The 56594-nt window shown below is 40.5% G+C and carries 60 protein-coding genes and 1 pseudogene (1 of these 61 running past the window's edge); 34 read left to right on the forward strand and 27 right to left on the reverse strand.

Features of this window, described 5'->3' with window-relative positions:
* Positions 1–256: 256 nt before the first annotated feature.
* The 11 genes from LEP1GSC195_RS01770 to LEP1GSC195_RS01820 all read right to left on the reverse strand — a co-directional run bounded on the left by LEP1GSC195_RS01770 (position 257) and on the right by LEP1GSC195_RS01820 (position 9809).
* Positions 257–562, reverse strand: coding sequence for a HigA family addiction module antitoxin (locus LEP1GSC195_RS01770; RefSeq protein WP_015679981.1), 306 nt, complete (start codon positions 560–562; stop codon positions 257–259).
* A gap of 11 nt (positions 563–573) precedes the next feature.
* A complete protein-coding gene (locus LEP1GSC195_RS01775; RefSeq protein WP_039927719.1) occupies positions 574–855 on the reverse strand; it encodes a type II toxin-antitoxin system RelE/ParE family toxin in 282 nt (93 codons plus the stop codon).
* Positions 856–1643: 788 nt separating this feature from the next.
* On the reverse strand, positions 1644–1946 hold the full coding sequence (locus tag LEP1GSC195_RS01780) for a hypothetical protein (RefSeq protein WP_015680186.1): 303 nt from the start codon (positions 1944–1946) through the stop codon (positions 1644–1646).
* The gene (locus LEP1GSC195_RS01785) at positions 1947–2930 is read right to left on the reverse strand and encodes an ankyrin repeat domain-containing protein (RefSeq protein WP_015680004.1); all 984 of its coding nucleotides are present in this window, start codon (positions 2928–2930) and stop codon (positions 1947–1949) included.
* A gap of 227 nt (positions 2931–3157) precedes the next feature.
* Complete coding sequence (locus LEP1GSC195_RS01790) at positions 3158–3562, reverse strand: helix-turn-helix domain-containing protein (protein ID WP_002976409.1); 405 nt, start codon at positions 3560–3562, stop codon at positions 3158–3160.
* Complete coding sequence (locus tag LEP1GSC195_RS01795; protein WP_039925760.1) at positions 3563–3862, reverse strand: type II toxin-antitoxin system HigB family toxin; 300 nt, start codon at positions 3860–3862, stop codon at positions 3563–3565. It abuts the gene before it with no gap.
* A gap of 349 nt (positions 3863–4211) precedes the next feature.
* On the reverse strand, positions 4212–5360 hold the full coding sequence (locus tag LEP1GSC195_RS01800) for an IS91 family transposase (RefSeq protein WP_015679914.1): 1149 nt from the start codon (positions 5358–5360) through the stop codon (positions 4212–4214).
* Between the two features lie 538 nt (positions 5361–5898).
* Positions 5899–8196 (reverse strand): DNA polymerase domain-containing protein, encoded by a 2298-nt coding sequence (locus tag LEP1GSC195_RS01805; protein ID WP_040506212.1) that lies wholly within the window; start codon positions 8194–8196, stop codon positions 5899–5901.
* Between the two features lie 19 nt (positions 8197–8215).
* Entirely contained in the window at positions 8216–8473 is a 258-nt protein-coding gene (locus LEP1GSC195_RS01810; protein WP_015679833.1) for a hypothetical protein, read from the reverse strand.
* 1 nt (position 8474) lies between these two features.
* Positions 8475–9080 carry a hypothetical protein gene (locus LEP1GSC195_RS01815; protein WP_015679809.1) on the reverse strand — a complete coding sequence of 202 codons (606 nt, stop codon included), beginning with the start codon at positions 9078–9080 and terminating at the stop codon, positions 8475–8477.
* Positions 9081–9431: 351 nt separating this feature from the next.
* Entirely contained in the window at positions 9432–9809 is a 378-nt protein-coding gene (locus LEP1GSC195_RS01820) for a hypothetical protein (RefSeq protein ID WP_015679967.1), read from the reverse strand.
* A 296-nt stretch (positions 9810–10105) separates the two neighbouring features.
* Between LEP1GSC195_RS01820 and LEP1GSC195_RS01830 the strand changes: the two genes are divergently transcribed.
* The gene (locus LEP1GSC195_RS01830; protein ID WP_232227628.1) at positions 10106–10798 is read left to right on the forward strand and encodes a penicillin-binding protein activator LpoB; all 693 of its coding nucleotides are present in this window, start codon (positions 10106–10108) and stop codon (positions 10796–10798) included.
* On the opposite strand, the gene LEP1GSC195_RS01835 is transcribed toward LEP1GSC195_RS01830, so the two are convergent.
* The 3 genes from LEP1GSC195_RS01835 to LEP1GSC195_RS01845 are packed head-to-tail and all read right to left on the reverse strand — an operon-like array spanning position 10786 to position 14840.
* Entirely contained in the window at positions 10786–12072 is a 1287-nt protein-coding gene (locus tag LEP1GSC195_RS01835) for a hypothetical protein (RefSeq protein WP_015679818.1), read from the reverse strand. The two genes, LEP1GSC195_RS01830 and LEP1GSC195_RS01835, sit on opposite strands and share 13 nt — an antisense overlap.
* Before the next feature lie 32 nt (positions 12073–12104).
* Positions 12105–14351 (reverse strand): phosphoribosylformylglycinamidine synthase subunit PurL, encoded by a 2247-nt coding sequence (purL, locus tag LEP1GSC195_RS01840; protein ID WP_015679941.1) that lies wholly within the window; start codon positions 14349–14351, stop codon positions 12105–12107.
* A gap of 9 nt (positions 14352–14360) precedes the next feature.
* A complete protein-coding gene (locus tag LEP1GSC195_RS01845) occupies positions 14361–14840 on the reverse strand; it encodes a flavin reductase family protein (protein ID WP_015680159.1) in 480 nt (159 codons plus the stop codon).
* Between the two features lie 104 nt (positions 14841–14944).
* On the opposite strand from LEP1GSC195_RS01845, the gene LEP1GSC195_RS01850 reads away from it, so the two are divergent.
* The 4 genes and pseudogenes from LEP1GSC195_RS01850 to LEP1GSC195_RS01865 all read left to right on the forward strand — a co-directional run bounded on the left by LEP1GSC195_RS01850 (position 14945) and on the right by LEP1GSC195_RS01865 (position 18406).
* A complete protein-coding gene (locus LEP1GSC195_RS01850; protein ID WP_015679876.1) occupies positions 14945–15316 on the forward strand; it encodes a Fur family transcriptional regulator in 372 nt (123 codons plus the stop codon).
* Between the two features lie 44 nt (positions 15317–15360).
* Positions 15361–17183: pseudogene (mutL, locus tag LEP1GSC195_RS01855) on the forward strand (DNA mismatch repair endonuclease MutL).
* Positions 17184–17241: 58 nt separating this feature from the next.
* The gene (locus LEP1GSC195_RS01860) at positions 17242–17847 is read left to right on the forward strand and encodes an RNA polymerase sigma factor (RefSeq protein WP_004784002.1); all 606 of its coding nucleotides are present in this window, start codon (positions 17242–17244) and stop codon (positions 17845–17847) included.
* Positions 17848–17851: 4 nt separating this feature from the next.
* Entirely contained in the window at positions 17852–18406 is a 555-nt protein-coding gene (locus LEP1GSC195_RS01865; protein ID WP_015679889.1) for an LIMLP_12425 family protein, read from the forward strand.
* Positions 18407–18409: 3 nt separating this feature from the next.
* Here the strand turns inward: LEP1GSC195_RS01865 and LEP1GSC195_RS01870 are convergent, their stop codons facing one another.
* Both LEP1GSC195_RS01870 and hpf read right to left on the reverse strand, forming a co-directional pair.
* Positions 18410–19282: a hypothetical protein gene (locus tag LEP1GSC195_RS01870; protein ID WP_015679846.1), complete on the reverse strand. Its 873-nt coding sequence runs from the start codon at positions 19280–19282 to the stop codon at positions 18410–18412.
* A gap of 7 nt (positions 19283–19289) precedes the next feature.
* Positions 19290–19577, reverse strand: a complete 288-nt coding sequence (gene hpf / locus LEP1GSC195_RS01875) for a ribosome hibernation-promoting factor, HPF/YfiA family (RefSeq protein ID WP_015680123.1) — start codon at positions 19575–19577, stop codon at positions 19290–19292.
* A gap of 103 nt (positions 19578–19680) precedes the next feature.
* Here hpf and LEP1GSC195_RS01880 point away from each other — a divergent pair, with 103 nt between their 5' ends.
* From LEP1GSC195_RS01880 to LEP1GSC195_RS01890, 3 genes are all read left to right on the forward strand, one after another.
* Complete coding sequence (locus LEP1GSC195_RS01880) at positions 19681–20448, forward strand: hypothetical protein (protein WP_015680018.1); 768 nt, start codon at positions 19681–19683, stop codon at positions 20446–20448.
* Complete coding sequence (locus LEP1GSC195_RS01885) at positions 20448–22034, forward strand: glycoside hydrolase family 57 protein (RefSeq protein WP_015680069.1); 1587 nt, start codon at positions 20448–20450, stop codon at positions 22032–22034. The genes LEP1GSC195_RS01880 and LEP1GSC195_RS01885 overlap by 1 nt, the downstream gene beginning before the upstream one ends.
* Before the next feature lie 66 nt (positions 22035–22100).
* A complete protein-coding gene (locus LEP1GSC195_RS01890; protein ID WP_015679888.1) occupies positions 22101–22307 on the forward strand; it encodes a hypothetical protein in 207 nt (68 codons plus the stop codon).
* Positions 22308–22373: 66 nt separating this feature from the next.
* Here LEP1GSC195_RS01890 and LEP1GSC195_RS01895 read toward each other — a convergent pair whose 3' ends face one another.
* Positions 22374–22811 (reverse strand): SET domain-containing protein, encoded by a 438-nt coding sequence (locus LEP1GSC195_RS01895; RefSeq protein WP_015680185.1) that lies wholly within the window; start codon positions 22809–22811, stop codon positions 22374–22376.
* 105 nt (positions 22812–22916) lie between these two features.
* Between LEP1GSC195_RS01895 and LEP1GSC195_RS19795 the strand changes: the two genes are divergently transcribed.
* The 14 genes from LEP1GSC195_RS19795 (at position 22917) to LEP1GSC195_RS01960 (ending at position 36449) form a co-directional block, all read left to right on the forward strand.
* Positions 22917–23069 (forward strand): hypothetical protein, encoded by a 153-nt coding sequence (locus tag LEP1GSC195_RS19795; RefSeq protein WP_015680007.1) that lies wholly within the window; start codon positions 22917–22919, stop codon positions 23067–23069.
* A 23-nt stretch (positions 23070–23092) separates the two neighbouring features.
* Positions 23093–23560, forward strand: a complete 468-nt coding sequence (gene ribH, locus LEP1GSC195_RS01900; protein WP_015679927.1) for a 6,7-dimethyl-8-ribityllumazine synthase — start codon at positions 23093–23095, stop codon at positions 23558–23560.
* Positions 23557–23979: a transcription antitermination factor NusB gene (gene nusB, locus LEP1GSC195_RS01905; protein ID WP_084597385.1), complete on the forward strand. Its 423-nt coding sequence runs from the start codon at positions 23557–23559 to the stop codon at positions 23977–23979. Before ribH ends, nusB begins: the two co-directional genes overlap by 4 nt.
* A 7-nt stretch (positions 23980–23986) precedes the next feature.
* Positions 23987–26089, forward strand: a complete 2103-nt coding sequence (locus tag LEP1GSC195_RS01910; RefSeq protein ID WP_015680131.1) for a tetratricopeptide repeat protein — start codon at positions 23987–23989, stop codon at positions 26087–26089.
* Positions 26086–26889 (forward strand): class I SAM-dependent methyltransferase, encoded by an 804-nt coding sequence (locus LEP1GSC195_RS01915; protein ID WP_015680150.1) that lies wholly within the window; start codon positions 26086–26088, stop codon positions 26887–26889. Before LEP1GSC195_RS01910 ends, LEP1GSC195_RS01915 begins: the two co-directional genes overlap by 4 nt.
* A gap of 8 nt (positions 26890–26897) precedes the next feature.
* Positions 26898–28508 carry a DEAD/DEAH box helicase gene (locus tag LEP1GSC195_RS01920; protein WP_015679869.1) on the forward strand — a complete coding sequence of 537 codons (1611 nt, stop codon included), beginning with the start codon at positions 26898–26900 and terminating at the stop codon, positions 28506–28508.
* Complete coding sequence (locus tag LEP1GSC195_RS01925; RefSeq protein WP_015680091.1) at positions 28472–29584, forward strand: N-acetylmuramoyl-L-alanine amidase family protein; 1113 nt, start codon at positions 28472–28474, stop codon at positions 29582–29584. The genes LEP1GSC195_RS01920 and LEP1GSC195_RS01925 overlap by 37 nt, the downstream gene beginning before the upstream one ends.
* Positions 29559–30389: an LIC_10740 family protein gene (locus LEP1GSC195_RS01930; RefSeq protein WP_015679805.1), complete on the forward strand. Its 831-nt coding sequence runs from the start codon at positions 29559–29561 to the stop codon at positions 30387–30389. The genes LEP1GSC195_RS01925 and LEP1GSC195_RS01930 overlap by 26 nt, the downstream gene beginning before the upstream one ends.
* Before the next feature lie 329 nt (positions 30390–30718).
* The gene (locus LEP1GSC195_RS01935) at positions 30719–31564 is read left to right on the forward strand and encodes a flagellin N-terminal helical domain-containing protein (RefSeq protein WP_015679940.1); all 846 of its coding nucleotides are present in this window, start codon (positions 30719–30721) and stop codon (positions 31562–31564) included.
* A 174-nt stretch (positions 31565–31738) separates the two neighbouring features.
* Entirely contained in the window at positions 31739–32587 is an 849-nt protein-coding gene (locus tag LEP1GSC195_RS01940; protein WP_002974287.1) for a flagellin N-terminal helical domain-containing protein, read from the forward strand.
* Between the two features lie 178 nt (positions 32588–32765).
* The gene (locus LEP1GSC195_RS01945; RefSeq protein ID WP_015679878.1) at positions 32766–33650 is read left to right on the forward strand and encodes a hypothetical protein; all 885 of its coding nucleotides are present in this window, start codon (positions 32766–32768) and stop codon (positions 33648–33650) included.
* Positions 33651–33911: 261 nt separating this feature from the next.
* The gene (locus LEP1GSC195_RS01950) at positions 33912–35204 is read left to right on the forward strand and encodes an adenylate/guanylate cyclase domain-containing protein (RefSeq protein ID WP_015680177.1); all 1293 of its coding nucleotides are present in this window, start codon (positions 33912–33914) and stop codon (positions 35202–35204) included.
* Positions 35205–35421: 217 nt separating this feature from the next.
* Positions 35422–36051 carry an alpha/beta fold hydrolase gene (locus LEP1GSC195_RS01955; RefSeq protein WP_015679932.1) on the forward strand — a complete coding sequence of 210 codons (630 nt, stop codon included), beginning with the start codon at positions 35422–35424 and terminating at the stop codon, positions 36049–36051.
* Entirely contained in the window at positions 36048–36449 is a 402-nt protein-coding gene (locus tag LEP1GSC195_RS01960; RefSeq protein WP_040506214.1) for a hypothetical protein, read from the forward strand. The genes LEP1GSC195_RS01955 and LEP1GSC195_RS01960 overlap by 4 nt, the downstream gene beginning before the upstream one ends.
* Positions 36450–36508: 59 nt before the next feature.
* Here the strand turns inward: LEP1GSC195_RS01960 and LEP1GSC195_RS01965 are convergent, their stop codons facing one another.
* Positions 36509–38098 (reverse strand): VTT domain-containing protein, encoded by a 1590-nt coding sequence (locus LEP1GSC195_RS01965; protein WP_015680139.1) that lies wholly within the window; start codon positions 38096–38098, stop codon positions 36509–36511.
* Between the two features lie 95 nt (positions 38099–38193).
* On the opposite strand from LEP1GSC195_RS01965, the gene LEP1GSC195_RS01970 reads away from it, so the two are divergent.
* Positions 38194–38736, forward strand: coding sequence for an NAD(P)H-dependent oxidoreductase (locus LEP1GSC195_RS01970; RefSeq protein WP_015680078.1), 543 nt, complete (start codon positions 38194–38196; stop codon positions 38734–38736).
* Positions 38729–40582, forward strand: coding sequence for a monovalent cation:proton antiporter-2 (CPA2) family protein (locus LEP1GSC195_RS01975; protein ID WP_015679987.1), 1854 nt, complete (start codon positions 38729–38731; stop codon positions 40580–40582). The genes LEP1GSC195_RS01970 and LEP1GSC195_RS01975 overlap by 8 nt, the downstream gene beginning before the upstream one ends.
* A gap of 9 nt (positions 40583–40591) precedes the next feature.
* Here the strand turns inward: LEP1GSC195_RS01975 and LEP1GSC195_RS19800 are convergent, their stop codons facing one another.
* Together LEP1GSC195_RS19800 and LEP1GSC195_RS01980 are read right to left on the reverse strand one after the other, a co-directional pair.
* Positions 40592–40756, reverse strand: a complete 165-nt coding sequence (locus LEP1GSC195_RS19800; RefSeq protein ID WP_015680134.1) for a hypothetical protein — start codon at positions 40754–40756, stop codon at positions 40592–40594.
* A gap of 40 nt (positions 40757–40796) precedes the next feature.
* The gene (locus tag LEP1GSC195_RS01980; protein WP_002983165.1) at positions 40797–41309 is read right to left on the reverse strand and encodes a peptidylprolyl isomerase; all 513 of its coding nucleotides are present in this window, start codon (positions 41307–41309) and stop codon (positions 40797–40799) included.
* 104 nt (positions 41310–41413) lie between these two features.
* Here LEP1GSC195_RS01980 and LEP1GSC195_RS01985 point away from each other — a divergent pair, with 104 nt between their 5' ends.
* The 3 genes from LEP1GSC195_RS01985 to LEP1GSC195_RS01995 are packed head-to-tail and all read left to right on the forward strand — an operon-like array spanning position 41414 to position 43645.
* Positions 41414–41953 carry a rhodanese-like domain-containing protein gene (locus LEP1GSC195_RS01985; RefSeq protein ID WP_015679815.1) on the forward strand — a complete coding sequence of 180 codons (540 nt, stop codon included), beginning with the start codon at positions 41414–41416 and terminating at the stop codon, positions 41951–41953.
* A 46-nt stretch (positions 41954–41999) separates the two neighbouring features.
* Positions 42000–43268 carry a sensor histidine kinase gene (locus LEP1GSC195_RS01990; RefSeq protein ID WP_015679824.1) on the forward strand — a complete coding sequence of 423 codons (1269 nt, stop codon included), beginning with the start codon at positions 42000–42002 and terminating at the stop codon, positions 43266–43268.
* Entirely contained in the window at positions 43265–43645 is a 381-nt protein-coding gene (locus LEP1GSC195_RS01995) for a response regulator (RefSeq protein ID WP_040506215.1), read from the forward strand. The genes LEP1GSC195_RS01990 and LEP1GSC195_RS01995 overlap by 4 nt, the downstream gene beginning before the upstream one ends.
* A 14-nt stretch (positions 43646–43659) precedes the next feature.
* Here LEP1GSC195_RS01995 and LEP1GSC195_RS02000 read toward each other — a convergent pair whose 3' ends face one another.
* Positions 43660–44886 carry a lipoprotein LipL46 gene (locus LEP1GSC195_RS02000; protein WP_015679959.1) on the reverse strand — a complete coding sequence of 409 codons (1227 nt, stop codon included), beginning with the start codon at positions 44884–44886 and terminating at the stop codon, positions 43660–43662.
* A 51-nt stretch (positions 44887–44937) separates the two neighbouring features.
* On the opposite strand from LEP1GSC195_RS02000, the gene LEP1GSC195_RS02005 reads away from it, so the two are divergent.
* The 6 genes from LEP1GSC195_RS02005 to ychF are packed head-to-tail and all read left to right on the forward strand — an operon-like array spanning position 44938 to position 49981.
* Complete coding sequence (locus LEP1GSC195_RS02005) at positions 44938–46182, forward strand: exo-beta-N-acetylmuramidase NamZ family protein (protein WP_015679852.1); 1245 nt, start codon at positions 44938–44940, stop codon at positions 46180–46182.
* Positions 46183–46189: 7 nt separating this feature from the next.
* Positions 46190–46783, forward strand: coding sequence for an LIC_11883 family protein (locus tag LEP1GSC195_RS02010; protein WP_015680103.1), 594 nt, complete (start codon positions 46190–46192; stop codon positions 46781–46783).
* Between the two features lie 3 nt (positions 46784–46786).
* On the forward strand, positions 46787–47659 hold the full coding sequence (locus tag LEP1GSC195_RS02015; protein WP_015680008.1) for a DUF2797 domain-containing protein: 873 nt from the start codon (positions 46787–46789) through the stop codon (positions 47657–47659).
* Positions 47643–48347, forward strand: a complete 705-nt coding sequence (locus LEP1GSC195_RS02020; RefSeq protein ID WP_040506216.1) for an RluA family pseudouridine synthase — start codon at positions 47643–47645, stop codon at positions 48345–48347. Before LEP1GSC195_RS02015 ends, LEP1GSC195_RS02020 begins: the two co-directional genes overlap by 17 nt.
* Positions 48344–48835: a hypothetical protein gene (locus tag LEP1GSC195_RS02025; protein ID WP_015679830.1), complete on the forward strand. Its 492-nt coding sequence runs from the start codon at positions 48344–48346 to the stop codon at positions 48833–48835. The genes LEP1GSC195_RS02020 and LEP1GSC195_RS02025 overlap by 4 nt, the downstream gene beginning before the upstream one ends.
* A gap of 48 nt (positions 48836–48883) precedes the next feature.
* Complete coding sequence (gene ychF / locus LEP1GSC195_RS02030; RefSeq protein ID WP_015680164.1) at positions 48884–49981, forward strand: redox-regulated ATPase YchF; 1098 nt, start codon at positions 48884–48886, stop codon at positions 49979–49981.
* 135 nt (positions 49982–50116) lie between these two features.
* On the opposite strand, the gene LEP1GSC195_RS02035 is transcribed toward ychF, so the two are convergent.
* The 6 genes from LEP1GSC195_RS02035 to LEP1GSC195_RS02060 are packed head-to-tail and all read right to left on the reverse strand — an operon-like array spanning position 50117 to position 55983.
* Complete coding sequence (locus tag LEP1GSC195_RS02035) at positions 50117–50653, reverse strand: hypothetical protein (protein WP_015680016.1); 537 nt, start codon at positions 50651–50653, stop codon at positions 50117–50119.
* 18 nt (positions 50654–50671) lie between these two features.
* Entirely contained in the window at positions 50672–51241 is a 570-nt protein-coding gene (locus LEP1GSC195_RS02040) for an RNA polymerase sigma factor (RefSeq protein ID WP_015680149.1), read from the reverse strand.
* Positions 51238–52266, reverse strand: a complete 1029-nt coding sequence (locus LEP1GSC195_RS02045; RefSeq protein WP_015679855.1) for a hypothetical protein — start codon at positions 52264–52266, stop codon at positions 51238–51240. Before LEP1GSC195_RS02045 ends, LEP1GSC195_RS02040 begins: the two co-directional genes overlap by 4 nt.
* Entirely contained in the window at positions 52263–53606 is a 1344-nt protein-coding gene (locus tag LEP1GSC195_RS02050; protein WP_015679811.1) for a CHAT domain-containing protein, read from the reverse strand. The genes LEP1GSC195_RS02045 and LEP1GSC195_RS02050 overlap by 4 nt, the downstream gene beginning before the upstream one ends.
* 12 nt (positions 53607–53618) lie before the next feature.
* The gene (locus LEP1GSC195_RS02055) at positions 53619–54749 is read right to left on the reverse strand and encodes a cysteine desulfurase family protein (protein ID WP_015679933.1); all 1131 of its coding nucleotides are present in this window, start codon (positions 54747–54749) and stop codon (positions 53619–53621) included.
* The gene (locus tag LEP1GSC195_RS02060; protein ID WP_040506217.1) at positions 54727–55983 is read right to left on the reverse strand and encodes a hypothetical protein; all 1257 of its coding nucleotides are present in this window, start codon (positions 55981–55983) and stop codon (positions 54727–54729) included. Before LEP1GSC195_RS02060 ends, LEP1GSC195_RS02055 begins: the two co-directional genes overlap by 23 nt.
* A 38-nt stretch (positions 55984–56021) precedes the next feature.
* On the opposite strand from LEP1GSC195_RS02060, the gene LEP1GSC195_RS02065 reads away from it, so the two are divergent.
* Positions 56022–56594, forward strand: the 5' portion of a protein-coding gene (locus LEP1GSC195_RS02065; RefSeq protein ID WP_015679972.1) for a tetratricopeptide repeat protein. It continues 1428 nt past the right edge of the window; the window shows 573 of its 2001 coding nt (coding positions 1–573); the start codon lies at positions 56022–56024; the stop codon falls past the right edge of the window.

Genomic DNA, 56594 nt, shown 5'->3' on the forward strand with positions numbered 1-56594 from the left:
TTATTTGTCAATTCATAAAAATGAATATTTACGCGTAGACTGCTACCTATGTTCCGAGGTATACATTTGCTGACTGTCGTATAACGAACTAGGCTAACCGACGTAGGCTGGCCCTGAGTCCCGGAACGGGACGTTAGGGACTGGTCACGACACTTGCGAATGCAAGGGGAGTGCCAGAAGCCTATGTGTCGCAGACCGAGCGAGGGCGAAGTCCCGAAGCGAAGCGGTTAGATGCTGTTATACGACGTGCTTGGGTTTAACTGGCTTTAAGTTCTTTATATTTTTTTATTGCTCTTAACTCATTTTTCAATTCATACTGTTTTATTTCTAAATCATAATGAGCTTGAATAGAGAGCCAGAACTCAGGAGAATTTCCGAAGAATTTAGAGAATCGTAAAGCCGTATCTGCAGTGATTGCTCTTTTTCCATGAATAATTTCACTAATTCTTTTTTGATCGATAAGGGTACTTTGTGCCAGTTTATAAGCAGATAATTCCATAGGTTTAAGAAAGTCTTCTAAGAGAATTTCCCCAGGATGAATGTTCATAAGTTCTTTATTCATACAGAATCTCCTTAATGATAATCTACAATTTCAACGTTTTCGACAGAGCCATTATTCCAGTTAAAACAGATTCTATATTTCATATTAATACTTATTGAATGTTGCCCAGATCGGTCGTCAGTAAGCTGGTGCAGTCTATTTCCGGGTGGTGTCTTTAAATCGTCTAGATTTTTAGCACTATCGATATGGATCATTTTCCTTCTAGCGGTTCTTTGAATATCCTTTGGAAATTTTTTAGATAAAGCACCATTCCAAATTGCTTCAGTTTCTTTATCTCTGAAGGATTTTATCACAAGTAAATGCTGGTGTATTAGGATACTAGTGTCAAGCGCTATTAGTGGTAATTGAGAGATATTTTGATTAAAGGAAATGACCTCAAATGAAGACTTTTCTGCATTTCTTACCTTGTCTGTATCAAACAGATTTGAAATTTAAAAGTTTATATTTCCAAGCATGTCGTATAACGAAAAAGCTTACCGACGTTCCTCGAAGCTGAGCCTCTGTAGGAGGCGTTAGCGTCGGCGCGATTTTTGCGGAGGCAAAAAATCGTGCAGGAGAGGAATGTGTCGCAGACCGAGCGAGGCCGTGAGTGCCGAAGCGTAGCGGTAAGCGGATGTTAATTGCAGTAGGTTTCTATTGGTATAGATATTATTCGAAAGGGAAATCTCATCAAGCGCGAAAATTTTCGATCCGAATCTTTCTTTTCTTATAAATTTATATTGGAACTAGCGAATTAGAAACTCATTTTTTTTTCGTTTAATGGAAAAATATATATCGTTTGCAAATCACAGTTTAATAAAAGAATCTTTGAAGAGAGTCTCCGCTACTAAAAGGCAGTAATATATTAATTCCTCAACCCTTTCTAAAGAAAATTTTCGCGCGCTTTTTTTGTATGATTCAACCTATTGCAATTAACGAACTAGACTTACCGAAGTTCCCTGACCCTGAGTCCCTACGGGACGTTAGGGACTGGCACGGAGTTTGCGGATGCAAACGAGTGACAGAAAGGGAATTTGCCGCAGGCCGAGCGAGGCCTTGTGCCGAAGCGTAGCGGTAAGTCGCTGTTATGCGCTGTTTCGGGTTATAAATTGATTATATTATTTCTTCTAATTTGAAATTTTACCGATAATAAAAGTGAAGAAATTATATCTGAAAATATTTTTTCGATATCCTCCCGATCATTTTCAATTTGAAATTTATCCGAATTGGTAATGATCGATGTATATGTTATATAGTTTTCCTTACCATTAGCGAATGTCTTAATTAAAAGTTCAGAATCATCTAAATTATAAAGTCCCAATTTTGTGGAATTTTCAGTTTCAAAAAATTTCAGTTTGAATTTTTTCTTATGATATGTGTAATTTTTTTCCCAAATTTTTTTCATCTATTTTGCTCCTGATTCTTTTAGTATTCTAATTATATTTAGTTCTCCTTTTTTTATTGCATTACTTAAAGCAGTATTTCCTTCTTTGTCCGTTTCGTTTATCTTTGCTCTATTTTTTAAAAGAAGGATGCAAGGCTGGTAATGCCCCCAATATGAAGCTAACGTTAGTGGAGTATCCCAGGTGCTTTTTAGTTTTATGTTGATATTTCCTTTTTGGGCTATGAAATAGTTTAGAATATTTATACAATTTTCTGAAGCGGCAATATGTCCGACGGTTGTCCCGTAACTATTATTTGATATTCTATTTATGTTTTCACCTTTTTTTACAATTTCAGTTATATAATAAGGGTCATCTTGAGTATTATCGTATCTACTTACTTCATGAATAATCGCATTTCCTTCCAAATTTTCAGTTTTTAAATTAATTTTATTCTGCAAAAGGTAGTAAAATGCTTCTTTTTTATTTAGGGCTGATCTTTTGATTAGAATAAAGAGAGCATTTTCACCCTCGGTATTTTTTACGTTAATATCTGCCCCTTTTTCTAGTAACAAATCTAGTAATCTAAGATTGATATTTCTCTTTGAAAAACAAATAGTGAATGCCGATTCGCCGAATTTATCTTTAATGTTAAGGTCAATATTTGATTTCAAAATTAATTCGGTGAGTTCGTCAAGATCGTATTTAATTGAAGCCATTAATGCTGTATTGCCGTAAGAATCTAAGTCATTAACATTAGCACCCTTTTCTATTAATAATTTTGCCAGATTTATATCTTTCTTTTCGATAGCAAAATGAAGTAGTGTAGATTCTTGGTTCTGATAAATTATTCTTTGATTTATGGGGAATCCGGAATTAATTTGATTAATTACCTTTGTAGAATATTCTCTATCATAAAGAGCCGCTACCATTTTTTCCTGTGTTGAACTACACTGAAAGTTGGCAATTGTTGAAATTACCATTGTTAGAATTGTTAAAAGCTTCATTTTTTACCTCGTATTGTTTTAATGATTTCGAAATTGCGCATAACGAACTAGGCTTACCGAAGTTCCCCGACCCTGAGTCCCGGTAACGGGACGTTAGGGACTGGCATGTAGCTTGCGTAAGCAAGGCGAATGCCAGAAGGGGAATTTGCCGAAGGCCGAGCGAGGGCTTGTCCCGAAGCGTAGTGGTAAGTCGCTGTTATGCGAAGTTTTCGGGTTTACAGAAGTAATTACGCCACGGACGGCGTTCTTTTTCTTACTGTCTTAGAAGTTTTGACTTTATATTCTTTTACAAGAATGTCTGTAGGAATTCCTAGATTTTGATTAATTTTTCTAATCATTTCTAAAGTAAGCTTTCTCTTTCGATTTAAGATTTCAGTGGCACGACTTCGCCCGCCGATGAGATTTCCCAAATCAACACTTTTCATGTTCATATCATCCATAACCGATTTTAAAGCTTCAATTGGATCCGGATCATCAATAGGGTAGTGTTTAGTTTCGTAAGCATCAACTAAGGTAATTAAAATATCTAATTTGTCGTATTCGGGTGTATTCTTCTTAGCATCCCAGAGTTTTTCTATCTCAGAAAGTGCTTCTAAGTGATCTTTTTGATTTTTAATAGGTTTAATGTTCATTTAAATCACCTCAGCGTTGATTTTGTCATATTGTTCGTGAGTACCGATAAACCTTATAAATACAGTTTGTAGATTATAGTGAACCTTCACAATCAATCTGTATTTGTTTCCATGTATATTGAAAACGATTCTATTATCCTTAAGGAAACTAGCATTTCTGTATTTTTCCTTAACATCTGAGGGAGATTTCCAGAAAGCTTTCGAAGTTTCTTTAAACCAAACTTCTATCGGAATTTTGGAGTCGGAGTATTTGGGAATAGAGTAGAAATCTCTCAGTATTTTTCTAGAAATAACCCTCACAAATCAATAAGCCCATGTTCCCGAATTGGTAACAACAACTTTTTTTGCCTTTTTAGCGAGCATGGACGCTCGCAATTTATTAAAATAAAAGCGCCCGAAAATTTTCGCATAACGAACTAGACTAACCGACGTAGGCTGACCCTGAGTCCCTGAAGGGGACGTTAGGGACTGGCCACGACACTTGCGTAGGCAAGGGGCGTGCCAGAAGCCTATGTGGCGCAGCCCAAGCGAGGGCTCGTCCCGAAGCGAAGCGGTTAGTTGCTGTTATCTGCTGTGCCCTATGCTAAGTTAGACTTGCTGGAAGGTCATATCACACTAAGGAATTTAATAGTGCAAAAATGAGTCAGAGTTAAGCAACAAGCCTAGTGAAAAGTTCTTCAGTAGGCGGATCCTTTCCAAATTTGATGTAAACGATATCAGGAACGTTGAACTGGTCAACTTCTTCTTTTAGAATCATTTTTTGATTACAGATAGGACAAGCTTTATGTAATTTATGATAATCTTGTAGAATGGTATCATCACTGCTTTTAGAATCATTATTTTCATGGACGATAGATCCGAAGAGTTGATTTACCCGATCATACTTGGATTTACTAGCGGAGCTGTAGAAACCAGAATAACGTATAGATTTAATGTTTTGTGGAATGATATGTTTGATGTATCTATTTACAAATTCGTCGTTAGACAAAGAGCAAGATTTATCTTTTTTATAAAGTTTTATGGAACCATTATCGAGAAAATCGACCTGATTAAGATCGAGAGCATTTCCTTTTATAGTTTTAGAAAGATAGTCAATGATAGGGAATGGGGATTCGTATTTCTTGGAAACGAAAATATTTTCTTTATGAATATTATCTATATTTTCTCTGAACTGAAACCCAAGTTCAGGATGCTTTTTGTATAAAAGAATTAATTCTTTTTTTAGGATCTGGTTATATATAGAATTGAAGTTATCTAGTTTGAAGAGAGTGTCATCAATGAAGAGAATCTTGTCTTGATTTTTAGCTAGAGCAATAGAGTTGAGGATGATGTGAATGTGGGGGTGAAGTTGATAAGCATCGCCATGAGTGTGTAAAACGGAAATGAAAGCAGTAGTAGGCGTTAGGTCAAAAGAGTATTTAATTAATTTAAGAATCGTATTAGCTGAAGCTTCAAAAAGGATTTCTATAAATTCTTTATAATACGAAAGAATATAAGGGTATAGAAAAGAAGGTAGTTTAAAAACAAGATGATAATGTGGAGAATTGTTGACTTTTTCTTTTGTATTAGAATTCCACTCTCTTTTGTTTTCTGATTGGCAAGTAGGACAAGATCTATTGTTACAAGATTCTCTCATGAATATAGAGAAGTGTCCATTTGGACAAGAATAGACTCTTCCCTTCATAGCATTAGTTCTGCATAGAGCAACAGCCGAAACAACCTTCTTAACATGAGTAGGCAGGTTGGAAGCTTGAATCTTATCTATTTGCTTATATAACACTTGTTGGAATTCATTCATAGAATTATTTTTAGGGCATTGCAGATAACGAAATCTTTCTGTATCGCGGATTCCGGCTTTATACAGCAGACTTTGTGCATTGCGAATCTTTTGATTTCTTTGATTGCTTTTTTGTTGTTCGTATAGTTGTCGCCAACCTGGTTGTTATTGGCGTTGTGATTATTCTACCCCTTTAGGCCACTTATATGCTATTCGTTTATCATGCTGTTTTAAGTGAATTCCCGACTTTTGTCGGGTTGAGTGTTTTTTATGAGACATAATTTGGACTTTTTCTTTCATGCCACTATGTGAAAATTCAATGAACATGTTGAGCTTTTTTCGGGAGAGTAGGCATAGCTTCGCCCCCTGAGTCCCATTGGCAAAAACGAATCTGAGTCTTTTTTGTATTATGGTTTGCGCAAACGTTTTTTGAATTGGTCTTAGAAATTATCGTATAACAGGTATTTTTTATTCGAGTTTTGTGTATTTTTTTTAGCTTAGATGCAATAAAAGAAAAATTGAATATATGAATGATTGATATTTTCGATTTAGTTTCTTTCTAATTAAAGAAAGGTAATTGTTGTTCGTCGCTGATAAATTCATTGAAGTCTTTGAAACTTGCGAAGGCTGTCCAAATTTCTTTAAATGATGTCAGGAGTAGTTTTCTATAATAGCTTTTGTCATATCTTATAATTTTGGGGGCAATTTTGCTTTCGATTCTTTCTTCTGTTTTGTATCTTTCTCCTTTTTGTTCTGATTTTTTATTTACTACTAAGTATCGAACTTTTTCTCCTGCTTGGACTCGAACACCCATTTCGAGTAAATCTTTTACTGCGACTGCGCTGGGTGCATCTACACTGTAGTCTTCGGGGTCTTGAGATGTTGATCTTTGTATAAGGAGGTCTTTCCAATCGAGATTACCAGAGGAAAGTAGTATATCGTATTTTTTGAATATTTTTAAAATCTCTCCTTCTTGAGTTTGCATTTCTTTTATGGTTTCAAATTTACACATCCACTCTATCATTTCTTTTTGTGCAGCTTTTACGTATGGAGGAAAATCCTTTCGTCTTTGGATGATCCCTCGTCCTTTGAAATCTCCTTCTGTAAATCTTCCCATATAACGATTGGCAACTGGCATTTTTTCATCAGTGGTAGAAGGAGGAAAACATAACCAAGAGAAGGTGCCTTCGATTTCCATTGCTATTTTTGTTTTTTTGTGGATCGTTTGACAAACTTCTTTGAGATGTTCGGTGTCGATAGGGGACTTGTCTTTTTTTTGTATAAATATACAATCAGTAATTGCGTGTATTAGATTATACCCATAGTTTTCTGCTATTTCTTTGGCGATTAACAATTTCTCTCTTCCGAAAGCAGTGACTGATTCATGACTTTCTAGTTTTCCAAATTTTGCATTCCGATAACCCAAATAACCAAATGAGGTAACGAGCATCCATTTTAAACTAGATTGTTTTTGTTCTATATCGGATTTGTTGGGATGATTAGCATCTTTACATTGTTTTTTGTAGTAGTTCCTTCGCTCTACTATATGAGCGAGTGCAACGGAGACAATTCCCTTTCTTTTATTGCAAATTCGATAACCAAGCGAAGGTACTGTTTCTGTTGTTTGATCGTTTGTGCAGCAGAGACAATTGATTGTTTCTGGAGAGATATTGTGCAAGACCATAACTTTGGGGTACATTTGTGAAAAATCTAATTGAGCTACATTTTCTAAGGTAAATCCATTTTGGATATCTGCTTGAAAAACAAGTCCTCCTTTATCGGCATTTAACAGTTCTAAGGCGGTTTTGGATGCTTCTAGAGCACTTTTTTGCCAAGGTACTAAATAGTTCATTCGTAAGGCTACATCGACTTCAATATAGGTAAGTGCCTTTCCCGTGGAGGCTCGTGCCATTTTTTGGATTGGTAAACGAGAAATGCGAGAGAGTTCTATGATTCCCATGAGATCCGCCTCCTTATAGACAAAACCATTTCTGGAATCTATATGCCATCGCCCGAAGAGTGGATAGGATGGCGCTCGGTAGACTATCGTTCCATAAGTATTGAAGCTAGTGCCTTTTGTTTGAATAGAACGTCGTATTGTGCTTGTTTTGTCCCGATCAAATTCTGTTGGTATGTGACTTTCCTGCGAAGCTTTAAAAAGATGGGGGAAAATAACTTGATCACCATAGGTGGTGAGAACTATATCTGGATCATATTTTTTAAATATTTTGTTTAGTTGATGGATGAGTTGGCCGGAATCACTAGTTGGGATTCTATACAAATCGGAATTTGTTTTTACCATAAGTGCATTGTTTACAAAGGGGATTCTATGGCTTTTTTCTAAGTAGAGTGATACTTTGCTTAAGTCTGGAATTTTGTAGTCCATCTCTTCTATATCTGTAAAAGAGCGAATGGTTCTAATTCGGTTGAGATTGTTTTTTGTTGTTTCGTAATTGACTTCTATGTAGGCAAGGGGATAAATACTTTTTTCTACCATATAACCTGTGCTAATTTCTATGTCTGAATGGTAGATATCATATTTACCATACAAGTGAAAGAGTTTACTTGTGATCTTGGGTAGGAGCTGTGGTTTGGAAATGATTAACTTTAGGACAGAGATAGTTTTGTTTTCATAGAAGAGGGATTTTTCTGTGAAGGTTGGTATTTCTGCCAATGCATCTAGTTCGTAAAAGCGCTTTACGATTTTCCCTAGAATGGTTGGTGAGGCGTTTACATAAATTGTGGGATAAAATTCATCAAAAAATAAGCGAAGTTCTCCCGAGTTTGACTTTAACCAGAGATAGATTCTTTGTTCGGAGTGGTAGATATCAAACAAGTAACCTTGAAAAGTTTCCATAACATTTTAATGATTGGTTTTACTTGTCCGGAACTTTTGTTAGACATTTCTTTAATTCATTAATTTCTTTTTTTGTTTCTATGAGCATAGAAAGTATCATGGAATCAATAGGATATGGTAGAGATGCCATCACACCAGCTTGTACTTGTAATTTGGCAGTTCGGATTAGGTCATCAAAAATCTCTTGGTCGGACTTTCTGAGGGATCTTCGAAAGTCTGATAGGTTTTCTTCAATTTGTAACATTTGACGAGAGTAGGGGGCAATGGTTCTTCCCATGTTAAAGTCCTGTGATGGAAGTTTTTCTTGTGCGAATACGAGAGAGACCTTGCTCCATCTTTAGTTCCCAGAGATTTTGTGTGGCACGAAGTAGTTTTGGAAAAAAGATTTGAAAATTTTTATGTGAATAGGTCCAAGATTCAATAATGAGTAAGGGAACATTTTCACCGGGGAATTTTTCGATAAAACCTAACATCAAGTTTAATAAAAATAAACCTTCGTCATCTTTGACATCGCCATCTAAAAATTGTTTACAAGGAGCTAACAGAAAGTAGATGGTATTTTCTTCTTTTGAGGTAAGGATGTTTTTAAGTGCATCTAATATTTGATAAGGGGTGAATGCTCTTTGGATCCTGATTTGTTCCAAAAATGGTTCTGGCGCTAAATTTTGTTTTCGTGTTTCTTCTGTGATGGTGAAGGGATTGAAGCGGATGGCACAGTCCAAATTAAAAACCTGAAATCCTGAACAAACCATGGCATATTGCCAAAAATGAGCGAGCCTGTACATCCCTCTTTCTCCGGTGAGAAGTCCGAGGTCTCTCTGGTTCCAATTCTGGATGGGTTCATAGACATTGGTAGAAATTTGGGTTTGTTCCGCAAGAATCATGGATACTATTTATATGTATAGCAATAATTTGTAAAGTGGAATTTGAGTTGGTTCCTCCTTTTTCATTCAATTGGAATGAAAGCCACCGGTCGGTCCTCTACCAATTGAATGGTTGGCTGGTGGCAACGGCTTTCGTGGCAGGTCAGATCTGTTTTGAGATATGGATTTAGCAAAAAAAGTGGGGTGGTTCTGTTGGCTACAGATTTGAGAGAGAATGGATTTGGGGACTAAGGTTAAGGATAAAAGGGAATTTGAAAACGGGCGAAAAGAAAGTTTTCGCGTCCTTTGACCGGAATAGTTCGTTCTACCTAGACATTTCCAAAAAACATCTAGATAGTCAGAGGGAGAAATTTATAAAGGGGGAACTTCTTGGACGGTTTTGACACCAGTTACAAAATAGCTAGTTTCTGCAAAACAGCTAAAGGGAACCCCTACGTGTTCTTCGTATTCTAAAACTACTCTTTTGCCAATGGATCCGTTCAATTGTTCGGCAATGGCTTCGTCACGAATGCTGAAGAAGAACTTTTCGGTCATTGTGCCTGGCATGGTGACAAGGGCCATTTCCCCTTCCCAAGTTTTGCAAATCCAACCCTTTTTGGAAAGTTTTTGGATGTACCCTGCGCGGTCTCCTTCTGAGTAACTCCATTGGAGTGTGAGCCAAGTGTAACCCGCAAACAGAATGGCGAGGAGGATGAGAAGAAAGCTGAATCGAATTAAAAATTTACCCATAAGTTAATCCAGAAGTTTGGAGAGAAAAGGGAAAGTTTCAAGACAATATTTTGACCGGGGACTGTCAAATTTTCAAATTACGATGCAGTTCTTCGCCAGGGAGACGGAGGGCTTGGTCATTTGGCGGGAAACGGCAAAGGACGGGAGCGAACGCGGACCCCGAAGTGGCCCGGTCCGTATAGAAGGAAAGTTACATCCCCTAACGAAGCGGAGGCGCCAAAAAGAAAAAGAATGGATGCGAAAGTATGAACATTTTTCTAAAAAAAATCTGACGATTTGGATTGGGATGGCAAGTTTTGGGCGTTCGTGATAAAGGAGAACCATTGGGTGGCGGGTCTAGTTCCCCACCCTCAGATCGGGCGGGGATACTATACTCACACATTCTTTCTTGCCAAACTCACGAACCCCCACCAAACTCTACTAAAATGCGCATTTTATTCCTTCCCCTCTTTCTGTCATATTTCTATGTTAGTTGCTCTACAGTTTCTTATCACAAAACAGACAAAGCCAAACCCACCAAACAGTGGGGAGTTTTGGAAGTCAAAGAGACTGTTCGGAACATGAGTCATTCTTTATCCACATATTATAAAACTGATTTGAAGACAGGGTATTTGGAATGGAAGTCTCTTCAGAATTCTACTTCGGAACATATCGATACCAAACTCATAACCAATGAAATTTTGAACCAACTCACAAAAGACAAAGTTCCTTTTGTGGATACCTCTATTAGAGAAGAGGCGACCACAGAAATAGCTTTTGGGAAAACAGGAATGGTTTCGGCTGATTCGCGTTTGTCGGTGGGGAAGTTTAAATCTCCTTCTCATAAGATTAAAGGTGAGATCAATGAAGTGGTGAATTATGAAGCGGGGTCACGCATCCAATACATCACGGTTACACTTTTTCTTGTAAGTTTGGAAACAAACCAAATTGTTTGGTCCGAACAAACTAATTTTTTAAAAACAAGCCGCGTGGAAGGTTATGGTCTTTGATTGTCGGGGAAAAAACCAAAACGAACCTTGACTTTTCCCATAGCAGGGCTTAAAACATGGGGAAGCGTTTCTTGATTCGTTGTTAGTTTGGGATCACTGAGTGCAGACTTAGATTTTCCCATCCAAACATACTCAGGAAAAAATCGAACATAACGGTATTCGTCTGAGATGTCTAAGTCTTTTCGGATATTCCTTCTTGCATCATCGTAGGAAATTTCTACCCATTTGGCACCGAGTTTAACGCCAAAAATCATAATACCGGCTCCAAGCGCAGATAATTCGCTGGACTGAACCTTAACCCCTCCATACACTACTCCGGCTCCTAAGGCCACAATGGCAGCTCCGGCAAGGATTGCACCCGTGACTTTGACAGTCCCTTTGGTTCCTTCTTTTAGGGCAGTGGCAGAAACCAGTTGGAAGTATTTGGAGTCTTGGATGAGTTCCGAGATTTCATTGTCACGGACGAGATGGCGTTCATACCAACCGAGGGTATCTTTTTCTAAAACGAGCGGTGTTTTTCCAGAACCATCTGTGAGTGTTAGTTGAGATTGTTTGCCTGTTTGCCGGAATTTTAGATTTCGTAATCCTCGGATAAAGTTTAAGTGGGCCGAAGGATCCATCTCAGGTTCAGCACCGGGGCCACCAAAGATAAGGATAAATTCTCCTTCTTGCGTATACCTTTCATTGGCCATGGCTCGGAGGGCGGCGGATTGGGGTTTTAGTTGGCTTGCCTTACGAAAGTCTACCTTTGCTTCTTCGATAGAACCTGTGGATAACCAAAGGGAGGCAAGTAATAAACGTAAGGTGGGATCATCAAACTGGCCTTCGGCGCTCCATTCTCCACTGAGTAGGTTTCCGGCATACCGAGCTTGGATTTTTCCTTTTTCGTAATCACCAACTCTTACATAATAAAGACCAAGAAGGATGTGTAGGTAGATGATTTCTGCTTCGGAGGCATAATAACCTTCTTCTGTTTCCATATAGAAAAAGGATTTTAAGGAACGTGTGGCACTGAAACGAAGGCGTTCTTTACTTTCCTCTGCGATCCTTTCGAGACTTTTGTAGTCGATTCCGCCTTTTAAAAATCCTAAATGAGCCCGTTCGAGAACGGCGATAAAACCTTTTCGTTCTTCCGTGGGGAGATACTCGAAGGCTTTTTCTAGATTGGCTTTTTTATAGGCTCGGAGGGAGTCTTCGTATTCCTGTCGTTTGGCGATACTTGTACATTGGATACAAAGTAGAATCAATACCAGAGAAAGGAAGGATAGGCGCATCCGGCCTATCCTTTCGGGAATTTTAGTTTTGTCTATTCGAAATAACCTTTAAGACCTGATTCAAATTCCGTTTCTAAAGATTTGGTCGTCCATTCCCATTGGAATCCATTTCCTTTGACAGAAAGGGAGGATTTGGAACTAGATTTACCCAAAGAATAAAAGGAAAGTCCTGCTTTTTCGTATTTTGCTTTTACTTTTTCTTCATCTTTGGTGAGGAAACTCACTACAAAAGAAGCTCCTGTTTCACCAAAACAAAGTTCGTCGAAACGTAGGATACTTTTTTGTAATCCTTCCAAATTGGCTTCGATTCCTTTGTTTCCAGAAATCACAATTTTAGCAAGGGCCACAAGAAGGCCACCGAGTGACAGGTCTTTGGCGGAAGTGAGAAGCCCTTCTTTACGGCAGGCAATCAGTGCATCAATGGTAGCTTTTTCTTTGGTTAGGGAAATTTCTGGGATTCTACCTGTATCTAGACCATGAACACGGTAAAGGTATTCTGAGGCAGAAATAGTAGGCTTAAACTCTCCAACCAGTGCATAGGTTACTGCATCGTTGGTGCGAGGGTAGGTATGAAGGCCTTTGGCAACATCGTCAATCACTCCCACCATACCTATGGTCGGTGTAGGAAATACTGGTCCTTCAGGAGATTCATTGTAAAAGGATACGTTTCCCCCAGTGACAGGAAGTCCAAGGAAACGACATGCATCTCCAAGTCCACGCACACATTCACTGAAGATATAATAGTTTTCCGGGATGTAGGGGTTTCCAAAGTTTAGGTTGTTTGTGACCCCATAAGGTTCTGCCCCCGTGGAAGCTACGTTTCTTGCCGATTCACAAACAGCAATTTGAGCGCCTTCGTATGGGTTTAGGTAAGTATAACGAGAGTTACAGTCTGTGGCAACAGCGATTCCTTTTTTGGTTCCAGGAATTCGCACAAGTCCACCGTCTTCCCCAGGTTCTACTACTTTCACAAGTCCTACTTCTGTATCATACTGTTCATAGAGTGGTCTTCGGGATGTGATATTGAGGGAAGATAGGAGAGTATTTAAGGTCTGAGAAACTGTATCCGCTTGTAAGTCTGGAATTTTTTTGGAATCAAACTTTGTCACCTCATCTAGGTAAGCCGGTCTTTTCTCTTCTCTTACATACCGCGGAGCCCCACCACCAAGAACGAGAGAGTCTGCGGGAATTTCCGCTTTGAGTTTTCCATCCTTTCTGATACGAAGGATTCCGTCCCCAGTGACCGTTCCAATTTCTACGGCATTCAATCCCCATTTATGGAAGATGGAAACAAGCTCTTCTTCCTTTCCCGTTTCTGGAATGACAAGCATTCGTTCTTGGGATTCGGAGAGCATAATTTCATAAGCGTTCATATCGGATTCACGAAGAGGAACACTATTTAGATCCACATCCATTCCGGTTTTTCCCTTGGCACTCATCTCAGAAGTGGCACAAGAAATTCCTGCGGCACCCATGTCTTGGATTCCTACAAGGAGGTTCTTTTGGATGGCTTCGAGGGAGGCTTCCATGAGAAGTTTTTCCATAAAGGGATCGCCCACTTGCACCGCAGACCTTTTTTCTTCGGATTCTTTGGTGAGGTCTTTGGAGGCGAAACTGGCCCCATGGATTCCGTCGCGTCCGGTTGTCGCACCTACGATATAAACTTTGTTTCCTACCATTCCTTTGGTAGAAGCAGAAGCCATTTGGTCATGTCTTGCAATCCCGACAGTCATGGCATTTACAAGTGGGTTTTTGGTGAATGTAGGATGGATGAATAATTCACCCCCACCCACCGCAATCCCAAGTGAGTTTCCATAATCCCCGATTCCTTTAACCGCACGGGTCAGCAAATACTTGTTACGTGCTTCTTTGGGATCACCAAACCTAAGTGAGTTGAGAGAAGTAATGGGGCGTGCCCCCATAGTAAAGATATCTCGCATGATTCCACCCACACCAGTGGCAGCGCCCTGGTAAGGTTCTACAGCTGTTGGATGATTGTGGCTTTCGATTTTGAATACAACAGCAAGGCCGTCTCCAATGTCCATGGCTCCGGCATTTTCTTCTCCGGCCCCAGCAAGGAGTTTGTCCGATTTGGTAGGAAGAGTTTTTAATTTTAAAATTGAATTTTTATAAGAGCAGTGTTCCGACCACATGGCAGAGAAGATCCCCAGTTCTGTGGAGTTTGGCATTCTTCCTAAGATCTTTTGGATCTCTACAAATTCAGTTTCTGTAAGTCCGTGTTCTTTGGCATCTTCGAGACTAACTTTCTCTTTTTCCATACTGTTTCCTTAAACGAGTTCTCTATAATTGCGATTGAAGTAGAGGAGGGGGGAACCTTCACTTGTGGCCACCGCTTCCACAAGACCGATAAAGATCCAATGGTCTCCCGCTTCGAGGATTCGGTCGACTTTACAGTCGAGTGAAGCCAAAGAGTCTCGTAACACGGGGACCCCTGTGGAGAGTGTTTCTGGGTTTAGTCCTTCCAAAACAACCGCTTTGTCCAGGGAACCAGAAGCAAAATCAGCGGAAATTTGTTTTTGTTCGGAAGAAAGAATATTCACAACGAAGTTTCCCGAATCTTGGATGGGTTCTTTGGCACTAGAGTCTTTGGCCAAACAGAATAAAACTAACGGCGGTTCTAAGGAAACAGAAGAAAAACTAGAAACAGTGACTCCTCCTTTTTTTTGAGAAGAAGCATAAGTAATTACACAAACTCCACTCGCCCAAAGCGAGAGAGAGGATTTAAATTTGTCTATGGATGCGGGCATAAAGCCTCCGTATTGACAAATATCAATTTCTGGAAGGATTCTAAAAACCAATTTCCATTTGACCGAGTGATAAAATGCAGGTGAGGTTGGGGTAAGGGAATCGTATGAAAGCACTCACCAAACATAGAGAATTAATTTTTAATGACCTAAGAGAAAGAAAAGGCCATCCCACAGCGAAGATGGTTTTTGAATCGGTTCGAGGAAAAGCGGACAAAATCAGTTTTGCTACAGTCTACAATTCCTTGGAATACTTGGTAGAACACAAAATGGTAAACAAACTCAATATCGAATCAGACTCGGTTCGTTATGATGCCTTTTTGGATGACCACTCCCACTTACTTTGCAATGAATGTGGAAAGGTTTTGGATGTTCCACCTCTCAAACTCAGTGCAGACACCGATTGGCAGGGGCTAGGTTTCCAAGTCAAACATGTGGACATTGTGGTGACAGGAACCTGTTCTTCTTGTAATTCCTAGTAATTTTTTCTGGATAGGGAGGTTCCCTATCCCATGTTTGTCCTATGGGCATCATTCATTCACTTTCGGCGGACCTCATCAACCAAATTGCCGCCGGAGAGGTGATTGAATCCACCCATTCCATTCTCAAGGAACTCATCGAAAACTCCATCGATGCCGGTGCCACAAAGATTGAAATTGCCACCGACTCCGCAGGATTCGGCAGGATCCTTGTTTCTGACAATGGACACGGGATCCAAAAAGAGGATTTGCCTCTTGCCATCAAACGGTATGCCACTTCCAAAATCCAAGACTTCCATGACTTAGAACATCTTTTCACTTTTGGGTTTCGGGGGGAGGCTCTTGCCTCCATTGCTTCCGTGTCTCGGATGGTTTTGGAATCGGGGACATCCGGAAACCGCACGGCCTATCGAGTGACCGTAGAAGAAGGAAAAGTTGTGGAAGAAGAAGAGATTCCCTTCTTTCTCGGGACCAAAATTGAAATCAAAGATTTATTCTATAATACACCTGTTAGGCGTAAATTTCTAAAAACAGAAACCGGGGAAGAGAAAAAAAATAGGGCTCGTGTACAAACGATGGCTGTGTCGGAACCAAATATTGGGTTTCGGTATTTGCAGAATGGAAAAGAAGTTTTAAACGTAGTTCCCGAAGACGGATTCGAACGTGTGTTATCTGTTTACGGCGAAAATTTACGAAACCATCTTTTGCCGATTCATTCCAGTCGGAATGGAATGACACTACGCGGATGGATCTCTCATCCTGATTTTTATAAATCCTCTCGCACAGGACAGTTTTTCTTTGTAAACAACCGTTCGGTGGAACTAAAGTTTTCAGCACAAATTTTAAAACGTTGTTATGGGGAGCTCCTTCCTGGTGGGGCTTTTCCTTATGCCTATTTATTTTTTGATCTTCCTCGTGAGTTTGTGGATGTGAATGTCCATCCTCAGAAAAAGGAAGTTCGGTTTTTATCCGAAGAAACCATCACAGGAATCCTTTTCCAAGGAATCACAGAAGTTTTACGAACCTCCACTCCGGTAGAATTTTTGGAAATGCGCCGAAGGCTTTCGATGCCCATTCCCTACGGCCGAGAAGGGGATACTTCGGGAACGGGGAGTCGGTATGGGGCCCTGGTTTTGGATTTGGTGGGGGGAACCAGTTCGGAAGCCAACAGACTGATGGGGAATCTCTCATTGGTCCGAGTACGATCGAAGGAAGGGAAGGATTTTCTCTGGAAGGGATTGGGGCTGGCGCCAACTTGCACTTATTAGGTGAAAATCTCACCAAACACAATCTATTTGTTCCGAAAAAACACTATGGGGTTTTGTTTGAAACCTTTATCCTTGCTGAAGCAGAAGATGGACTCTATATCATCGACCAACATACGGCCCATGAAAGGATTCGTTATGAAGAAGTCCTTCGGGATCTAAAATCCAAAGCCTACAAATCCCAAAGCCTTCTCACACCGATTCGGTTAGAACTTACTAGAGAAGAAGCAGAAGAGATGATCGAAGAAAGGCATCGGTTTTTAGAACTCGGAATCACCCTCGAACCATTTTCTGGGGGGACCATTCTCATTAGAGAAGTGCCATCTTATATCGATCCAGGCAAAGAAACAGAAACCATTTTGGATTTATGGGAGAGGTTCAAACAAAAAGACCCCGAAGAAAGAGAACTCTACGATGAAATGGCCAAATGTGTGGCTTGCCGTTCCGCTATCAAAAAAGGGGACCAGGTCTCTGACCCCATCATCGGAGAGCTTTTACAACGATTGTCTTACTGTGAAAATCCATCCCTTTGCCCTCATGGCAGGCCCACACTTATCAAACTTACAAGAAAAGACCTAGAAACTATGTTTCACCGGATCTAGGCCAAAGCAAACACCGAAAAACATTGATAGAATTCTAGGATTCGAAATTCTAGGCCTGATGCCACGCCCCCTAGAAGGCAAAAATATGACCCTGCGGGAGAAGGAAAAAATCCTCCTCCAAAAAATCAAAGCAGGGGATCCTACTGCCTACATGACTTTAGTGTCTCCGTTTCGGGAACGATTGTTCCGTAAGGCCGTTTCCATGGTAAAAGATGGAGACGATGCGGAAGACATTGTCCAAGACGCTCTCATTTCCGGTTATAAATCCATCCAAAACTTCCGCGCCGAAGCCGGGGTTTATACCTGGCTCTACCGCATTGTGGTGAATAAGTCCAAGGATTTGCTCGCCAAGAAGAAAAGAGGTCGAGAAAAACCCATGGATGACTCAGGAGATAACCAATTTGTGGATTCTCGTGTCGGATATGAAAAAAAATTGGAACTTTCTGAAGAGTCTCGCTATCTAATGGATAAGATCGCACTCTTAGAAGATTCCTACAAACAGGTTTTGGAACTTCGTTATTTCGAAAATCTTTCGTATAACGAAATTGCTGAGATCATGGAATGTAATGTAGGTACGGTTAAGAGTCGTCTCTTCAAGGCCAAGGAGTTTTTGAAGCACCTCATCCAGAAAGACGAAAAGGGAGAAGGGTTCTTTGAAAAATAAGTTTATGAATTTAAAAGATTGGTTTCGTTCACAATATCCAGGTCTCTTTCCGGAAGAGACAAACAACGTGGTTCTGGAAAATAAGATTTGTTCTCTCTTCCAGCGTGTGAAGGAAAAGGAAGACACCATCCTTCCTCGAATGTCCAAAGACTTCGACACCCGCCTCTTAAACCTTCTCGAATCAGTCAGTTTTGACAAACCCAACCAAAAGATCTCCTTCACCTTTAGGGACCTAATCGAAAACCGAACGGTGCAATATTCCTTTTCTGCTGTGATGGCCTTAAGCCTAGTGTTTGTGCTTGTAAGCCGCACTTCTCAAGAGCCAACACTTGCGGGCAACGACACTGCCGGTGTTGTCATCGAACAAAACAACTACCAAAACGAACCAACAAGCATAGATCTTAGTGAATCTTATCAAAAACGAGAGTTACTCGATCATTTGCGTTCAGCCCCAGGGGCAGTTTATGGGCTTCGCGAATTAGAATTGTATTATGAAAAAACAGGAAGGGAGTCTGCGGCAGACGAACTGCGCCTCCTCATTGAATCTGTCGAAAGATAGATTCTAAACAAAACCCTTTGCAAATTGGACGGCATCCCGAGAACGGATGTCGTCAGCAGAATTGAGGATGGCCAGAGCAAACTGTTCGATCCTTGCTTCTAGACGAAACGACCCACCACTTCTCTCTTTACTATCAGCCAATCGTTTGAGTTCCGAAAACCAGATTTGAATGGTCGCCTCGTCTTTTTTGACAGAAGGACGAAAGACACCTTCTCTCCAAGCAAGGACGGGAACAAGTTCTTTCATCTCTTCTTCTCTTTCAGTGATCTCACTTGCCTTTTGGATGAGTGTGAGAAGAGGCGGCCAACGAACCATGGTATGGGGAAAAAGTTGGGGGTCATTTAAGAACGCGTTGCGGTAAGTTTCGATTCCTTCTTTTTCATTCCCAGTCATCACTTGGGTTTCAGCCAAAAAATAAAGTAGGACTGGAGATTGTTTGTTTCCCCCATAAAGTAATACTTCTAAGGCCATGGCATAATCTTTAATTTTGATAAGACCGGCTGCCAGGTCACGTAACAGATCTTTGTCGAGAGCGTTGGCTCCTTCCCATTGGTAAGCGAGTTTCAAATGATCCCTTGCTTCTTTTAAGATACAGTCTTGGGTTACAAAAAAACTATCGGTAGTTTGAAATCCACGTTTTCGGATTTCGGATTCAAAATCGGAAAAAAACTCGAGGAGGAGTTTCCCTCTTTCTTTGCCTTCTCTTGTTTTTAGAATTAAATCAAGTCTATGGTCCCAAAAGCTGGAAATATAATACCCGCTGATGGTGGCGAGATCCTCTGGATCTCGATCCAGAAGTACGGAGTAAAGTGATTTGGCAGTTTCAAACTCACCATTGGAAAGGTAGGTGAGTGCTTCTTCCGACTTCTGAATCATTAGTGTGTTAGTGTTGGCTTTTTTTATCGTGGTGTTTGCTTACTTGGGAAAGGATTTTGTCTTCCAATCCATCGATACAAACATAAACATCTTTATCTTGGTTGTGTGCGTTAAAATTGTTTCCATCAGCGTGTAACTTCAAGTTAGAGCTGATTTCTCCATGGATAGCTTCAAATGATACTTCGCAGGATACGATTTTTTGAACGAATTTTGTAACTCGTTCTAGTTTTTCGTCCGCATATTTCTCTGCGGCTTCGGATCGGTCTAAGTGTTTCCAGGTATAATTGATTTTCATAGTTTGTCCCAATTTGGTATGGATTGATTGTATTTTGGAAAAAAAGCAAACGTCAAATAAAAAAGAATTGAAGGAGGGTGTTTCTCGTCTTTAAGCTTGGAACATGGCAAATGAAGAAAAGAAAGTTGGCGCAAAGAAAAAATCTGCCCCAAAAAAGAAACAGTCAGTTGTCACTGCCAGTGAGAAATCAGTAAACACCGCGGCAAAGAAAGTCGCCAAAAAAACCGTTAAGGAAACCGTCAAAAAAACGAATCCTCTTTCTCACTCCACTCTGCCAAAATCCATTTACAACGATTCCAAATTTACCAAACATCCGGAATTTCCTCAAGAAGATCTCATTCGGGTTCTTATTCGAACACCTCGGGAAGCCTTTGTATTTTGGAAATTTTCTCCCCATACCTTAAACAATCTTTTAATCGATTTGGAATCTCCTTCTACAGATGGTTTGCATTTTCGATTGAAGGTGGAATACAAAAATATATTTGGAAGCGAACGTACCGACTTTTACGATTTAGCTCCCTTCACAGAATCTTATTACTTAAAATTTATGTTTCCCGTAAGAGACATCCAAACTTCTATCTTCGTTTCTTATCAAAAAAAAGAAATCTCTGTCCTCCATTCTAGTGGGAAGGATCTGCCGGTGGGAACCGAATCCTTCCGTTTGGATAAGGAATGGATCCATCCGCAGTGGATTGAGATGGGACTTGTAGCAAAGGCTCCGGGAAGTGATGAGTATTATTTCAAAGATGGGGATCCTTCTGAGTTCTATGTGAACCCACGTAAATCAGGAAATCAGGAAGGAAAATCGGATCTAAACCAAGGGCCATCCTCTTATGGAAATGGATCGGGGTCAGGGAAAGGACTTTTGTAATGAATCATTTTGTGAAAGGGCATTTGGTTTTTGTTTTACATGCCCACCTACCATTTGTTAGACATCCGGGTTATACTACACCATTTATCGAAGAAAATTGGTTAAACGAGGCCATCCTCGAAACTTATGTCCCTCTGGTCAGAGTTTTTCGGAATTTAAAAAAAGATTCGGTGCCCTTTCGGATCACCATGTCTTTTACACCTACACTTTCTTTGATGTTGACTGATCCCTATTTACAAAATGGATTTCGTAAATATTTAAAAAACCTAATTACTCTCGCAGAACATGAAACCAAACGCACCACATACGATCCTCACCTAAACTATCTTTCCAAAAGATACTTAGAACATTTTTTAGATACAGAATCTATTTTCGAAGAAGAGGGCGGGGACTTAACGAAAGCTTTTTTGCCTTTTGTAGAGTCGGGCGAATTGGAAGTGATGACAAGCCCGGCCACACATGCCTTCCTTCCTTTTTATGATTCCGAACCCTCCATCTTTCGTTCCCAACTAAGAAATGGTCGAAGGACTTTTCGCCGGATTTGGGGACGTGACCCAAAAGGGATTTGGCTTTCCGAATGTGGATACACACAAAAACTCGAAGAGGAACTGGACCGAGAGGGGTTTCGGTATTTTTTTGTCGATACTCACGGAATCACTCACGGAAGTCCAAGACCCAAGTTTGGAGTCTATGCTCCCGTGGAAGTGGGGCATGGAGTTTTTGCTTTTGGTCGGGATCCAGAAAGTAGCAAACAAGTATGGAGTTCGATCGATGGGTATCCCGGTGACTTTCGGTACAGAGAATACTATAGAGACATTGGACACGATCTCCCTTGGGAAGACATCTCTCCGTATTTGCATTCCAACGGCGTGCGGATCAATACCAGTATCAAATACTTTCGGATCACTGGCAAAACACAGGACAAAGGGTACTACCATCCGGACTGGGCGATGGAAGCTGCCGGAAACCATGCCGAAGATTTTTTACGAAACCGCATCCGCCAAGCAGAAGGATTGTATGCAGCTAACAAACAACCGGCGGTGATTGTTTCTCCTTATGATGCCGAGTTGTATGGACACTGGTGGTATGAGGGTCCGCAGTTTATCGAATTTTTATTTAAAAAAATCCACTTCAACCAAAACACCATCAAACTTTCTCATCCCATGGAGGCTGCCCGGTCTCTCCCAAGAGTCCAGTCGGTGGAGATGAAGATGAGCAGTTGGGGGGAAAATGGATATGGGGAAGTGTGGCTGAATCCAACTAACGATTGGATTTATCCACTCATCCATTCCTTAAGCATTCGGATGCACAAAAGGGCTCACGAATTTGGGTCGGGAACGGACGTGCAAAAAAGGATTTTAAAACAAATGGGAAGGGAACTTCTTCTTTTGCAGAGTAGTGATTGGGCCTTTATTATGAAGACAGGAACCATGGTGGACTATGCGGTCCGGCGTACGAATGTGCATACCAACCTCTTTTTGGCTTTGGAGGAAATGCTTGTCGGAGCTGTGGATGAGGAAGTTCTTTTGGCTGCCGAGACGGAAAACAATGCCTTTCCGGATATCCGGATTGAAGATTTCCAATAGAACAGTTCTAAAAATTTCTTGCTCGGGGAGACTCCGGTAAGAGGCTTATCCTAATCGGAGGGTTTTATGTCGACTGCGTATCGTTTTCCCTTGGTTCTCGCACTTCTTTTCTTTGCCGCCAACCTTTTGGTTTGCCGACTTGTGCACAACGAAAGTTCGGAAGGTGTGTTTCGTATGGATGATTCGGTGATCCGTTATATGGAAGCACTCGAAGCAGCTGATGCCAGCAAAACCTCTACCAAACCTTCTTTTGGAAATAACGGTCTCCTCTAAGAGACCGTAAACAAAGTTTTTCCTTTTACGCTTTTTGCCAAAGATAGTTTGGCACTATGATTTTATTTACTTCGGTTTGAAGTCAACGTTGTCCCAGTAGTCCTTTCCATAATCAAAGAAAATTTCCATTCCTTCGGGAATCGTTTTTAATACCTTAAATCTTGCTGTTTTCCATCTCACAGAAGTGACAAGTTCTGCGTTGGGTTTTGAGGAGTGGTTGATATAACGGGTGTAATTGGACTCGCGACCTTCGCCGTAAATCCACCAGTCTTTACAAATCCAAAGTAGGTATTTTGAATCTACGTATTTGTTCGATTCCGCCTGTTCATCGGTAATGATTTTACCCATGTAGAAACCTACGGTATCTCCCTTGTATAATGTTTGTTTGGTGAATAGTCCCATTCCGATATTGGGAACAGAGGAAGGTTTCACAATAAAGTCACTCTCGGTATACACTACCGGTTTTCTTTTTTTGACCTTCTTTACGGATTTCTTTTTCTTCATTTTCTTCCTATATGACATAAGAGGAAAACAATTCTACCTTGTAAAGCTATTGGCATTTAAGATTGTATAGTCGGTACTCCGAACTTTAAAGGACGAGGGGGTCCTATGAATCTGGAACCGCGAAAACCGACGGATGAGAAATCCAATGTTGTGAATCTGGCCATCTACCGAGCGAAAAAAGCTTTGGAGCGAGATGGATTTGAAGTTGTGGAAAATCCAGACGGAAAGATCACCCTTGTCATTCGTCTTGCGAAATAACACCCCCCTAGGAATTTGGATACATGACAGCTACATTAGAAGGTTCAAGAATTGGAAACGGACAAAAACACTGTGTCATCGTTTCGAAGTTCAATGAATTTATCACTGAGTCCCTACTGAAAGGGGCAAAGGATGCGTACAGACAACATGGGATCGCTGAAAGTGATGTCACCGTAATTTATGTTCCCGGTGCTTTTGAGCTCCCGCAAACCGTAAAACGTGTCCTCGGGTCCAAAAAATACCAATTCTCTGCAATCGTTTGCTTGGGTGCTGTGATTCGCGGAGCCACTTCCCATTATGATTTGGTTTCTGGGGAAGCCGCCAAAGTGGGATCCGTAGCCGATGGATCGGTTCCTGTGATTTTTGGTGTCATCACTACAGAATCCATTGAACAAGCCATTGAAAGAGCCGGAACCAAGGCTGGAAACAAGGGATATGAAGCCGCTACCACTGCCATCGAAATGGCAAATCTTTTCAAAGAGATCGGATGAGTTCTAGACACCGCGGGCGAAGTCTTGCCCTGATGTGCCTCTACCAAATCGACCTGGTCGGAACCGATCCAGACAGGGCCATGAAATTCGATTGGTATGACAAAAAAATCACTAGAGAAGAAAAGGATTATGCTGTCTTTCTTGTGAAAGGAGTGGTCGAAAATCGAAAAAACATCGATACTCTAATCAAGAAGTATTCGGAGAATTGGGAACTTTCGCGTATTTCCGTTGTCAACCGCTGTATTTTGCGTTTATCAATCTTGAGTTTGCAAAAGGAACCTTTCCTTGCAGCACCCGTTGTCATCAATGAAGCGGTGGAACTTACCAAAGAATTTGAAACGGAAGAATCAGCTCAGTTTATCAACGGATTACTTGATGCCTTCTATAAGAAGGAGATCGTAGCGAACAAACCCCAGTAAGAGCATCATGGATCCCATCCAAAAAAACCGGTTTCGTATTGAGGAACAATCCTCACAGCCAAGTTATTACCAGGAAGATCCATACTTACGGAACCTGGGTCGAGAAAAAGAAACAACTTACGAATCAGAGACTACGGCCCGCCGTCCTGTCCTATCTTTTCTTTTCTGGAGTTTTCTTGTTTTCCTCGTCCTTGGATTTTTAACCGCCGGTTACTGGTGGTATCTGGAGAAAAAAAAGAATCCAGAAGAGATCGCAAAAGCATTAAGCAACCATCCTCGTGATAAAAAAGCTCTCGACCTTCTTGCCGATAAACCCTATCTTCCTGATGATTCTGTAAATCCAAAGCTCGCTGCTTGCCTCAATGCCTACCACAACCGGTATATGAACCGAGTGGGAACGGTTTGTGAAGAATTTTTAAATTCTCCGGGAAGTGACGAAGACAAATCCATCGCACTTACCGTGCTTGGTGTGATGTATGATGAAGCCGGTCGTTATGTGAATTCCATAGAGCGATTGGAAAAAGCCATCCAATACGATTCCAAAAACTATTTTGCTTATTATAATTTATCTCTCGCTTTCAAACATGCCGGAAAGTTTGAAGAAGCAAGGCGTGCGGCCCAGAGAGCCAAAGAGATTGCTCCGAATGACTACCGGGTTTCGCTTTTGCAAGGGAATTTGTTCCAAGAGATTGGAGATCCGGCAAGCGCCATTGAAGCCTATAAAGAAGGACAGTCTCTGGCGCCTAGTGATGTGACACTCACATATAACTTAGCGATTAGTTATTTAAAACAAGGAAATATGGCCGAGGCCATTGCTGAGTTCCAAAAGGTGGTGCAGACAGCTCCCAATTCCCAAACGGCCGTTTTGTCCTATGGCCACCTTGGAACCATCTTTTACCAACGAGAAGACTATGATAGGGCCGAGTATTATTTCCGAGAAGTGATTCGCCTAAAAACAAACGATGCTAAGTCCTACTATAACTTAGGTTTGGTGTATTTAAAGAAAAAAGTGCCGGAAGAAGCAGCTAAATACTTCCAAAAAGCCCTCGATTCCAATGCCAATGAACCGGAAGTCTATCGTTATATTGCGGATGCCTTTCTTTCTATGGGCCAAACCAATATGGCCATCACTGCCTTACAAAAAGCTTTGTTATTAAAACCAAGTGATGTGGATTCCCTTTTTGCTTTGTCGGAACTCTATTATAAAAAAGGGGAACTCGTGGAGGCAGAAAGTCTGTTTCGCCGGATCATCCGCCTAACACCGGGAGATACCTATTCAGAAACCGCTTATGTGAATCTGGGAATTATCCTCGATGAAATGGAAAGGTATTCGGAAAGTATCACCGCCTTCGAAGGAGCCCTTTCCTTAAATCCAAAAAACCAATCGGCTTATTACAATTTGGGTCTTGCTTATTTACATGCGGGAAAACCAACCATGGCGATTGAGTCTCTTCGAAAGTCGCAAGCTCTAGATCCGAACCATGCGCAGTCTAGGCTTGCCATTGCGGACTACTATTTGGAAAACCGATTTTATTCGGAAGCCATTGCCGAATACGAAGAGGCCATTGCTTGGAAACCAGAACTTTATGAAGCAAGACTGAAACTGGCAGATGTGTACATCCAAACCAAAAACTATCCGGCCGCCGAAAAGGTGTTAGTTTATGTTTTGGAAAATTCCAAAGATCCGAAAGAAATCAAACTCGCACATCGAAAACTGGCTCTGAGTTATGCCAGTAGCGGAAACTCAGGTCTTTCGAAAAGAGCCAAGGAAGAAGCATTTCGCGCTACCCATATAGATCCGGAAGATATGGAATCAAAACTCGTTCTCTCAAAGATCCTCATTGATTCGGGTTCCCTTGTGGACCGAGAAAAGGCCATCGAAGAGTTAACGGTGATTACTCGTTCTGATGTCACACCTTCTGTTTCTTCCAAAGCCCATAATTATTTGGGAGTTTGTTATTTCAAAAATGGGGAATTTAAAAAAGCCCTATCGAGTTTCCAAACGGCCATTGATCTAAACCCAAGCCTTACCGAAGCCTATGAAAACAAAAGGGCTGCCCGGGCGCAGTATGAGAAATCTCTCGAATCAAAGAAGAGAACTTATTTTTGAGTTTATTCCAATTTTTGCCCCATAAAAAATTTTCCGATTTTTATGAAGAATGTAGGCTTACGGGCGTTCTTCGGTATCTTCCTGCCAAAGTCCGCGAATATGGGGACAGTTACTTTATGGAAGAATACAGCAACCAATACAAAAAGTCCTATTACGAGGATGAACCAAACCTTCGTTCCATGGCAAAACGTAGACTTTCTGTTTTGGAGAAAGTAGGAGCCAAACCAGAAGGGTCTTCCCTTTTAGAAATTGGTTCTGCGGCTGGATTTTTTTTGGATGAAGCAAGGAATGCCGGTTATATGACCAAGGGCCTTGAGCTTTCTCCCAAGGAAGTGGAATATGCCCAGTCTGTGCTTTCCCTTGCTGTAGACCAGAAATCGGTTCTCGCCATCGATGGTAACGAATGGAAAGAAACTTTCGATGTAGTGGCCGCTTTTTTTGTGATCGAACATATCGAAGAAATTGATGGGATCTGGGAGAGAATCCAGGCTTGGACGAAACCCGGTGGGTTTCTCTATTTGGCAGTTCCTTCCAGTTTTGGGCCGAGTTTCCAAACGAATCCGAATGCTTGGTTTGCCACCCATCCTTCTGACCACTTTTTTGACTACTCTGTCCACTCTTTGAAAAAACTCTTGTCAATCCTCGGCTTCGAGGTGAACTATGTTAGACCAATGTCGTATCACTCCTACCGGGACTTAAGTCCTCGTGGCAAACTCCCCGAATGGCTGTATCGACTGTATGCAAACTCATTTGCTTATGGTGATACCATCGAACTAACCGCCAGAAAATTAAAACACTGAAATCCATTATGAAATTTAACGAATTACCCTTTCATGAGTCTCTAACAAAAGCCCTAGAAAAAATCGGCTACACAGAACTCACACCCATCCAAGCCAAGTCCATTCCATTCGCAATGGAAGGAAACGACCTCACTGGCCTTGCACAAACCGGAACTGGAAAGACTATGGCTTTCTTACTTCCTACACTCCACAGACTTTTGTCGGCAGAAGAGGAAGAGGCATTACCTTATGCACTTGTCCTTGCCCCCACAAGAGAGCTGACCATACAAATCGCAGAAGAAGCCAAAAAACTTTTGGAATTCACCGACTTCGGTGTAGCAACCATTATTGGTGGAACCGATTACAAGTCCCAAGAACAAGCACTCGGCAACAAAGCCTGTATCATTGTCGCAACACCGGGAAGGCTCATTGACTTTGTTAAAAATCATGGCCTCTCTTTAGAGAATGTTAAAGTGGTGATTTTAGATGAAGCGGACAGAATGTTCGATATGGGATTTGTCCAAGATCTCAAATACATCTTCCACAAATGTAAAAACAGAAAACAATCTCTCCTTTTTAGTGCCACTCTTAGTTATGAAGTGGTTCGTCTTGCGAGTAAGTATTTGAATGATCCGATTGAAGTACATATCAATCCGGAAAAAGTCATTACAGAACGGATTGACCAGTCTCTACTTCATTTGGGTAGAGAAGAAAAACTTCCTTATCTTGTAAACTCGCTCTTACACAATGAAATCGAAGGGCTTGGAATCATTTTTACGAATTACAAAATGAACATCCCAAAGATTGTTTCTGCCCTTCGCCGGTTTGGGATCACAGCGACTGGACTTTCTTCCGAACTAGATCAAAAAAAACGAATCAGACTCCTCAGAGATTTCAAAGCTGGAAAGTACAAATACTTAATAGCGACCGATGTGGCATCCCGCGGGATCGACATTGAAAACATTGATGTAGTCTATAACTATGACCTCCCACAAGATGCAGAAAATTATGTGCACCGGATTGGAAGGACAGCTCGTGCGGGAAGGAAAGGCCAATCCATTGGTTTTTGTTCCGAAACCGATTATACGGAATTGGAACGAATTGAGAAATACTTGAATTCAAAAATTCCTACAGCGGAGATTCGCGAAGAGTATTTAGAATTTCCTAAGGGTGAGTTCACTCCTGCCTTTCCGGAAGAGACCATTCCTGGTGAGAAAAAATACCAAGAACGCGAAAGTCGAGGAGACCGTGGAGGTCGAGGCCAGAAACCGACACGTGGTGGAGACCACAGAGGGGATCGCGGCGATCGTTCTGGTGGAGACCGAGGTCGCGGCAAGGGGAAAGGGGACAAACACCACCCACCAGCTAAGATGGCCCATCCTCATGGACACCCGAATCATCCAGGCAGTGGGGACGATCACAAACACCCAGCCAAAATGACCCACCATGAAATGAAACATGGACACCATCCCAAAGAGGGAAAAGGAAAACAACCGCATAAGAAGAACCAGTCAGGACACAAGAACCAAAAGAATAATGATCCAAGACGAAATCTCTTCGACATCAATGAAGTCAAAAAATCTAAAAAACAGAAACAATCGATTTGGCAGCGAATTCTTTCTATCTTCAAAAAAGATTAGTTCTCTTTTGTTTTTGTTTTTTCCCTAGTTTCCTGATTGCGGAAGTCGCCAAACTTCCGCTTTACGGAAAGGGAAACTACCTGGCATTTTCCGATTTAAAATCGATCATGCCCGAACTTTCCACCAAATTAAAAAAGTTCACAAGAGTAGGGTCTGTATTCACCCCGCAAGGGAATATCCAGTTTCGCCTAGGGTCCAGTTTCTACACTCTGGATGGTAAAATTTACAAAATCCCCAAGGCCATTTTGAAAAAGGAGGAGGATGTATATCTTCCTCTGGATCTTGTGGAAGCTATTTTACTCAATCTCATTTCCTATGATGTACGTTACGAGTTTAAAGACACCGAACTATGGGTTCTTATCCCAAAAGACCCTGTCCCCAAACGAAATATCAATGTGAAAGCCATTGTGATCGATGCAGGGCATGGGGGGAAGGATCCGGGTACTTCTGACCCTACCGGTGCCTTTGAAAAGGATGTGAGCCTCGGTGTGGCTCGTTATACCTATTTGTATCTTCGTAAATACTATCCTGAGATCCGAGTCCAGATGATTCGTAAAAACGATAGTTTTGTGGAGTTAGAAGACCGATCCAAACTGGCAAACAAAGTTTTGAATGATACAAGGGATGTGATTTTCCTCAGTTTCCATTGTAATGCCTCGCTTTCTGACAAGGCTGCCGGTTTTGAAGTGTATTATCTTTCCCAAAGTCCAAGTACGGAAGCCGCCCGAGAAACGGCACTTTTGGAAAACCGATATGTGGGAAAACACAAGAACCCGGTTGTCTCCCAGATCCAATCCCAGATGTTGTCCAGTGTCACCCAAAGGCGGTCTCGGAAGTTGGCAACGGCTGTGGCCGAAGAGTATGAAAAGGCTTTGAGTCCCGACATTCCTTCGCGGGGTGTGAAAAAGGCCGATTTTTCCGTCTTGCGAGGAAGCCTTATGCCTGCGGTACTTGTGGAAATGGGGTATCTAACAAACCCAGAGGAAAGTAAACGACTGCGGGATAAAAACTACCAAAAGAAAATTGCACGCAGTGTCATCAAAGGAATTCATGAATACGCATCTTCAAAAGATTAAAGAATATCTTCGTTCTCTCAGCAAACTTTTAAAAGTCTTAATCATCCGATTTTACAAAATCGGAACGGGAGAAACCAAACTCACACGCGACTTTATATTTTTGTTTGCGTCTTGGTTTTCCTTACTTATCTTCTTTAGTTTTTTTATTTTGGCTGAACAAAATCCCTTTCGCCTACTGGTTCCCTTCCAACTTTATTCTTATCCTTCTCTCGACCATAGAGAACCAGTGGTGATTTATATTTCTAATGGAGAAGGGGAACAAATCCCCATCCACAGAAAGGTTTTGAAACAGGAAGAAACAGGTGCCTTTATTTACCAACTAGTAGGTGAAGTGGGTTCTCCACCTTACTTTGATTCTGTGGAAGCCTTGGCAAAAGATGGGAAATTGTTTTCTCCTAAAAAACTTTTGGACATTCGTTTTGCTTTGAAACAAACCTGGTTTCTCGAAAAAGGAAATAAACTCGTGATCGATTGGAATGTGGCCATCTTACAAGATGTCATGGAAAAATATAGGCTGCCTCGCACAAAATCCGATGAAGCGGATGCAGATGCCGAAGAAGAAAATCCGAATGCTCCGGTGGATACCATCACATATTATACGGGTGGAACAGAAACGGGACCGAAAGAACCGGAGGAAGTATTAAACAAACGTAGGATCCAAGCAATGGAGTCCACAATACGTGCGTTAAATGCAAGTTTATTTGAAAACTTTAAAGACCTAAAAACAATTGAACATAAATTTTCCGGGGAAGCAAAAGCTACTTACCACTGGGAAACTCTCTCCGCCCTCGCAAACCGCCCCTAAATAGGGGAATCCGAACAATTTCTCCCATTTTTCAAAATTCGCTTATGGAAAATGGGAATTGGCCGATCTTCGTAACGGGGAAAGTAGAACTTTTTTTTAAAAAAAATAAAACGCTAAAGTCGATAAAATCTCTCCAAAAATCGCAATTACTTGCGAAAATCGCTAAAAACACCCCAATTTCTTCGAATTAATTTCTTTTATCCGATCACCGACATACAAAGGGAACAAATAGAGATTTTAGGCACCAATGGGGCCTGAAAGCCAGACACAAAAAAAAGCGAGAGAAGGGATTCTCTCGTTTGCCAGATCAAGTTTCAAGGAGGAAACCCATGATCATAAACCACAATTTAGCCGCGATCAACTCACATCGCGTCCTCAAGTTTCAAAACGAGGAAGTCTCCAAAAATATGGAGAAACTATCCTCTGGTATGCGAATCAACCGTGCAGGTGATGATGCATCCGGACTCGCCGTTTCGGAAAAGATGAGAACGCAGGTGAATGGTCTTAGACAAGCAGAGAGAAATACCGAAGACGGTATGAGCCTGATCCAAACTACGGAAGGGTATTTGCAAGAATCGAATGATATCATTCAAAGAATTCGAACACTTGCAATTCAATCGTCTAACGGTATTTATACTGACGAAGATAGACAAATGATCCAAGTTGAAGTTTCACAACTTATCGACGAAGTGGACAGAATTGCTTCTCAAGCAGAATTCAATAAAATGAATTTGCTTCAAGGTGATTTTGCTCGTGGATCACGAGCTACCTCCATGTGGTTCCATTTAGGACCAAACCAACACCAAAGAGAAAGAGTGTTCATTGCTACAATGACTGCACGTTCACTGAATCTCAAAGGTCAAAGTGGAGATCTCTTGTCTTTGTCAACAGCTGACAAGTCAAACGATGCGATCGGAACTTTGGATGCTGCGTTAACACGCATTAGCAAACAAAGAGCAAACTTAGGTGCCTACTTTAACCGTCTTGAGCATGCTGCAAAAGGGCTCATGAACGCTTATGAGAATACCCAAGCCTCCGAGTCTAGGATCCGTGATGCGGATATGGCAGAAGAAACTGTGGCTTTCACAAAGAACCAGATTTTAGTTCAATCTGGAACTGCTATGTTAGCTCAGGCGAATGTTCGTCCACAAGGAGTTCTTTCTCTCCTTCGTTAATCAAAGTTAACGAAGTGAGTGGTTAGTGTAACTGAAGAGTTGTAATTAGATAATCAGCCGGCTTTCCCCTGCCAGGTGGCAAAATGAAAGCTCATCCTTGACACCGGACAGGGATTGTCCGGCTAAGAACGAAACATATACCGTTCTTGGTTATACACAAAGGAGTGTAGGCCAATGATTATCAATCACAACATGAGTGCGATTCAATCACATCGTGCTCTCAAGTTTACACAATGGGATGTAGATAAGACCATGAGGAACCTCTCCACTGGGCAAAGGATTAACCTTGCCGGTGATGATGCTTCTGGTCTTGCTGTTTCGGAAAAACTACGAACACAAATTCGTGGTTTACGTCAGGCCGAAAGGAATACGGAAGATGGACTGAGTTTCATCCAGACTGCAGAGGGTTTCCTCGACCAGTCGGCGGAAATCATCCAACGAATCCGGACCCTTGCGATCCAGACATCGAACGGAATCTACACACCTGAGGACAGGCAGCTCGTGCAGGTAGAAGTATCTGCGCTGGTGGATGAGATCGATCGAATTGCTTCGCAAGCAGAGTTCAATAAAATGAAACTGTTTGAAGGAGACTTCGCTCGAAAGTCAACTAAGGCATCGATGTGGTTTCACATGGGAGCAAACGCCAGGCAAAGAGAGCGTTTCTACATTGGAACTATGACTTCGAAAGCTTTAAAGATGTCAGAAGGGGCAGTGAAAATTGCTCTCTCTACACCTGGAAAAGCAGATGAAGCGATTGCTAAAGCGGACTTCGCCTTGAACAAGATCATGAAGCAGAGAGCAGATATGGGAGCTTATCAAAATAGGCTCGAAAGTACTGCAAAAGGCCTCATGGGTGCATACGAAAATATGCAAGCATCCGAATCAAGGATTAGGGACGCAGATATGGCAGAAGAGATGGTAGCGCTCACGACGAAACAAATTCTCGTGCAAAGCGGTACGGCAATGTTAGCGCAAGCCAGTCTTCGGCCAAATTCTGTATTACGACTTTTGAATAACACTTAAGTTGTAGTAAGGCAAGAGTTGCCTTAAAGACGGTTGCCTCTTCTCGAAGGATACTTCGGGGAGGGGCTTTTTTGTTGATTCATTGGAATGATTCTTATTTTCTCATTCCCAGATAAACCATTCCTTAATATAACAAGAATTACTTGACGAAAGATAAGCCCTAATTTGGATGTTAACTATGTCAAAAAATGAAGGTTATATGAGAAAAGTTTTATTTTTAGTAATGATATTCGCTTCCATCAGTTGTTCCAATGTCTACTCCCCGATGGGAGTTAAAGGAAAGGATGCAAAAAAACAAATTAGGGATTTGAATAGTAACTTAGGATTGTTGTCGTTACCACTTCTTCTTTCCTCGGCAAGTTCGACTAGTTCCTCTAGCTCCAACACAAATTTTATATGCCCAACAGAAACTAATGCAACTTTAGGTTCTGCGAATGATTCTACCGCAGCAAATTTTACTCTGCCTGCCGCGAACAATTATGTTGATTTAGATGCCAAGGCCGGTGGTACATTATATTTTAGGTCCAATGTTTCTGCATCCAGTACGGCTTACATAGTTAAAGTGCTACAGACAGCGAATACAAGTTCTACAGCATCTTGTACTTATACATCAAGTGCCGGTGCTTGTGCTGGCGCAATTGCTGCGGGTTTGGCTTTAACAACAGCGACAACTACAATCGCTCCTTCAAATTGTCTAGCTGTCCGTTGTACTACGGCAGCATATATCAGAATCCAACCATCTATTACTGCAACTAGTACTTCTTCTTCTAGTGCGAATTCCTTTCTGTCTTTAGCACTAGCACCTGAAATCTTAAAGTCAGTTTCTGGTATTGAAGATGATAAATATTATACAAAGGAATCTTTAGAGAAGTGTAAAGAAGGTTTAACCAATATTTCCGTACTCCAATCAGCTACGTTAAGTGCTTCTTTTGGTAATGTGAGAGAGGTAACATTTTGTAATAAACCTTTATCTATTATATCCTCAGGCATTGATGGTAATGGAATTGCTGCCCTACAAGGAAATGAATGTAAATTAGAAGAAGTGAATTTGTTAGGATTTTAAACTAGATAAATTCGATAACAAAGCAAAAGTATCTTCGTTGGGATATACGAAGATACGTAATATAGTTCTATAAAATTTGATACGTAAGCGCCCCTGGTACTGCTTAAGTTTGTTTCAGCCAAAGTAACATTGAAACGATCAATACACCAATTTTAGAAGTATTGTAAGGGTAAACAACTTCACTATTTGAATTCGTACTAATCCAAACCGAGAAAAAAGGTTGAATCCACTTCGTTTGAAGAGGGATACTTACCAATTACAATGAAATGGATATACATCTTTCTCGGAGATCCTAAAAAACACTCCCTCGAACACCGACTGTTTAATACAGTTTCGCTCGTGAATGGACTCCTCAATTTGCTTGGGGTGTTTGGAGTTCTCTATTTAGAAAACTATGTGATTCTCATCGCACTTAACGTGGGCTCAGGCCTTCTTATGCTTGCAATGTATTATTTAAGCCGAGTGAAGAGTATCTATTTTTCTTTGTATTGGCCATTCAATTTAACCATTCTTTTTTATCTTTCTTCTATGTGGTTTTTTAACGGTGGGTCTCTTGGAGGAAATCATTATTATTTGATCCCGGCCCTTGTCATTGCCCTCATCCTGATTCGAAACCACAATGTCTTTATTGTTTATTCCATTTATATTCTAGTAGCAGCTTCATTGTATACGGCTGAATTTTATCACAGAGATTGGGTGACCACTTATGAAACAGATTTGGATCGTTATTTGGATGCCGGTGGCAATTATTTATTTGTCCAAATTCTTACCGGAATTTTGATTTTTATTTTGAGTCGGAATTTGAATGTGGAACGAAAAAAATCGGAGTCCTTACTTTTAAATATTTTACCAGAATCCATTGCCGATGAATTAAAAAAAGAAGCTCGTGTCATACCCAAACGATATGAATCTGCATCAGTTCTTTTTTGCGATATGGCTGGGTTTACAAAAATTGCAGAGAAGATGAATGCTGAAGAACTTGTCGGCGAATTGGATACAATCTTCCGTGAGTTTGATCGTTTGTGCAAAGCATACAAATTGGAAAAAATTAAAACCATTGGAGATGCCTATATGGCTGTGGGTGGAATTCCTGATGAAAATCGGACCAATCCCGTTGATTCCGTGTTATGTGGACTTGCTTTCCAATCTTATATGGCAGAACAAAAGGAAATCCATGCACTGCGCGGAAGGGATTTTTGGGAGATTCGTCTAGGAATTCACATGGGTCCACTAGTGGCTGGTGTGGTGGGAACAGATAAATTTGCTTATGATGTTTGGGGAGACACGGTAAACACAGCAAGCCGACTAGAGAGTTCTGGTGTGACTGGCGAGGTGAATATCTCATCCCAAGTATACGAAGAGGTAAAATCATATTTCGAATGTGAACCGCGTGGATTGGTGTCTATCAAAAACAAAGCGGACATTGAAATGTACTTAGTAAAAGGTTTTTTGCCTGAGTATGCAGACATCCTAAGTTCCAAACAACCCAATGCTCTTTTTAAACGCCTTTATGAATCAGGAGCTCTTTTTGCAAGTAGTGATGAGATAGAATGAACATAAAGGTGAGAAAAGGGATTCCAATTTGTTTTTTGCCTCTTTTCTTTTTTCCATTTTTGTTTTGTGTTAACCAGTCGGTAGAAGGTGAGGAACCGATTCGAAGTTTTACCTTACAATCAGAACAAACCGAAATTCATTTTTTATCCAATGAATGTAAAAACAAAAAAAACTTCTGGTTTTCATTCATGGATCCCCCGGTTCTTCTTCGGACTTTTTGTCCTACCTAAATGACAAAGATCTACAAACTCAGTTTTGTATTTTAGTTCCAGACCGATTGGGTTACGGAAAGTCTATGAACCAAGTATCTCTTCCGAATATTTTTGCCCAAGGCCGAGCGATCCAATTTACGCTTTTCAATTATTTAAAAAAAGAAGGATTCTCTTTTGATAAAGCTATTGTTGTTGGTCATTCCTATGGTGGACCTGTTGCACTTATCATTGCGATGGAGGAGGATCGTTCCTATCCCGTTGATTGGAAATGCATCTTACTTTCTAGTCCTGCTGACCCTGGTTTAGAGGAGTTGTATTGGTACAACAAATTGGCAAGTTTCGGCTTTGTTCAATGGATCCTTCCTAAGTCCTGGATCCATAGCAATGAAGAGATGTATACACTAAAGTCTGATCTAGAACAACTAACAACGATATTGGGAGACCGTCCTTTGGATATTTTTTCCGTCCATGGAGAGGAGGACAAGTTGGTTCCCCTGGAGAACATTTATTACTTTACGAAATGGAAACCAATGATAAAACATAGGATTCAAATCCTAAAGGAAGAAAACCATTTCATTCCCTGGACAAGTTTTCAAGAAATTAAAGAAATTCTATTGGCGGAGGGTTCTAAATGAAATTACCGGGAATTCGATCCATGCTCTTTCACTCTGCTAGGTTTGTAGCAGTGCTGATCATAGGGCAAACACTGTATTTTAAATTTTCTGGTTCCGAGGAATCTAAATTTATATTTTCTGTTTTGGGAATGGAACCTTGGGGAAGGTATGGGCTTGCTGTTTTGGAAACCTTATGTGTTTTGTTTTTGTTAATTCCTCGCTTCGTTTGGTTTGGGGCCCTTATGGGTTTTAATTTAATGTTAGGTGCTGTATTGTCTCATTTTGTATTTTTGGGGATCGTGGTCCAAGGTGATGGAGGGCTTCTTTTCTTTTTGGCTTTAGTTGTGTTTTCCTTATCTACTTATCTTTTGTATGTTGAAAGAAAAAAGATTCCTTATTTAAATAAGTATATAGACTGAAGTCCTTTATTGTAGAGAAAACTTAAGGATCAAAATGGTTTAGACCTCTAGATTAAACTTTAATCTCGATTGGAAAAGTTCTCCCTATATTTTTTATGTTTTTGTACCAAATGATAAAGTTTTTTGTAAGGATATAAGGAAACACCTTTCCTATAATTTTCATAACCGATCTGAAATAATATCTTCCATTGGCGAAATAAAATAGAGTAACTTTCAAAAATGGAAAACTTCGGATCATAAAGATTTGTGGACTCACTTGTGGCGCCATTCAGTTCAATGATTTTAAAACCAAGTCCTAACTTAAATTCATTGGGATCAGAAAACCGAATGTCAAACCTCCCAAAATAAATACCAGAAACTGAATCTCCTATAGAGATAAATTTGGTTTCTAGCTCTTTAGTTTTCCAATTGTTACCATCTTGGAACATACAACCTTGGATATGATTTCCAATGAAACCGATAGAGACGGTTTCTCCTGCTAGTAAAATTTTGTCTAACTGGTGTTTGTTGTGATTTATATGAGCTTCTTTTTGGAATTGAAATCTAGGATGGTTTGTGATGAGAGTTTTTAGGTTACTAGTTCCATCTCCTGTAACCTCGGGAAAAACTTTGTCTGTAATGGAAAAAATCTTACCTTTTTTTTTCCTGGGATCGCGATAATAAAACACACCCACTTCATAAGGGCCTTCTAAATATTCTTGGAAGAGCCAATCGATCGGATAGGTTTGAAGGAGGGTGGAACATTCTTCCAGAGAGTTTAGTTTCTTAATTAAAAAGCCTCGTTCGCCTTTATCTGGTTTGGCGATTATGGGAAATTTTAAATTTTTCTCTAACATCCAGTTTTGAATCCGAGACTGTGAGTCTTTTTCTTCTTTGGAAAGGAATAGATAACTTGCCACTGACTCTTTTGGAATGAGATTTAAAATTTCTGATTTAGATTCGCCTGCAATTCCAGAAGCTAAGATCCCTGGATTTACAGCTGTGATATAACGAAGGCCTCTGTAACGGAGAGCCAAATACAAAAGATAGGGAACAAGGGGAAGGTAAAATAGGGATGCCGACCAAAATTCCAAATGATTGAGTTTTTTGATAAGGATCCAAAATTTTTTTCTCTCAGATGGATCTGTGGCAATGCGTAGGGTTTTGTAGAGGAGATAAAAACTAAGTCCAATACAAAAACTAAAAAGAATCGAATGACTTGTGTTTCCATACAAACTGACTAAGTTCCCGTAGAGATAGACCAAATAAACAAAGGCGGTTGTCCAAATGGTTACAGCAAAAAAACTGATATAGAAAAAAGGAAAGAAGGGAAGGGTAAAAAAACCACTACTGAAATAAAGAGGGAGCCTTGTCCCCGGGAAAAAGCGAGAAAGAAAAATTGACTTTTTATAATGTTGTTTCCAATTTGTGAGGACTTTTGTGGATTGCCATGTCTTTTGAAGGTTCTGAAGATAATTCCATTTCACAATCCCTCGCCTAACAAGGTATCCACAAAGATATAAAAGGCAATCCCCCACAAAAATGCCAAGTCCGGTGCTGAGAATGGCTAAGGGTAAGGAAAGTTTCCCTTCTTTTGTTAGGAGTCCTGCGGCAATACAAGTCAGGTCTTCGGATACAAATGTCGAGAAAAAAAGCGAAAGTACTGTCACAGAAGAAATCTGAAAGATATTTACAACCTAGGTCAATGGAAAACTAATTTTTTTTAACGTTTTACCAATCTATGGTTTTTGTGAATTTGTCCCGTATGCCCAAAATTTTGATTCTGCTTGTCCACCCTGCACTTGAGAAGTCGAAAGCCAATCAAATGCTTTTGGATTCTATCCCAAATTCGGAAAATATCACCTTACATGATTTATATGAGGAGTATCCTAACTTTTCTATCAATGTAAAGGCAGAACAAAACTTAATTGCAGACCACCAAATCATTTTGTTTCAACATCCTTTGTATTGGTATAGTTGCCCTCCACTCATGAAATTATGGATTGATATGGTGCTTGAGGATGGTTGGGCTTATGGACCTGGGGGCAACCAATTGTCTGGAAAAAAATGGATACAAGTCATTACAACGGGTGGTTCAAAAGATGCGTATTCGAAGAGTGGGTTTCATGGGTATGAGACTGAAGATTTTCTTCTTCCTTTTCGTAGGACCGCCGAACTCTGCGGTATGGATTTTCTAAAACCCTTTTTGGTTCAAGGAACTTTTCAGTTGACTGAGCTGGATTTACAAAAGGAATCCAACCGTTATTCTAAATTTATTAATCAATTGTTAGGTGGCATTTATGAATGAACTTAGTTTTTTTATTCAAGCTCTGATTTATCTCACTAGTGCCATTATCATTGTTCCCATTGCAAATAGGCTGGGTCTTGGATCGGTGCTTGGGTATTTGATTGCAGGAATTGTGATTGGTCCTTTTGTGTTTGGGTTTGTAGGAACAGAAGGAAAAGATATGTTGCACTTTGCCGAATTTGGCGTGGTGATGATGCTTTTTGCTATTGGTTTAGAATTGGAATTGGACCTTCTCTGGCGGCTCAAATTTTGGTTACTGGGACTCGGCGGATTACAAATCATTCTCACCACAATAATTACTGCTGCCTTTTCTTTTGGATTTGGTTTCCAATGGAAGCCGGCCCTGGCTCTTGGTCTTATCCTTTCTTTATCTTCTACAGCCATTGTTTTACAAACGTTAAAAGAAAAAGGCCTCATGAAATCCGTTTCAGGCCAAGCCGCTTTTTCAGTTCTTTTGTTCCAGGATATGGCAGTGATTCCCATTCTTGCCATCTTCCCTATGTTAAGTGATTCGGAAGTCACAACTTCCTCTCATGGGCATTCTCTCATTGAACATTTGCCAGGTTATGTAAAAACCTTAGTGGTACTGTCTGTTGTGATTGGAATCATTCTTGTTGGTAAGTATTTACTCAGTCCCTTCTTTCGTTTACTCGCCAAATCAGGAAATCGGGAAATTTTTACTGGTGCTAGTTTGTTACTCGTCATTGCCATCTCAGTGCTTATGGGTTCTGTGGGAGTGTCCGCTGCCCTCGGGACTTTTCTTGGGGGAGTGGTCCTTGCTAGTAGTGAGTTTCGTCATGAGTTAGAAAGTAATATAGAGCCGTTCAAAGGTTTACTTTTAGGATTATTTTTTTTAAGTGTTGGGGCTTCGATGGATCTTCCCGTTGTGATGGAAAGTCCATCCAAAATTTTAGGAATTGTGTTTGGAATTATTTTTACGAAAGCCTTAGTTCTTTTTTTACTGGGACTTGTTTTTCGACTTCCTCTAGATCAAAATCTTTATTTTTCCTTAGCTCTCTCTCAAGTGGGAGAATTTTCTTTTGTGCTTTTCGGATATTCAGAAGGTTTGGGCCTTTTCCAACAAGAGACTATAGTCATCCTTGTGGCTTGTGTGGCCGTCAGTATGGCCCTCACTCCCGTTTTACTTTTGTTATATGAGAAAACCATTTTTGGATTTTTGGAATCCAAAATTCCCAAAAAACAAACAGAACAAAACATCCATAAACAAGAAAACCCTGTCATCATTTGCGGGTTTGGAAGGTTTGGAAACATGCTCGGTCGATTCCTACGTTCCAACGCCATCGGAATTACCATTTTAGATTTTGACGCGGATCGAGTGGAGATGCTTGGTCGGTTTGGGTTTAAAGTCTATTTTGGAGATGCCACTCGTTTGGAGTTATTGGAATCGGCGGGTTTAGAACATGCAAAAGTCCTTGTGGCGGCTCTAGACAATCCAGAGAAACAGGCGGAACTCATTCGGAACGTGAGCCAACACTATCCCAAGATCAAAATCGTGGCAAGGGCAGGAGACAGAGAAGGTGCCTATGACCTGAAGGAAATGGGAGTTCAGTACATCTATCGAGAAACGAGAGAAACGGCTGTCCTTATGGGAAGGGATGTATTGAGACTACTCGGTACTAGGTCCTATACGGCAGAAAAGGCAAAGAATTTATTTCTCAAACACGATGATGAGACCTTTCATGAACTTTTTGATTTAAGAAGAGACCGTGTGCAGTACATGAGTCTTGCCAAACAGAGAAATGCGGAACTCGAAAGACTGATGTTAGTGGATTTAGGACAGGAAGAAGAACTGGGAAGAGATCCCTGGAGTGAGATGGAGAGGTAAAGCTTTAAACTAAGTGAGAAGAGAAAGTAGAAACTCTATTCCCGAATGGTCTTCTTTTTTCTTTCGAGAATAGAGTTTTTTAGAGGGTTTTACTTTTGTTGGTTTCATAGAAAAAATCATTCTAGAAGCCAGTTTGATTTGGGAGACTTGTTTTTCTTTTCCTTTTGTCTTCATGATCTTTAGACTTTCGAAAACAAAAGGAGAGAATCAATCTTTATTTTTTAGAATCGAGGATTTGGTTCCACTCATCCAAAAGTGGTTTAGCCACTGCCAGAACAGAAGTTGTATCTCCTTCGATGGTGATCGATTCCAACACATCCCCTTGGCGGATGGCATTGACTACTTCTTGGTCGGAGTCATCCACTACAGCACCAAAGACAGAATGTTTTCCATCAAGCCATGGTGTAGGAACGTGAGTGATAAAAAATTGACTGCCATTGGTCCCTGGACCTGCGTTGGCCATGGAAAGAATCCCTGGTTTGTTGTGTTTTAAACTAGAATCAAACTCATCTCGGAATTTATAACCTGGTCCACCAGTTCCTGTTCCTAGGGGGCATCCGCCTTGGACCATAAAGTCTGCAATGACTCGGTGGAATTTAAGTCCATTGTAAAAATTCCTTTGTGCTAGGTTTACGAAATTGGCTACAGTGTTTGGTGTTTTGTCCGGAAACAAATCGATGCGAATTTCGCCTTTGTTTGTTTTGATAATTGCTCTAAGTGCGCTCATTCATGTATCACAAATCCTTTAATTCCCCTGGCAAGTCGAAAAAAGGTTTGAGTTCCCAAGCCATCCTTATACACTCTAAGTCTATTTTTACAGGAGATTCAATCATGAAACCGTTTGTTTTGATTTTACTCGTACTTGTTACTATTCCCCTGGTTTCGGAATCTTCCAAAAAGAAAAAAGGTAAATCAAAACCTGTTCCGATAGAAAACAAACTCATTGATTATGGTGAGTTTAAAAGGATAGTCAATCGTTCGGAAGGAGAGAGAGAAACACACCGCCTAACGGAAGATCAGTTCTTAAAGTTGATGTCGGAGGAAGGTGTTGTTTTGCTCGATGCACGCAGTGAAAACCGGTTCCATCTTTTGCACATTCAAGGAGCAAAGAATCTCCCTTTTACTGAATTCACCAAAGAATCGTTAGCTGAAATTATTCCGGAAAAAAAATCCAAAATTTTAATCTATTGTAATAATAACTTTGAAGGAAACCAAGAAGCCTTTGCGGCCAAGAGTCCAGCGGCCTCTTTGAATCTCTCTACTTACAACTCCCTAAAAGCCTATGGGTATGAATCCATCTTTGAACTAGGGCCACTGCTTGATGTCAAAAAAACAGTCCTACCTCTTGTGACGGATTCCCAGGCACCTTGATTTGGATTGACCAAAGATTTGTTTTTGGTCTTCTGGAAATAAATTTATGATTCAAGGTGAGCTCCTTTCAGATATCATTGAAGCCGTTTCCAATACTTTTGGGAACGAGTTTTTAGACAGGCTTACACTCAAATTAGCATCTACCATCCAAGCAGATTATACCTTTATTGCTATCTTCGATAAGGAAAAATACGAATCAAAGACCATCACTCTTGTGGCGAAGGGAGTGATTGCCGAAAACATGGCCTATTCTTTAAAAGATACACCTTGTGCGCAGGTATTCGACAATTCTGTTTGTTACTATCCCACTGAGGTGCAAAAATTCTTTCCCCTCGACCAACTTCTCATTGAGATGAAGATAGAAGGATACATTGGCTCTCCCTTACTCAATTCCAAAAAAGAAGTGATTGGTTTGATTGTAGGTCTCTTTGAAACAGCAATCCATAACAAAGACCAAATCCTCACTTTATTCCAAATTTTTTCAGGAAGGATTGCTGCCGAATTGGAAAGGTCTGAATATGAGACTCGGTTGGAACAAAACAATCATGAGTTGGAATCTCTTGTAGAAGAGAGAACTAGCGAACTAAAGCAAACGTTAGACGAACTTAGGGAAAGACAAAACCAGCTGATCGAATCCGAAAAAATGGCAAGCCTTGGTTTACTCTCTGCGGGTATTGCCCATGAAATCAATAATCCTTTAAACTTTATCCTTGGTGGGTATTTTGGAGTTCGTGAGGTTTTAGAAGGTTCTTCCTTAGAATCGGAAAAAACGAAATTGTATTTAGAGGCAATCAAAGAAGGAGTGGAACGCACTTCCAAAATTGTGAAGGGTTTAAACCAGTTCACTCGAAGTGGGGATTCTGTAGAAGAAAGGTTTGATCTACATGATATTTTAGAAAACTGTCTTGTGATGCTTGGTCATTCTCTTCGGGATCGAATTTCGGTGGAATCAAACCTCCACTCACAACCCTTGGTGGTAAAAGGCAATTCCGGAAAGATCCACCAAGCATTTTTAAATATACTCACCAACGCCATCCAAGCCATGGAGGGAAGGTCGGGTATCTTAGGTGTTAGGTCCTATCGCGATTCCCAGTTTGCCGTTGTAGTTATCTCGGATACAGGAGTGGGGATCAAAGAGGAATACCAAAACCAAATACGAAATCCTTTTTTCACAACGAAAGAACCAGGGAAGGGAGTTGGACTTGGTTTACCGATCGCCTATAAGATCATCCAGGATCATGAAGGTTCTATTGAGATGGAATCGGAATGGGGGAAGGGAACTATTTTTCGGATCAAACTTCCCGTGCAAGTATGAACCCATCGGAACCCAAACAAAAGTTACTCTATGTGGATGACGAAATCCTAAATTTGTATTTGTTTCGTGAATACTTCCGTAATGAGTATGAAGTGATTGTGGCCCAATCTGGACAAGAGGCAATTGAAGAACTATCTGAAAACAAAGATGTTCAATTTGTTATCAGTGATATGCGGATGCCTAAGATGAATGGTTTAGAATTCATTACAAAAGCCCAAGAGATCCGTCCCAATATTACTTATTGTATTCTGACTGGATATGACTTAACGCCTGATATAGAGAAGGCAATTGGCGAGAAAAAGGTGGCTCGTTACTTTTCCAAACCCTTTGATCCTACAGAGATTAGTTTGTTTCTCTCTGCAGGAAAAGGAAATTGAGTTTTACTTTAGTTTTATTTATTTCTAAATTCGACTTCCACAACACCTCGTTTAGAGCTATTGATACTCAAAGTTTTGCTACTTAAAAAACGAAAACTCGAATCTTTTTTATACATCAATTCTTCTGCAAACATAGATTCTTTTCCGGGATAGGTGAGTTCCCATTCCGATCCGTTAACTTCTGTTTTGCGATCATTGATTTGTTTTACGGAAGTGTATTCCATCAAATCGTTTTTGAAGTTAATGGCATCTTCGAGTCCGAGTCCTTTGAATTTTAAGATAACAGTATTCTGTTCTGTGAGTTTGAACCATTCATCTTTGATCTGTTTTCCTACTTTGTTTGAAACCAGGTTGGCCCAATCTTTGACGGCTTGTTCTCTCGAAACTTCTTGAGTGATGTCAGCCCCTCGTCCTTCCAAACTTCCAGATCCAAAAATTTTCCCATCCCCCCAAAGTTGGATGATGCGGTAGGGACCTGTGGCGGCCGAACTTAAAAAATCTGTTTTTTTCCCACCAGGTAAAACCACCGGTTTTTGGTCAGTTGTGGTTACCTTCGCGATAATCAAAACTTCGGCACCTGAATCTTGTGCGAGTGTGAGGAGGGGACTTCCTTCCTCTACAGAAGTAAGGTCGAGTTTCGCAAGGCTAGGATTTTTTTTGAGTAAGGCTGTGAGCTGCGAACTATCTACAACCTTGTTTCCTTTGGTGCGGAGTTTTTCTATGAGTTCTGCTTCCGCAATATTTGTTGCCGATCCAATAGGATAAGACTTTCCATTGACCACAGTTTGGACAAGGACAGCGATCCTAGGGTTCCCTACATCATCCAGGAGGGCATCTACCGCAGTGGAAAGTTTGGTTGCCTCCACTTCACAGCGTACGTTCAAACGGATCATGTCTTGGGTGTCCAATTTCCATTGTTCTTCACTGAGGATGTCGTATTTTTTTACGAAACTGTCTGTTTTACCGTAGAGTTTAGAGCCGAGCGATTGGCCGTCAGACACTCCCGATTTTTCTGTAATTTGTTCCCCTACGAGTTTGCGGATAGCGTTGAGTTTCGCATCCTTCAAAGCCTTGTTCCTAGCAAGAGCCAAGTCTCCTTGGTAGATAGGTGCCTCTCCCATCGCTGTTACCACATTGTCAGGAAGTGTGGGTTGTTTCTGGGCTGAATTGGATCCGGCACATGCCAAAATAGTAAGGATGAGAACTCCGGTTAAGGGAGCCAATCGAAGTCGGTTGAACATGAAGGACATTTCTCCTTGAAGATTTGCTATATTATAGAAACATATACTTACATGACCAATTACTTTTTTAGGTTTTCTCTCTGCTTTCTCGTCCTTGCTTGCCATGGGAACACAGTTCCGCAATTTCGTGTTCACCCGAATGATTCCAAGTTGCGGGTCTCTTCGGACATTTTTTATGAAAAAGTCCTCCCGACCATGGCGGGAAAAAAATTGATGCTTGCTACCAATCCTTCCGGAATTGGAACCAATCCAAAAAAAATCATCACATCCTTAGAAAAACATAAAATTACTCTAGAACATTTGATAGGACTTGAACATGGATTCTTAGGTTTGGAAGAGGAATTTAGCCAAACGCCTGTTACAATGGACACAACTTTTAATCGTCCTTTATACCATATCTATCGGATCAAAGATTCGGAACTTAGGGATCTCGTTAAGGAAGTGGATTATGTGGTTTTTGACGTACAAGATGTAGGAATGCGTTGTTATACTTATTTGAGTGTTCTGAAGCGACTTATGGATGCGATGAAAAATACCAAAACCAAACTCATCGTTCTTGATCATATCCATGTCGCCATGCACCTTCCGCCAATGGGCGAAAAAATGTATCCGCGCAATTTGAATTTTGCAGGTGAGTTTCCTTCACTTCTCATCACGGGGATGACAATCGGTGAAGCTACCCGGTTTTATAATAAAGAATATTTGAAAGACAGTGTGGATGTTCTTATCGTTCCTGTAGAGGGTTATCGCCGTGGCATGTATTTTGAAGACACGGGAATTCCTTGGACCACACCCTCACCAAACTTACCGATGGTGGACTCGGCCAGAAACTATCTTTCCTTAGTTTTACTTGAGGGAGTGAATGTATCTGTGGGCAGGGGAACCCAAGCCCCCTTTGTTTACTTTGGAGCTCCTTGGATGACAAACCCAGAGGAACTGGCAAACAAACTCGGAAGTCTTGGAAACAAATCCTATTATTTTTCGCCTGTGTATTTTAAACCCACCTTTGGTCCCCATAAAGGTAAAATCTGTTCGGGCCTTCGAATGAATTTGGTTCGCCCGGACTATGATCCTATCCAACTAGCTTATGATCTGATCAGGCTCATGAAAGAAACTTATCCAGGTGATTTTAAATGGAGTAAGGGTGCCACAAACCATTGGGTAGACCAACTTTGGGGAAATGATCATTTCCGAACTTCTATCAATGAAGGAAAAAGTTTTTCTGACTTCCATAAAACTTACTTATCGGAAGAAGAAAACGAATCTAAAAAAATCGCTCCTTATTTGTTGTACTGAGGTTATCATGAAACAGATTCTATTTACATTTTTAGTTTTTCTTTTTGCTCTTACAGTTTTTGCTTCCGAAAAAGAATTAAAAACAGTTCCGAAAAACAAAACAGCTAAGGTTTTGAAATCAGTGGCCTTTGCTACCATTCGCTCTACGCTTCTTGTTACCTATGGAGAGGGAGAAGAAAAGGAATCGGCTTATACTCCCTGTTCTGAAAATTTTCCAAATATGCCTGGAGACTTTCCTTGCAACTATTTGGATTATGAAGGAACAACACTGGAAGTGGCTCCGAGTTCCGGTGTGCACGAAGGAGAAGCCACAGAAGCCTCCGATCCAGAAGATGTTTATCCTGGTGGCAAGGTCATGATCAAACTCATCAAACAAAAGTCGCCAAACCTAAATGGAAAGGTAGTCTTACTCGGGGAAGGGGAAGACCAATTGAAACTCTTTTACGGACCCAAAGGACAGATTTCTCATTACATTTTTCGCCAAAGTCTTGTTATTTTCAAATGGGACACTTCAATTGCGATTCCAAGCCTTGTTGGATTACTTTTTGTGAATGTGAACAGAGATTATTTTCCTGAAGAAGTAAAAGAGTATTCCTTTTAAATTATGCCAACCATCCAAGGTTATGTTAGAAAAATGTCTCACAAAGGTCTTAAACCTGTTTCCTATTTTTGGGAGACAGCTACCTATTCTGAAGTAGACAAAAAAGATCTGACTGCCATTGAATCTACTTCGGAAAGTCCAGTGGAGTCTTGGATTGGAAAAAAAATTACCCTTTCCACAAATGATGAAATTCGTTGTTTGCATTGCGGAAAAAAAACAAAGAAGTCTTTTAGCCAAGGCCATTGTTTCACTTGTTTTACGAAATTAGCCGAAAACGATCTTTGTATCCTAAGGCCCGAAACTTGCCACCACCACAAAGGAACTTGTCGGGAACCAGACTGGGGCCTAAAGAATTGTTTTAAAAAACACACCCTTTACTTTGCCAACTCGAGTGGACTCAAAGTGGGAATTACAAAAGAAAATCCTGTATCCAATCGTTGGGTAGACCAAGGGGCGAGGTTTGGAATTCCTATTTTGGAAGTGGAATCACGAAGGGATGCAGGAATTTTAGAACATTTTTTAAGTCAGTTTTTACCAGACAAAACTTCTTGGCAAAAGATGGTGGTAGGCGATCCACCTCACATGGATTTGGTGCGGGAAGCTGGTAAGTTTTTAAACCATTTAGAAAAAAATGAATTTCATTCTCCTCCTGAGAGCAAATCCAAACTCGTTTGGAATCGTTTGGATCTAAAAGAAATCACAGAAATTCAATATCCGATTGATTCCTATCCTGGGAAAATCAAATCCCTTAAACTCACCAAAGAAACTCCCATCACTGATACCCTTGTGGGAATCAAAGGACAGTATCTTTTGTTTCAGTCGGGAGTGATCAATATTCGTAGTCTAAGTGGTCTTTGGATTGAAGTCTCCGCGTAGAGAGATCCGCTTGAAAGGTGGTTATACCACAAACATTCTGTATGAATGTGATGAGTTTTTACTCGCAGAAAAACCAGCCGGACTTCCTGTCCATGAAACCAAAGACCCCAACCGAAAAGACTTCACGAGACTTCTTGCCAGTTATCTCCATCTCCCTGATTTACGTACTGCCAACCGATTGGATTTGGGAACAAGTGGGATTGTTCTTCTTGGAAAAAATCCAGATAAAAATAAAGAAATCGATTCTTTGCTAGCGGATGCGGATAAAGAATATATTTTTTTATGTTCCGGTATTCCCGATTGGAAAGAGAAACGTTTTGAGTGTTTTTTAAAAGACGGAAACAAAGAAGTACAGATGGTTCGGAGTGGAGGAAAAAAAGCCATAACTGAATTTACCATCCTTTCTCAGCATCCAGATGAAAACTGTTCTTTTGGACTTGCTAAAATTCTAACCGGCAGAAGACACCAAATTCGTGTTATGCTTCGGGAACTCGGGCATGCGGTCCTAGGAGATCCTGTGTATTCGCATTCTGAAACCGAGACCGAAGAAAAACGAATGTACCTACATTCCTTTCGATTGTGCTTTACCGACTTTCAAGGTCAAAAACAGTGGGTGGAGACGGACATCCCGAAGGAATTTTCCACTCGTGTTGGAAAACCACTCTCCGTTCCAAACCAAACAAAATGAAAAACGAAGTTTTCCATCTCTTTTTAAAAGAACAGAAATTATACAAAATCCTCTCTCGGATTGCCAAATATGTTTCGATATCTTTTCTTATCGTTTATTTGTATTTGCTGTTTAGTTCGAGTTATACGGCAAGTCCCCTCATTGTAGTGATTAACTATTTGGCCATCCTCACTAGTTTTTCGGGAATCATTACATTCAAATACTTCGAAATCCCAACTCTGCTTTTGGCTGTTTTTACAGAAGGAAAGTCGGCACATTTTTTCCAATTGAGTTTGGGGGAAAGGCAACTCGTTTGGAGAAAGGCCGGCCGTGAAGATGTGCTGCCACCAGATCCTACTCCGGAGTTTATCAACACAAACCTCCATTTGTATGATCGTTATCCTTGGAAACGAATTGGGAAAATTTACTCTGTGGGATATTTGGTTGTGATTCTTACATCCATTTTCTATTTAACTTCCGTATATCTCGAGACCGGATTTCAAAACTAAGAAAGCAATTTTCCTTGTCTTACGGTCTCTGGATAAAAACCTATCCCTATGGCTTTGAATTGTGGTATTGTAGGTCTCCCGAACGTCGGTAAGTCGACTATTTTTAATGCACTCACTAAGGCAGGAGCGCAAGCTGCCAACTATCCGTTTTGTACAATCGAACCCAACACCGGTGTGGTGGAAGTTCCAGACGAAAGGTTAAACCGTTTAGCTGAAGTTTACAAACCAAAACGAACCGTTCCCACTATGATCGAGTTTGTAGACATTGCTGGCCTTGTGAAAGGGGCAAGCCAAGGGGAAGGACTTGGAAACCAATTTTTATCTCATATCCGCGAAGTGGATGCCATTTGCCATGTAGTTCGCGCCTTCCAAGACGAAAACATAACCCACGTTCATGGGAAAGTAGATCCTATCGAAGACATTACTGTCATCAATTATGAACTCATCCTTGCTGATTTAGACAGTTTAGAAAAACAACAACAACGTGTGGCAAAAACGGCTAAAACGGGAAACAAAGAAGCTACAGAAATTTTGGCAGTAATGGATAAAATTCTGGATGCCTTAAAAAAAGGAAATCGTGCATCCACGGTAGACCTAGGCGAAGAAGAACAAAAAATCGCCAAAAAATTTAATCTCATTACCATTAAGCCTGTGTTATACGTTGCTAATATTTTAGATACTGATGTTAAAACATCCGAAAACCCACTGGTAAAAATCATCATCGATTTTGCTTCAAAAGAGGGAGCACCTGTGGTTGTGTTATGTGGTCGTTTTGAAGAAGAAATTTCTGGTTTAGAAAAAGAAGACCAAATTGCCTTTTTAGAAGAAATCGGTGAAAAGGAATCAGGCCTTTCCCGAATGATTCGTGCTTCTTACAAACTCCTGGGACTTCTTACTTTCTTTACTGCGGGTGTGGAAGAAGTGAGAGCTTGGACCACCCACCAGGGAAGTACGGGACCTGTGGCTGCCAGTGTCATCCATTCCGATTTTGAAAAGGGATACATCCGAGCCGAAGTGATGCGTTATGAAGACATCGACCGCACAGGGGATGCGACCAAAGTAAAAGACGAAGGGAAACTCCGTGTCGAAGGGAAAGAATACATTGTTCAAGATGGGGATGTCATTTACTTCCGAGTGAACGCATAAAAAAAATCCCGACTTTCGCCGGGATTTTGAAGTGTGAACTAGTTTGGAAAAGAAAGTAGGTTCCTAAAAAAAGGAACATTTCTCACACAATAAATGACTGCAAACTGCGACTTTATTGCATCCCAACAAAAAAAATTACGATTGTAACATAAAATGATACCGGCCAATTTCTTTGCCGGATTCAAAAATGGCAAGCTCTGGGCTGGAATCCAGGGTGATAGGGGAATCGAACATGGATTGGGATCCTAGTTTCGGTAGGGTTTCTACAGGAGTTCCATCCAAAAACAATTTGGCCGAGAGACGTTCACAATTGGAAGCCTCCACCGAAAGGAAAACCTGGTTTTTCTCTGCATTGGGCTGGAAAATAAAATCCAGATCTCGCCCACCCACTTGTCTGTGGACACGGAAAGCACCTCCAGTAGTATTTCCTGCCCCACGGAAAGCTAGGTCCGGGGAAAGAGAAAGAACCTCTACCAGATCGCTTGTGATGAGTTTCAACTGGTTTTTGACCAATTGTAAGTAGATTTGAATGGTGGAGCTCGACTCAGGAAGAACGGTTTTTAAGATCCGATCAACTGTAGGTGAGTCCGCATCTTCCCCTTGGGACATGAGGTATAGGGCTTCTTTTAATTTGAGTCGGTTCATAAATTCATTCGGATCTTTTGGTTCCATAGTATTTATTTCCCCCCGCTAAGGCTTTATTTCCTTTGTAACGATTTTTTTTATCTTTTCTTTCGCTCGATTGGCCCGAGCGAGGACCGTTCCTAGTGGAACATCCAGGATTTCGGCAATTTCTTTGAATTTGTATCCTTTGAGCCTTAAGATGAGGATCTCTTTATGAGCTTCATCCAATCCTTCGATGAGGTCATAAAATTCCCGTTTTTCTTCCCATGCAAAAAAGACATCTTCTTGGTTCTGTCTATCATCTAAAATATCGATACTCAAATCCAAAGAAATTCCCTCGCGATACTCATACCGACGAATGGATCTTGTCTGAGACATACTTATATTTTTAGAAATTTCGCTTAAATAGATAATAAATGCAGGAAGGCTATCTCCTTTAAATTTTCGGAGGAGATGGTAGTCGTTTTCTGTAAGTTTTAGATACACTTGTTGCGAGGTATCCGTGACTTCTTCGCGGGGAACATAGTGCGCACAAGTACCAATGATGAGTCTGTGGAATTTTCGAATCAACTCTTGCCAAGCAGTACGTTTTCCAAGAAGGCAGTTGTCGATTAACTTCCGAATCTCATCACTCATAGTTCTTTTACGAATTGGACGGAATTTTTACAAGATGTCAGTACATTTTCCAATCTTTTTTGAAAATGATGCGAACGAAAAAGAGTTTGCCGAATAAACCGAACACGAGTTTGGTTTGGTTGCGAAAAAGATATTTGGTCTTTTGTAGTGAAACGGCCGTAGTCACTGAAAAAACCGAAAAATCCTAATAGTCGAATTTTCTGATTTGTAGTTGGAATTTCTTCCAAACAAGTGTGAAATTCTTTCAATGAAGGAAGGTTCTCTGGATCAAAATCAGGATCTAACCTCCATTCGTCGATTAAGGAGAGAAAGAAATTTTTTGACTCGGAGTTTTCTTCATTTAAATTGGATGCAGACCAAGGATTTTGTTTTGAATAATAAAACAATTGGTAGGTGTTTTTGTTTTGTTGTTTCATATCCTGCAAAAGTCGGAGGATCAATGTTTTCCTTCTAGTTTCCGGCATTTCGGAATACAAAACTCGGTTGATTGCAAGCGTGTATTCTCTCTCTTTTCCTAGTAGTAAAACTTCCTGCGATTTGTATAAATTAGAAAATATGTATATTGTTTTTTCCCATTCCTTTCTTAGTTCTGTTATGAGTGGGATGAGTTCTTCATTTGTAATTTCTGATTCTAAAATTTCTAATTTGGGTAATACAATCAAATCAAAGATTTTTTTCTTGGTTTGTTTTTCTAATTGTGTTAGTTCATCTTTGTTTGCTTCAGAACATTGCCTTACGGTGAGAATGGCATCATAAAACGAAATATACCGGAGGATTTCCGTTAGGTCTTTGATCTCCGATTGATTACAAACCTTCCAATAGTATAAAAAGTCTTGTTCTTCTGCAAAAGTTTCAGCTCGGATCATATCCCGAGTTTGAATTCCGTAGGCTTGGCTGAGTAGATTTTGGTTCGAATCAAATGCATTCCATACTTCATCGAAGGATTTGGACTTAGGAAACCACTCTGCAATCAGAGGAAAAGAAATACAAAACAGTAGAATTAAAGTTTTCGTGAGTGGTTTCAAAATCCACTCCGAGTTTTGAATTCGTAATACATTTTCTCTTCGGATATATCTTTGGAAAAAATAGAGTCTAACAACTCTCTTTTTTGCGATTCATCTAGTAATTCGTGTTTGGTTGTCAAAAAGGATGCTGCCATTTTACGGAATTCTGAATTTTTTAAACGGGAGATTCGATCCAGAACAGGGTCCTTGGGTGTAACGGTTGAATTTTTTTGTTTTTTTTCTAAAACGTTTTTTTGTTCTGAAACATCGAAACTCTTTACCTTGATAGGATCTTTCTTTTCTCTTGAAAAAACAATGAAAAAAAATAAAATTAGCAAAACAAATGTTATGCCTAGAAAACGTTTGGATTGAGAAGTTGGTTTTTGCGTAGAAAAATGAACCAAACTAATGGCTGTTATTATTTCTTTTGCTGACCCTTTGTATAAAGTTTTCCTAATTTTCTCTAAAGATTTGTGTGAGTTTTTAGTTTTTAAAAAGTATTTCCAAAATTTGATCCCAATGTCTTTGGCCATATTGGTTTCTACGGGAAATAAGAATCCAATTACTTCTTTGGCACCCGCTTTTAAAAACCCCGTAGTTAGTCCTGACTGCTCATAAGAATCGAAAGAAGAGTAACAACTGTTAAAAAAAATTAAGTTTAAATTGGAAAAAGAATGTGCTGAAAGATCTTTCGAATTTAGAAATTCCTTTTCTCCGACAGGGATCCCTTTTTTTTCTGTATGGCCGGCATAGTGCAGATACTTTACCGAACTGGTTTCCTCTATAAACCTGATTCTCGTTAGATGGTTCTCTTTTAAGATGCGGAGTTTGAGCTTTTTTTCAAGGATTGGGTATAAAATCTTACATTCTTCATTTACTGTAGTAATTAAGTTTTGGTTTACTGGGTTACAGACAAGTAGGATGCCTTCAGCTTTTTGTCCGTTTTCTTTTTGATTGGTTTCGATTCGAATTCCTCTGCGGTAATCCTTATCTTGGAATAAAAATCCTTTATGGGTGCGCAAAATCTCCCAAGGGATGGGCGAAAATTCTGGATCAATAAGAATTTGGATAGAACCTCTAAAACCAGGATTTCGCCAAAAAGGAAGGGATTTTCCAAAAACAATTTGTTCCAAACTATCTGATTTTTTTCCCAATTTTGCTAAGAACTCTTCTTTACTCAAATTTTGGGAAAGAACTCTTTCAACAAAAAGTGACCAATCCTTCTGGAATTCACTGAGTATTTTACCGGAGAACTTGGTTGTTTTTTCTACACTTCCAAAGTTTTCTTGTTTTTCTTCCCAAATGCATTCTCCATCTGTTTTCCCATCTATCGAGTATTTGGCGATAATTCTAAGTTTCATTGTAATTCGATTTTATCGGAACTTCTGAAGTAAGTCTTCTATTGCGACGAGTAAAGCATCCACTTCTTCCTCTGTTGTGAAATAACCGGTAGAAATACGAATACATCGCAAGGCTTCCTCTTCTGAGTAACCCATATATAAAAGTGACTTGGAGGCTTCTCTGGCTCTAGACTTACAAGAACTACCCGTTGAGACCAAAACTCCTTTTTCTTCCATCCCAAGTAAGAAAAAATCTACTGATTGAATGGGAAGAATGAGGAAGGTCGTATTGGGAAGTCTATGGGAAGATTTTGCAATAATGGTACAACCCAAGGTCTCCAATTTCTCTTCGATAAGAGATTGAAAGCGACTGAGCCGTTTGTTTTTCTTTTCTAATTGCTCTAGTTGAATTTCCGCGACTTTGCGTAAACATTCAATCGCAAAGGTATTTTCTGTTCCGGCTCTATGATCATTTTCTTGATTACCTCCGCCAAACAGGCGAAAGTGGGAATCGGCTTTAGGGAGGTAAGTGACAGCAGATCCCATACCGGCACCAATTTTGTGTCCAGAGAAAGTAAATCCATCGAACAAAGAATAGGGAACATTAACTTTGCAAAACCCTTGCATAAGATCGCTATAAAAAACTTGTCCATATTCTTTTGTTAGTTTGTGAATTTCTTCTGCGGGTTGGATGACACCAGTTTCGTTTCCCGCATAAAGACAAACGACAGGCCTTGGATTTTCTATTAGTTTTTTTTCTAGATCCTTTAAATGGATGATTCCTGTTTTGTTTGTTTGGATTAAATCCGAAGTAAATCCATAAGATTCCAAAGCTGCATACATACTGGAATGTTCAAAGGGAGATACAATGACAGAATCTAACTTTGGATATAAAACTCGTAAACTTTGGATAAGAAGATAATTTGCCTCGGTGCCTGTCGCAGAAAAAACAAATTGTTTTTCATTTCCCGTGGATAGGGAAGAAAAATACTTCCTCGTCTGTTCGATTTTACCTTGGTTTTTTAAGGAAAATCGAGTGATTCCCGAAGGATTGAAATATCCTTCGAGGTAATCTGCCAAACAAGTTTCCAAAATTTCAGGAAAAGGGGGATGAGTGGCATTGTAATCAAAATATTTTAAATCATTCGTTAAATGGGATTTCATCGGCTTCTTCGTAGCGACCCAGTTTGCGAAGGACGGATCTAGTTAAATTATGATAGGGTTTTAGAATATCGTCTTTTTTCCCACCTACACTTCGTTCGTCGACATTGCGAAGTTTTGGTTTTAGTGCATCCAAAATCGCGAGGCTTTTGGAATTTTCTTTTAGTTTGTGGTAAGACTCTGCTTCCTTCATTTTAGATTCAAATTCATGAACAAGAAGAGCCGGTAAATTGATGTCTTCGATTTCCGCTGCGAGTTGGATGTTCGCAGCTTCCTTGAATTCTATAGCTGCTCGTTTGTAATAAGTTTCTTCTTCAGCTCCCAATTGGAAAAAAAGTTCTCCTCTTCGGAATTTGAATTTGAGATACTCTTTTTCGTCCGCACCTACAAAGTAGAGGATCCTTTCATAGATATCATCCATCTCTCTTGGAGAAAAGTTTTTCATTCCTGTAAGTAGGATTTGGCGGAGTAAAGATTCTAAATAATCGTTTGCCGAAACTTCTGAAAAATCACTGCGTTTGATGGAAGATAAAACCACACTTCGTTTTTGAACTGCACTGAGCCCACTCGGAACCTTTTCTAATTCAGTAAGTTTTTTTAAGACAAAGTTTTCCGTTTCCAACATGTGGGTTTTATAACCAAGTAAGATCTCGCTTGGCCGACAACTTGCCCAAGCCACCGATTCAATTTTTTTAGGAGCGATGAGTTCCGGGCCAGAAAAACGTAACGCGCGTTTGTAGTAGTCAAGCGCTGTAAGTACTGCATCAATATGGGAATTCCAATAGTCTTTGGGATTGGGCCCGAGTGTGAGTTCGCCTTGGGGTGCCATTTTTAAGAAGAGGGGGGAACCCCAGTCCCGAGCTTTTTCTCTCCAAGTCAGCTCTAAAAAATGATCTTCTACATGTTCTTTACTGCGAAAGTACAAACAGGCTTTTTCCATAAGTGCCAAATCTAAGGGTAGGATGCTGCCTTTGGTATTTTCTTCGGAACTAAAGAATTGGTTAATGGTTTGGAGGATGTCTGTTCCCCCTTCTTTACGTCCCTCAAGTACAGCATCTCCCTTGGCAATGAGTTGGTGTGCGATCCGAGGATTGGGATAACCAAAAAACGAATTGTAGGCGAGGGTGAATTTGGCAAGGATCGTGTCCTTGTTTCTCAGAATCCATGGGAAAGTGATTGCCCACACGATGAGAACAGCCAGGATGTATTTTAAATTTTCTCGGAAGATTTGGTTCAAGGATTGTCCCTGTTCCCGATCTTTGCCGGAATCTACTGATGTTTCAAGCAATTAAAACTCCAAACCGTCCCTTCCTCATTGTTTTCTTTTGTTTTCTCTCTCTTTCTCTGTTTGCAACCGAGCCTGGGACCCGAACCAAAGAATGTTCCGTGTTAGAACCTGGTGTTCCGGCAGATTTTTTACTTTCTCGTGCTCTACGAGAACAGGTGGACGGATTCCAGTCGTCCCAACGCCGGAAGTCAGAAGAATCCAAACTATCCTTTGAACGCTCTGTTTCATTTCTGGATTCTTACCACTTTTGTCTGAAGGAAGTCGGAAAAGAACCAAGTGCACTCAGTTCAGAAACACAAAGTTTGAATTATTTGGAACTGGGAAGTTTGGAGAAGGCTTGGGAATGGTCAGAAGTTGCCACGAACAAATCCCCTGAGGTTTCTAAAGATCTCATCCTTTTGCAAACAAGAATTCGAATCCGACAAGGGGAACTGACCAAAGCCTCGGAAGTTTTAGAGTCCTCGCTTCATAAGTTTCCGAATGATCCCGATTTTTTATACCTTCTCGGCAATATCAATTTTGAACGGAAACTTTGGAACCAGTCCATTTTGTATTATACA

It is taken from the genome of Leptospira wolbachii serovar Codice str. CDC, assembly GCF_000332515.2.
Classification (GTDB): Bacteria; Spirochaetota; Leptospiria; order Leptospirales; family Leptospiraceae; genus Leptospira_A; species Leptospira_A wolbachii.

Excerpts from the sequence above, each read along its gene's own strand:
- LEP1GSC195_RS01800 (WP_015679914.1), bottom strand. The coding sequence starts at position 5,360 with ATGAATGAATTCCAACAAGTGTTATATAAGCAAATAGATAAGATTCAA.
- LEP1GSC195_RS02040 (WP_015680149.1), bottom strand. The coding sequence starts at position 51,241 with ATGAGTGATGAGATTCGGAAGTTAATCGACAACTGCCTTCTTGGAAAA.
- LEP1GSC195_RS01810 (WP_015679833.1), bottom strand. The coding sequence starts at position 8,473 with ATGGGAAGAACCATTGCCCCCTACTCTCGTCAAATGTTACAAATTGAA.
- ribH (WP_015679927.1), top strand. The coding sequence starts at position 23,093 with ATGACAGCTACATTAGAAGGTTCAAGAATTGGAAACGGACAAAAACAC.
- LEP1GSC195_RS01890 (WP_015679888.1), top strand. The coding sequence starts at position 22,101 with ATGTCGACTGCGTATCGTTTTCCCTTGGTTCTCGCACTTCTTTTCTTT.
- LEP1GSC195_RS02010 (WP_015680103.1), top strand. The coding sequence starts at position 46,190 with ATGAAACAGATTCTATTTACATTTTTAGTTTTTCTTTTTGCTCTTACA.
- LEP1GSC195_RS01980 (WP_002983165.1), bottom strand. The coding sequence starts at position 41,309 with ATGAGCGCACTTAGAGCAATTATCAAAACAAACAAAGGCGAAATTCGC.
- LEP1GSC195_RS01985 (WP_015679815.1), top strand. The coding sequence starts at position 41,414 with ATGAAACCGTTTGTTTTGATTTTACTCGTACTTGTTACTATTCCCCTG.
- LEP1GSC195_RS01975 (WP_015679987.1), top strand. The coding sequence starts at position 38,729 with ATGAATGAACTTAGTTTTTTTATTCAAGCTCTGATTTATCTCACTAGT.
- LEP1GSC195_RS02035 (WP_015680016.1), bottom strand. The coding sequence starts at position 50,653 with ATGGAACCAAAAGATCCGAATGAATTTATGAACCGACTCAAATTAAAA.
- LEP1GSC195_RS01850 (WP_015679876.1), top strand. The coding sequence starts at position 14,945 with ATGAAAGCACTCACCAAACATAGAGAATTAATTTTTAATGACCTAAGA.
- LEP1GSC195_RS01880 (WP_015680018.1), top strand. The coding sequence starts at position 19,681 with ATGGCAAATGAAGAAAAGAAAGTTGGCGCAAAGAAAAAATCTGCCCCA.
- nusB (WP_084597385.1), top strand. The coding sequence starts at position 23,557 with ATGAGTTCTAGACACCGCGGGCGAAGTCTTGCCCTGATGTGCCTCTAC.
- LEP1GSC195_RS01945 (WP_015679878.1), top strand. The coding sequence starts at position 32,766 with ATGTCAAAAAATGAAGGTTATATGAGAAAAGTTTTATTTTTAGTAATG.
- LEP1GSC195_RS01995 (WP_040506215.1), top strand. The coding sequence starts at position 43,265 with ATGAACCCATCGGAACCCAAACAAAAGTTACTCTATGTGGATGACGAA.
- LEP1GSC195_RS01940 (WP_002974287.1), top strand. The coding sequence starts at position 31,739 with ATGATTATCAATCACAACATGAGTGCGATTCAATCACATCGTGCTCTC.
- LEP1GSC195_RS01770 (WP_015679981.1), bottom strand. The coding sequence starts at position 562 with ATGAATAAAGAACTTATGAACATTCATCCTGGGGAAATTCTCTTAGAA.
- LEP1GSC195_RS01960 (WP_040506214.1), top strand. The coding sequence starts at position 36,048 with ATGAAATTACCGGGAATTCGATCCATGCTCTTTCACTCTGCTAGGTTT.
- LEP1GSC195_RS01950 (WP_015680177.1), top strand. The coding sequence starts at position 33,912 with ATGAAATGGATATACATCTTTCTCGGAGATCCTAAAAAACACTCCCTC.
- LEP1GSC195_RS01860 (WP_004784002.1), top strand. The coding sequence starts at position 17,242 with ATGCCACGCCCCCTAGAAGGCAAAAATATGACCCTGCGGGAGAAGGAA.
- LEP1GSC195_RS01785 (WP_015680004.1), bottom strand. The coding sequence starts at position 2,930 with ATGAAGCTTTTAACAATTCTAACAATGGTAATTTCAACAATTGCCAAC.
- LEP1GSC195_RS01815 (WP_015679809.1), bottom strand. The coding sequence starts at position 9,080 with ATGATTCTTGCGGAACAAACCCAAATTTCTACCAATGTCTATGAACCC.
- LEP1GSC195_RS01865 (WP_015679889.1), top strand. The coding sequence starts at position 17,852 with ATGAATTTAAAAGATTGGTTTCGTTCACAATATCCAGGTCTCTTTCCG.
- LEP1GSC195_RS02005 (WP_015679852.1), top strand. The coding sequence starts at position 44,938 with ATGACCAATTACTTTTTTAGGTTTTCTCTCTGCTTTCTCGTCCTTGCT.
- hpf (WP_015680123.1), bottom strand. The coding sequence starts at position 19,577 with ATGAAAATCAATTATACCTGGAAACACTTAGACCGATCCGAAGCCGCA.
- LEP1GSC195_RS01805 (WP_040506212.1), bottom strand. The coding sequence starts at position 8,196 with ATGGAAACTTTTCAAGGTTACTTGTTTGATATCTACCACTCCGAACAA.
- LEP1GSC195_RS02000 (WP_015679959.1), bottom strand. The coding sequence starts at position 44,886 with ATGTTCAACCGACTTCGATTGGCTCCCTTAACCGGAGTTCTCATCCTT.
- LEP1GSC195_RS01845 (WP_015680159.1), bottom strand. The coding sequence starts at position 14,840 with ATGCCCGCATCCATAGACAAATTTAAATCCTCTCTCTCGCTTTGGGCG.
- LEP1GSC195_RS01790 (WP_002976409.1), bottom strand. The coding sequence starts at position 3,562 with ATGAACATTAAACCTATTAAAAATCAAAAAGATCACTTAGAAGCACTT.
- LEP1GSC195_RS19800 (WP_015680134.1), bottom strand. The coding sequence starts at position 40,756 with ATGAAGACAAAAGGAAAAGAAAAACAAGTCTCCCAAATCAAACTGGCT.
- LEP1GSC195_RS19795 (WP_015680007.1), top strand. The coding sequence starts at position 22,917 with ATGAATCTGGAACCGCGAAAACCGACGGATGAGAAATCCAATGTTGTG.
- LEP1GSC195_RS01835 (WP_015679818.1), bottom strand. The coding sequence starts at position 12,072 with ATGCGCCTATCCTTCCTTTCTCTGGTATTGATTCTACTTTGTATCCAA.
- LEP1GSC195_RS01895 (WP_015680185.1), bottom strand. The coding sequence starts at position 22,811 with ATGAAGAAAAAGAAATCCGTAAAGAAGGTCAAAAAAAGAAAACCGGTA.
- LEP1GSC195_RS01910 (WP_015680131.1), top strand. The coding sequence starts at position 23,987 with ATGGATCCCATCCAAAAAAACCGGTTTCGTATTGAGGAACAATCCTCA.
- LEP1GSC195_RS02050 (WP_015679811.1), bottom strand. The coding sequence starts at position 53,606 with ATGAAACTTAGAATTATCGCCAAATACTCGATAGATGGGAAAACAGAT.
- purL (WP_015679941.1), bottom strand. The coding sequence starts at position 14,351 with ATGGAAAAAGAGAAAGTTAGTCTCGAAGATGCCAAAGAACACGGACTT.
- LEP1GSC195_RS01930 (WP_015679805.1), top strand. The coding sequence starts at position 29,559 with ATGAATACGCATCTTCAAAAGATTAAAGAATATCTTCGTTCTCTCAGC.
- LEP1GSC195_RS02055 (WP_015679933.1), bottom strand. The coding sequence starts at position 54,749 with ATGAAATCCCATTTAACGAATGATTTAAAATATTTTGATTACAATGCC.
- LEP1GSC195_RS01820 (WP_015679967.1), bottom strand. The coding sequence starts at position 9,809 with ATGGGTAAATTTTTAATTCGATTCAGCTTTCTTCTCATCCTCCTCGCC.
- LEP1GSC195_RS01780 (WP_015680186.1), bottom strand. The coding sequence starts at position 1,946 with ATGAAAAAAATTTGGGAAAAAAATTACACATATCATAAGAAAAAATTC.
- LEP1GSC195_RS01870 (WP_015679846.1), bottom strand. The coding sequence starts at position 19,282 with ATGATTCAGAAGTCGGAAGAAGCACTCACCTACCTTTCCAATGGTGAG.
- LEP1GSC195_RS01935 (WP_015679940.1), top strand. The coding sequence starts at position 30,719 with ATGATCATAAACCACAATTTAGCCGCGATCAACTCACATCGCGTCCTC.
- LEP1GSC195_RS02025 (WP_015679830.1), top strand. The coding sequence starts at position 48,344 with ATGAAAAACGAAGTTTTCCATCTCTTTTTAAAAGAACAGAAATTATAC.
- LEP1GSC195_RS02015 (WP_015680008.1), top strand. The coding sequence starts at position 46,787 with ATGCCAACCATCCAAGGTTATGTTAGAAAAATGTCTCACAAAGGTCTT.
- LEP1GSC195_RS01990 (WP_015679824.1), top strand. The coding sequence starts at position 42,000 with ATGATTCAAGGTGAGCTCCTTTCAGATATCATTGAAGCCGTTTCCAAT.
- ychF (WP_015680164.1), top strand. The coding sequence starts at position 48,884 with ATGGCTTTGAATTGTGGTATTGTAGGTCTCCCGAACGTCGGTAAGTCG.
- LEP1GSC195_RS01920 (WP_015679869.1), top strand. The coding sequence starts at position 26,898 with ATGAAATTTAACGAATTACCCTTTCATGAGTCTCTAACAAAAGCCCTA.
- LEP1GSC195_RS01970 (WP_015680078.1), top strand. The coding sequence starts at position 38,194 with ATGCCCAAAATTTTGATTCTGCTTGTCCACCCTGCACTTGAGAAGTCG.
- LEP1GSC195_RS01885 (WP_015680069.1), top strand. The coding sequence starts at position 20,448 with ATGAATCATTTTGTGAAAGGGCATTTGGTTTTTGTTTTACATGCCCAC.